Annotated in this window: 50 protein-coding genes (2 of these 50 cut by a window edge); 24 read left to right on the top strand and 26 right to left on the bottom strand. The window is 59.8% G+C overall.

Going from position 1 to position 57,671, the window contains the following annotated elements; translation table 11 throughout:
• A protein-coding gene (locus AACH73_RS01035; RefSeq protein ID WP_338735140.1) for a DUF1801 domain-containing protein crosses the window boundary here: on the top strand, positions 1–487 show its 3' portion. The gene continues 104 nt to the left of window position 1, outside the view; only the last 487 of its 591 coding nucleotides appear in the window; its start codon lies off the left edge, out of view; it ends in the stop codon at positions 485–487.
• Positions 488–495: 8 nt separating this feature from the next.
• Here the strand turns inward: AACH73_RS01035 and AACH73_RS01030 are convergent, their stop codons facing one another.
• Positions 496–1,107: an SCO family protein gene (locus AACH73_RS01030; RefSeq protein WP_338735139.1), complete on the bottom strand. Its 612-nt coding sequence runs from the start codon at positions 1,105–1,107 to the stop codon at positions 496–498.
• A 106-nt stretch (positions 1,108–1,213) separates the two neighbouring features.
• On the opposite strand from AACH73_RS01030, the gene AACH73_RS01025 reads away from it, so the two are divergent.
• Together AACH73_RS01025 and AACH73_RS01020 are read left to right on the top strand one after the other, a co-directional pair.
• Entirely contained in the window at positions 1,214–2,656 is a 1,443-nt protein-coding gene (locus AACH73_RS01025) for an ActS/PrrB/RegB family redox-sensitive histidine kinase (RefSeq protein ID WP_338735138.1), read from the top strand.
• A 36-nt stretch (positions 2,657–2,692) separates the two neighbouring features.
• Positions 2,693–3,262, top strand: coding sequence for an ActR/PrrA/RegA family redox response regulator transcription factor (locus AACH73_RS01020; RefSeq protein WP_272739878.1), 570 nt, complete (start codon positions 2,693–2,695; stop codon positions 3,260–3,262).
• Between the two features lie 25 nt (positions 3,263–3,287).
• Here AACH73_RS01020 and AACH73_RS01015 read toward each other — a convergent pair whose 3' ends face one another.
• Entirely contained in the window at positions 3,288–3,857 is a 570-nt protein-coding gene (locus AACH73_RS01015; protein WP_338735137.1) for a hypothetical protein, read from the bottom strand.
• 139 nt (positions 3,858–3,996) lie between these two features.
• Here AACH73_RS01015 and AACH73_RS01010 point away from each other — a divergent pair, with 139 nt between their 5' ends.
• The 3 genes from AACH73_RS01010 (at position 3,997) to AACH73_RS01000 (ending at position 7,595) form a co-directional block, all read left to right on the top strand.
• Positions 3,997–4,302 (top strand): autorepressor SdpR family transcription factor, encoded by a 306-nt coding sequence (locus AACH73_RS01010; protein ID WP_272739876.1) that lies wholly within the window; start codon positions 3,997–3,999, stop codon positions 4,300–4,302.
• A complete protein-coding gene (locus AACH73_RS01005; RefSeq protein WP_272739875.1) occupies positions 4,299–4,961 on the top strand; it encodes an SdpI family protein in 663 nt (220 codons plus the stop codon). Before AACH73_RS01010 ends, AACH73_RS01005 begins: the two co-directional genes overlap by 4 nt.
• An 81-nt stretch (positions 4,962–5,042) precedes the next feature.
• A complete protein-coding gene (locus AACH73_RS01000; protein ID WP_338735136.1) occupies positions 5,043–7,595 on the top strand; it encodes an ATP-binding protein in 2,553 nt (850 codons plus the stop codon).
• A 35-nt stretch (positions 7,596–7,630) separates the two neighbouring features.
• On the opposite strand, the gene creD is transcribed toward AACH73_RS01000, so the two are convergent.
• From creD to sdhC, 7 genes are all read right to left on the bottom strand, one after another.
• A complete protein-coding gene (creD, locus tag AACH73_RS00995; protein WP_272739873.1) occupies positions 7,631–9,007 on the bottom strand; it encodes a cell envelope integrity protein CreD in 1,377 nt (458 codons plus the stop codon).
• Positions 9,008–9,063: 56 nt separating this feature from the next.
• Complete coding sequence (locus AACH73_RS00990) at positions 9,064–10,197, bottom strand: HPP family protein (protein ID WP_338735135.1); 1,134 nt, start codon at positions 10,195–10,197, stop codon at positions 9,064–9,066.
• A 54-nt stretch (positions 10,198–10,251) separates the two neighbouring features.
• Positions 10,252–10,572 carry a 2Fe-2S iron-sulfur cluster-binding protein gene (locus AACH73_RS00985; protein WP_272739871.1) on the bottom strand — a complete coding sequence of 107 codons (321 nt, stop codon included), beginning with the start codon at positions 10,570–10,572 and terminating at the stop codon, positions 10,252–10,254.
• A gap of 151 nt (positions 10,573–10,723) precedes the next feature.
• Positions 10,724–11,500 carry a succinate dehydrogenase iron-sulfur subunit gene (locus AACH73_RS00980; protein ID WP_338735134.1) on the bottom strand — a complete coding sequence of 259 codons (777 nt, stop codon included), beginning with the start codon at positions 11,498–11,500 and terminating at the stop codon, positions 10,724–10,726.
• A gap of 14 nt (positions 11,501–11,514) precedes the next feature.
• Positions 11,515–13,299 carry a succinate dehydrogenase flavoprotein subunit gene (gene sdhA / locus AACH73_RS00975; protein ID WP_338735133.1) on the bottom strand — a complete coding sequence of 595 codons (1,785 nt, stop codon included), beginning with the start codon at positions 13,297–13,299 and terminating at the stop codon, positions 11,515–11,517.
• Positions 13,300–13,302: 3 nt separating this feature from the next.
• Positions 13,303–13,677, bottom strand: a complete 375-nt coding sequence (gene sdhD / locus AACH73_RS00970) for a succinate dehydrogenase, hydrophobic membrane anchor protein (RefSeq protein WP_272739868.1) — start codon at positions 13,675–13,677, stop codon at positions 13,303–13,305.
• Positions 13,677–14,108 (bottom strand): succinate dehydrogenase, cytochrome b556 subunit, encoded by a 432-nt coding sequence (sdhC, locus tag AACH73_RS00965; protein ID WP_338735132.1) that lies wholly within the window; start codon positions 14,106–14,108, stop codon positions 13,677–13,679. Before sdhC ends, sdhD begins: the two co-directional genes overlap by 1 nt.
• Before the next feature lie 407 nt (positions 14,109–14,515).
• Here sdhC and AACH73_RS00960 point away from each other — a divergent pair, with 407 nt between their 5' ends.
• Positions 14,516–16,102, top strand: coding sequence for a hypothetical protein (locus tag AACH73_RS00960; RefSeq protein ID WP_338735131.1), 1,587 nt, complete (start codon positions 14,516–14,518; stop codon positions 16,100–16,102).
• On the opposite strand, the gene AACH73_RS00955 is transcribed toward AACH73_RS00960, so the two are convergent.
• The gene (locus AACH73_RS00955; protein WP_272739865.1) at positions 16,086–16,514 is read right to left on the bottom strand and encodes an HIT domain-containing protein; all 429 of its coding nucleotides are present in this window, start codon (positions 16,512–16,514) and stop codon (positions 16,086–16,088) included. The two genes, AACH73_RS00960 and AACH73_RS00955, sit on opposite strands and share 17 nt — an antisense overlap.
• Before the next feature lie 183 nt (positions 16,515–16,697).
• Here AACH73_RS00955 and mdh point away from each other — a divergent pair, with 183 nt between their 5' ends.
• From mdh to AACH73_RS00940, 3 genes are read left to right on the top strand one after another with little or no spacing between them, the layout of a single operon-like run.
• Positions 16,698–17,660 (top strand): malate dehydrogenase, encoded by a 963-nt coding sequence (mdh, locus tag AACH73_RS00950; RefSeq protein ID WP_126421986.1) that lies wholly within the window; start codon positions 16,698–16,700, stop codon positions 17,658–17,660.
• 55 nt (positions 17,661–17,715) lie between these two features.
• Positions 17,716–18,471 carry a lysozyme inhibitor LprI family protein gene (locus AACH73_RS00945; RefSeq protein WP_338735130.1) on the top strand — a complete coding sequence of 252 codons (756 nt, stop codon included), beginning with the start codon at positions 17,716–17,718 and terminating at the stop codon, positions 18,469–18,471.
• A 47-nt stretch (positions 18,472–18,518) separates the two neighbouring features.
• Complete coding sequence (locus tag AACH73_RS00940; protein WP_272739863.1) at positions 18,519–19,088, top strand: GNAT family N-acetyltransferase; 570 nt, start codon at positions 18,519–18,521, stop codon at positions 19,086–19,088.
• 5 nt (positions 19,089–19,093) lie between these two features.
• Here the strand turns inward: AACH73_RS00940 and AACH73_RS00935 are convergent, their stop codons facing one another.
• Positions 19,094–20,032, bottom strand: a complete 939-nt coding sequence (locus AACH73_RS00935) for a metallophosphoesterase (protein ID WP_338735129.1) — start codon at positions 20,030–20,032, stop codon at positions 19,094–19,096.
• Between the two features lie 208 nt (positions 20,033–20,240).
• Between AACH73_RS00935 and AACH73_RS00930 the strand changes: the two genes are divergently transcribed.
• The 5 genes from AACH73_RS00930 (at position 20,241) to rpsP (ending at position 25,423) form a co-directional block, all read left to right on the top strand.
• Positions 20,241–21,440, top strand: a complete 1,200-nt coding sequence (locus AACH73_RS00930) for an LL-diaminopimelate aminotransferase (protein WP_272740054.1) — start codon at positions 20,241–20,243, stop codon at positions 21,438–21,440.
• A 265-nt stretch (positions 21,441–21,705) separates the two neighbouring features.
• Positions 21,706–21,933 (top strand): hypothetical protein, encoded by a 228-nt coding sequence (locus AACH73_RS00925; RefSeq protein WP_272739861.1) that lies wholly within the window; start codon positions 21,706–21,708, stop codon positions 21,931–21,933.
• Between the two features lie 30 nt (positions 21,934–21,963).
• A complete protein-coding gene (locus AACH73_RS00920) occupies positions 21,964–23,193 on the top strand; it encodes a glycosyltransferase (RefSeq protein ID WP_338735127.1) in 1,230 nt (409 codons plus the stop codon).
• A gap of 191 nt (positions 23,194–23,384) precedes the next feature.
• Positions 23,385–24,950: a signal recognition particle protein gene (gene ffh, locus AACH73_RS00915; RefSeq protein WP_272739859.1), complete on the top strand. Its 1,566-nt coding sequence runs from the start codon at positions 23,385–23,387 to the stop codon at positions 24,948–24,950.
• A 38-nt stretch (positions 24,951–24,988) separates the two neighbouring features.
• A complete protein-coding gene (gene rpsP, locus AACH73_RS00910; protein WP_272739858.1) occupies positions 24,989–25,423 on the top strand; it encodes a 30S ribosomal protein S16 in 435 nt (144 codons plus the stop codon).
• Between the two features lie 217 nt (positions 25,424–25,640).
• Here the strand turns inward: rpsP and glmM are convergent, their stop codons facing one another.
• Positions 25,641–27,266, bottom strand: coding sequence for a phosphoglucosamine mutase (gene glmM / locus AACH73_RS00905; protein ID WP_338735126.1), 1,626 nt, complete (start codon positions 27,264–27,266; stop codon positions 25,641–25,643).
• Between the two features lie 223 nt (positions 27,267–27,489).
• Between glmM and glmS the strand changes: the two genes are divergently transcribed.
• The gene (glmS, locus tag AACH73_RS00900; RefSeq protein WP_338735125.1) at positions 27,490–29,328 is read left to right on the top strand and encodes a glutamine--fructose-6-phosphate transaminase (isomerizing); all 1,839 of its coding nucleotides are present in this window, start codon (positions 27,490–27,492) and stop codon (positions 29,326–29,328) included.
• Positions 29,329–29,603: 275 nt separating this feature from the next.
• On the opposite strand, the gene AACH73_RS00895 is transcribed toward glmS, so the two are convergent.
• The 3 genes from AACH73_RS00895 to mutS form a co-directional block, all read right to left on the bottom strand.
• A complete protein-coding gene (locus AACH73_RS00895) occupies positions 29,604–31,301 on the bottom strand; it encodes a PAS domain-containing methyl-accepting chemotaxis protein (protein WP_338735124.1) in 1,698 nt (565 codons plus the stop codon).
• Positions 31,302–31,382: 81 nt separating this feature from the next.
• Positions 31,383–34,262, bottom strand: a complete 2,880-nt coding sequence (locus AACH73_RS00890; protein WP_272739855.1) for a [protein-PII] uridylyltransferase — start codon at positions 34,260–34,262, stop codon at positions 31,383–31,385.
• A 15-nt stretch (positions 34,263–34,277) separates the two neighbouring features.
• Positions 34,278–36,983, bottom strand: a complete 2,706-nt coding sequence (gene mutS / locus AACH73_RS00885; RefSeq protein WP_338735123.1) for a DNA mismatch repair protein MutS — start codon at positions 36,981–36,983, stop codon at positions 34,278–34,280.
• Between the two features lie 257 nt (positions 36,984–37,240).
• Between mutS and AACH73_RS00880 the strand changes: the two genes are divergently transcribed.
• The gene (locus tag AACH73_RS00880; RefSeq protein WP_272739853.1) at positions 37,241–39,523 is read left to right on the top strand and encodes an NADP-dependent malic enzyme; all 2,283 of its coding nucleotides are present in this window, start codon (positions 37,241–37,243) and stop codon (positions 39,521–39,523) included.
• 38 nt (positions 39,524–39,561) lie between these two features.
• On the opposite strand, the gene AACH73_RS00875 is transcribed toward AACH73_RS00880, so the two are convergent.
• The 7 genes from AACH73_RS00875 to rdgB all read right to left on the bottom strand — a co-directional run bounded on the left by AACH73_RS00875 (position 39,562) and on the right by rdgB (position 47,823).
• The gene (locus AACH73_RS00875) at positions 39,562–41,256 is read right to left on the bottom strand and encodes an MFS transporter (protein WP_338735122.1); all 1,695 of its coding nucleotides are present in this window, start codon (positions 41,254–41,256) and stop codon (positions 39,562–39,564) included.
• A gap of 128 nt (positions 41,257–41,384) precedes the next feature.
• On the bottom strand, positions 41,385–42,941 hold the full coding sequence (locus tag AACH73_RS00870) for a response regulator (RefSeq protein ID WP_338735121.1): 1,557 nt from the start codon (positions 42,939–42,941) through the stop codon (positions 41,385–41,387).
• A gap of 527 nt (positions 42,942–43,468) precedes the next feature.
• Complete coding sequence (gene gshB / locus AACH73_RS00865; RefSeq protein ID WP_272739850.1) at positions 43,469–44,425, bottom strand: glutathione synthase; 957 nt, start codon at positions 44,423–44,425, stop codon at positions 43,469–43,471.
• Between the two features lie 115 nt (positions 44,426–44,540).
• Positions 44,541–45,395 carry a 16S rRNA (cytidine(1402)-2'-O)-methyltransferase gene (gene rsmI, locus AACH73_RS00860; RefSeq protein WP_272739849.1) on the bottom strand — a complete coding sequence of 285 codons (855 nt, stop codon included), beginning with the start codon at positions 45,393–45,395 and terminating at the stop codon, positions 44,541–44,543.
• 36 nt (positions 45,396–45,431) lie between these two features.
• A complete protein-coding gene (locus AACH73_RS00855; protein ID WP_272739848.1) occupies positions 45,432–46,034 on the bottom strand; it encodes a hypothetical protein in 603 nt (200 codons plus the stop codon).
• A 47-nt stretch (positions 46,035–46,081) separates the two neighbouring features.
• On the bottom strand, positions 46,082–47,224 hold the full coding sequence (gene hemW, locus AACH73_RS00850; RefSeq protein ID WP_338735120.1) for a radical SAM family heme chaperone HemW: 1,143 nt from the start codon (positions 47,222–47,224) through the stop codon (positions 46,082–46,084).
• The gene (gene rdgB, locus AACH73_RS00845; RefSeq protein ID WP_338735119.1) at positions 47,212–47,823 is read right to left on the bottom strand and encodes an RdgB/HAM1 family non-canonical purine NTP pyrophosphatase; all 612 of its coding nucleotides are present in this window, start codon (positions 47,821–47,823) and stop codon (positions 47,212–47,214) included. Before rdgB ends, hemW begins: the two co-directional genes overlap by 13 nt.
• A 117-nt stretch (positions 47,824–47,940) precedes the next feature.
• Here rdgB and AACH73_RS00840 point away from each other — a divergent pair, with 117 nt between their 5' ends.
• Positions 47,941–48,462 (top strand): DUF2975 domain-containing protein, encoded by a 522-nt coding sequence (locus tag AACH73_RS00840; RefSeq protein WP_272739845.1) that lies wholly within the window; start codon positions 47,941–47,943, stop codon positions 48,460–48,462.
• Positions 48,459–48,668 carry a helix-turn-helix domain-containing protein gene (locus tag AACH73_RS00835; protein WP_338735118.1) on the top strand — a complete coding sequence of 70 codons (210 nt, stop codon included), beginning with the start codon at positions 48,459–48,461 and terminating at the stop codon, positions 48,666–48,668. The genes AACH73_RS00840 and AACH73_RS00835 overlap by 4 nt, the downstream gene beginning before the upstream one ends.
• Positions 48,669–48,671: 3 nt before the next feature.
• Here the strand turns inward: AACH73_RS00835 and rph are convergent, their stop codons facing one another.
• From rph to AACH73_RS00820, 3 genes are all read right to left on the bottom strand, one after another.
• A complete protein-coding gene (gene rph / locus AACH73_RS00830; RefSeq protein ID WP_338735117.1) occupies positions 48,672–49,424 on the bottom strand; it encodes a ribonuclease PH in 753 nt (250 codons plus the stop codon).
• A 66-nt stretch (positions 49,425–49,490) separates the two neighbouring features.
• Positions 49,491–49,907, bottom strand: a complete 417-nt coding sequence (locus tag AACH73_RS00825) for a hypothetical protein (RefSeq protein WP_338735116.1) — start codon at positions 49,905–49,907, stop codon at positions 49,491–49,493.
• Positions 49,908–49,910: 3 nt separating this feature from the next.
• Complete coding sequence (locus AACH73_RS00820) at positions 49,911–50,231, bottom strand: hypothetical protein (protein ID WP_338735115.1); 321 nt, start codon at positions 50,229–50,231, stop codon at positions 49,911–49,913.
• 121 nt (positions 50,232–50,352) lie between these two features.
• On the opposite strand from AACH73_RS00820, the gene hrcA reads away from it, so the two are divergent.
• From hrcA to AACH73_RS00805, 3 genes are all read left to right on the top strand, one after another.
• Positions 50,353–51,441: a heat-inducible transcriptional repressor HrcA gene (hrcA, locus tag AACH73_RS00815; protein ID WP_272739840.1), complete on the top strand. Its 1,089-nt coding sequence runs from the start codon at positions 50,353–50,355 to the stop codon at positions 51,439–51,441.
• 20 nt (positions 51,442–51,461) lie between these two features.
• The gene (grpE, locus tag AACH73_RS00810) at positions 51,462–52,058 is read left to right on the top strand and encodes a nucleotide exchange factor GrpE (RefSeq protein ID WP_272739839.1); all 597 of its coding nucleotides are present in this window, start codon (positions 51,462–51,464) and stop codon (positions 52,056–52,058) included.
• A 68-nt stretch (positions 52,059–52,126) separates the two neighbouring features.
• Positions 52,127–53,476, top strand: coding sequence for a M28 family peptidase (locus AACH73_RS00805; protein ID WP_338735114.1), 1,350 nt, complete (start codon positions 52,127–52,129; stop codon positions 53,474–53,476).
• Between the two features lie 18 nt (positions 53,477–53,494).
• Here the strand turns inward: AACH73_RS00805 and AACH73_RS00800 are convergent, their stop codons facing one another.
• On the bottom strand, positions 53,495–54,430 hold the full coding sequence (locus AACH73_RS00800) for a dienelactone hydrolase family protein (RefSeq protein WP_338735113.1): 936 nt from the start codon (positions 54,428–54,430) through the stop codon (positions 53,495–53,497).
• Positions 54,431–54,732: 302 nt separating this feature from the next.
• On the opposite strand from AACH73_RS00800, the gene dnaK reads away from it, so the two are divergent.
• A complete protein-coding gene (dnaK, locus tag AACH73_RS00795; protein ID WP_338735112.1) occupies positions 54,733–56,631 on the top strand; it encodes a molecular chaperone DnaK in 1,899 nt (632 codons plus the stop codon).
• 201 nt (positions 56,632–56,832) lie between these two features.
• Positions 56,833–57,671, top strand: the 5' portion of a protein-coding gene (gene dnaJ / locus AACH73_RS00790; protein ID WP_272739835.1) for a molecular chaperone DnaJ. It continues 328 nt past the right edge of the window; the window shows 839 of its 1,167 coding nt (coding positions 1–839); it begins with the start codon at positions 56,833–56,835; its stop codon lies off the right edge, out of view.

The following is a 57,671-nucleotide window of genomic DNA, read 5'->3' as shown; positions in this document are numbered from 1 at the left end:
GAACGAAGAGCTGAAATGGGGGCAGCCCTGCTACACGCTGGGCAAGGCCAATGTGGTGCTGATGCATGGCTTCAAGGACTATTGCGCTCTGCTGTTTATGAAGGGCGCGCTTATGCCCGATCCGCAGGGCCTGTTGATCCAGCAGACCGAAAATGTGCAGTCGGCGCGCCAGATTCGCTTTACCTCCCTCGATCAGATCACAAAGCAAGCCGCGACGCTGAAAGCCTATGTCGAAGCCGCGATTGCGGTGGAAAAGGCGGGATTGAAGGTCGATTTTAAAAAGACCGAAGGCTTTGCGATGCCGGATGAGTTTCGCGCGCGACTTGAAGGCGATGTCGCCCTGAAAGAAGCGTTTGCGGGCCTGACGCCGGGGCGTCAGCGCGCCTATCTGCTGCACTTTTCTTCGGCCAAACAGTCAAAAACGCGGGAATCGCGCATTGAAAAGTGCCTGCCGCGGATCATGGATGGCCTGGGTTTAGATGACTGAGTAAGACGTCAGTAATCCCGCATTGCCTGCCGGATCACCTCAGCGGCCTTTTCCGGCGGCAAACCGTGGGTCAGGGGGACGGCAAATTCGCCACGCGGATTCATCAGATAGACCACCGAGGTGTGGTTCATCGTGTAGTCCTTGCCTTCGCCAACCTTCTGATAGGTGGCACGATAGGCGCGCGCGGCCGCCGCGATCTGTTCCGGCGTGCCGGTCAGGCCGATAACCCCCTTAGGGAAGCCGCCAGAGTTCAGATAGGCCTTCATCACCTCGGGGGTGTCGCGCTCCGGATCGACCGTAATGAATACGAATTGAAGCTTGTCGCCGTCCTTGCCCAGCTTCTGGCGCGTCTGATCGAGCGATTGCAGGGTCAGCGGGCAGATGTCGGGGCAGTAGGTGAAGCCGAAGAAGACGGCGGTCCATTTGCCCTTCAAAATCGCTTCCGTCTGCGGTTTGCCGTACTGATCCGTCAGGGCGAACGGCCCGCCGATGCTGTAGGCCGAGTCGATCGTGCGGCTCGCCACCGGCTTTTGCCCCAGCATCGAACTCCACATGGCGACCGCCAGCGCGCCGAGGCCGATCACCAGTACCGCAATGATTGTCAGACGTGTGCGATTCATCCTATGCCTATCCTTAGTCTCAGATGCGCAAATGTGTCACATGGTCATGCGGCACGAAGGCGCCTAAAGGGGCCATACCCGCAAGTTCTATAGGCGAACCCGCAACGTGCGCCAACGGATTATCAGCTTCCTGTCTTCCTTCACCGCGCCCCCGGCTGCGGCAAAAGATCGCACGCCGTTTTCCTGGGCCGACTTTTCGCCCGTACCGCTGTCCCACGGAGCCGATGGCTTGAGGCTGCGCACGCTGGTCGGTCTGCGCTGGCTGGCCATACTGGGCCAAAGTGTGATGATCGCCGTGGTGGCACTGGGCTTCGGTCATGAGCTGAACCTGTGGCCCTGTCTGGCCATGATCGCCGCCAGTCTGTGGCTTAACCTCCTTCTGATGTTCAATGACCGGCGGCAGCGTCTCAACGACTGGGACGCAGCCCTGCAACTGAGCTTTGACTGCGTGCAACTGGCGGCCCTTCTGGCCGTGACGGGTGGGCTCGACAACCCCTTCTGCCTGATGCTGATTGCCCCGGCGACCGTGGCCGCGGCCAACCTGCCGACGCGCTACGGCTTTGGCGTAGTGGCTGTCGCAGTGCTGGCCACCTGCGCCATGGCTTTCTGGTCACTGCCCTTGCCGTGGCCGGAAGGACAAGCGTTCCATCTGCCGCAAATCTATCGTCTGGGCTTTCTGGCCGCCATCATCATCGGCATCGTCTTCACGGCGGGCTATACGTGGCAGGCGGCGCTGGAATCTAAGCGTATGGCGCAGGCCCTGGCGGCGACGCAGGCAGTTCTGGAAAAGGAACACCGCCTGTCGGCATTGGGCGGACTGGCGGCGGCAGCCGCGCATGAGCTGGGGACGCCGCTGGGCACCATTCAGGTGGTAGCGCGCGAAATGCTGCGCAGCCTGAAACCCGGCACGGCACTTTATGAGGATGCCGAGCTGCTGGTATCGCAAAGCCAGCGCTGCCGCGATATCCTCAAAAACCTCGCCCGCCGCCCCGAAACCCGTGATCAGGTGCACGATCAGCTGCCGCTACGCGTGTTCTTCGAAGAGGCGGTGCAGCCCTTCCGCAACGAAGGCAAAGCCATCCATATCGAAATTTCGATGGACGAAGTGCCCGACGGCGAAGACCCCGGCCAGTATGTGTCGATCAAGCGCCGACCGGAATGGCTGCATGCCTTGGGGGCCTTTGTCGAAAACGCCGTCGATTTTGCGCGCAGCGCCGTCTGGGTTCGCGTGCGTATTCGCAAGGCCTACGTAACGCTGTCTATTGAAGACGACGGCCCTGGCTTTGCGCCAGACATCCTGTCGCGCGTCGGCGACCCCTATATTTCGACGCGCGGAAATGATTCGCGACCGGAGACATCTATGCACGGTGGCATGGGTCTGGGCTTCTTTATCGCCAAAACGCTGCTGGAGCATACAGGGGCCAGCGTCACCTACGGCAATCGCGACACCGGGGGCGCCTATGTGCGCGCCCTATGGCGGCGCGAGCAGATAGACGTGATCGTATCCCGAGATTTTGGCGGTGACATCGCACCGCTATCCAGAGATTAACCCCCAGAGATTACCCCGTAGAATAAGGAGCTTGTTATGGATGATGTGAAAACCGCCATCGAGCAGAAGATCGCCACCCTCACCGACCGAACCCTGCTGCTGCTGGACGACGACGCGCCGTTTCGTCAGCGTCTGGCCAGGGCTCTGGAATCGCGCGGCTTCACCGTCACGGCGGTCGAAAGCGTCGCCGAGGCTTTGAAGGTTATCGAGGCGAGCCCGCCGGCTTTCGGCGTGATGGATATGCGACTCGAAGACGGCAATGGTCTGAAAGCGGTCGAGGCTCTGCACGCCAAACGCCCGGATGCCCGCGCTATCATGTTGACCGGTTACGGCAATATCGCCACGGCGGTAGCCGCAGTGAAATCGGGCGCGGTAGACTATCTGTCGAAGCCCGCTGATGCCGATGATGTGGTCAAGGCGCTGCTGGCGGTCGAAGACCATGCCCCGGCGCCGCCCGAAAACCCCATGTCCGCCGACCGCGTGCGCTGGGAGCATATTCAGCGCGTCTATGCCCTATGTAATCAGAATGTTTCAGAAACGGCGCGCCGTCTGAACATGCATCGGCGGACATTACAGCGCATTCTGGCCAAAAAAGCCCCTAAGTAAGTATGGCGGCATGTGGGGCTAAACCTTACTCGTCTGCGATAATGATATCCGGGTTTTCCGGCAGAACGAATTCGAACAGGCCCATATCCAGCGCCTTTTGCGGGCGATAGGCCATCAGCGGCGCGTGGGCGAGAGCCTGCACCTCTTCCGGCGTCAGCGGTACATCCAGTGCCTTCTTGCGCACGGCGCGGGCCTGAAGGTGCGGGGCAATCGCCGTTGACGGCCTGGGCACAGGGCGCACCGTCCCTATCTTCCAGTAGCTGACGCACAGCTTCCATTGCGCCACCGGGGCCGCTTCCGGCTTTGGCCAGCGGCGGCCGTCGCGCATCTGCGGCTCGATACGGCGCGGTTTCTGCACCCGCTCAAATGTGCAGATCAGGGTCGAAAACGGCTCGCTCAGCAGGGTTTCATACCGGGCTCGCGCTGCCTCTTCGCTCGGAAAGCCCGGATCGAGCGTTTCACGCACAAAGATCACGTCCTTGCCGCACGCGTCTTTCGCTGCCCTTTCGCGTTCGGCTGACATCAACACACCCTCGCCCCAGTTCAGGACGATATCGAGTGCGTTATGCGCGATGGGATAGGCTATGGCGGGCATGGGGCCATTCTATAGGTTTGCGCCCCTTAACAAAAGACTGACCGGAACAAAAAGAATACGCAAAGAGGGACGTGCCGCCGCAATTGACAGACCTCTTTTTATTTGGTATTTGCCTAAATAACAAATAAAGAGGGTGTCCATGTCCGAAGTTTACAAGTCCCTGAGCGACCCTACGCGACGACACATCCTCGAAATGCTTCGCGAGCGGGAAATGAGCGCGGGTGAGATTGCCGATCGGGTTCACGTCTCCAAACCCACCCTGTCGGGGCATCTGGCGAAATTGAAAGCCGCCGGCCTCATCGATATGACGCGGCAAGGCACCACGCTCATCTATCGACTTAACCTGTCTGTGCTCGAAGAGGCGATGATGTCGCTGATGAGCGCCTTTCGTATCGGTCAGGACGCCACCGCGCCGCTGCCACGCACCATGGAGGACAAGGCATGACCCCAGAGGCAAAATGGCCGGCGTCCAAGATATTCAGTCTGCTGATGATCGCCGCCACAGCGGGCCTGAGCCTGTGGGCGCGGCCGCAGATCACAGACGGCCCCGTCGGTACACACTTCGACCTTTCGGGCACCGCGAATGGCTTTATGCCGCGGGATCAGGCGCTGATGGTCATGCCGCTGACGCTGGCCGCGATTACCCTGCTGTTATGGGTTCTGCCCTATATGCAACCCAAAACGGGCAAGCTGGAACGCTCGGCTTCGGTCTATGCGGTAAGCTGGATCGGGGTTGTCGCCCTTCTGGCGTTCGGGCATCTGTTCATCGTCGGCCACGCCCTGGCATGGACCCTGTCAGTCCAACCCCTGCTGCTGGGCCCAGGTCTTTTGTTTATCCTGATCGGCAATGTCCTGCCCAAAGCGCGCCGCAACTATGTGATGGGGGTGCGCACCCCTTGGACACTAAGTGATGAACGGGTGTGGGACCGCACCCATCGCCTGGCCGGACCGGTCATGATGCTGGCCGGCGTGATCATGCTCGGCGCAGCGCTCATCCTGCCACCGGTTTATCTGCTTTGGGTCTTTCTGATCTCGGGCATCGGGTCGGCTCTTATCGTGTTGGTCGCCTCCTATATCTATGCGCGGGCTCTAAAACTTACTTGACTCCGAGTTGCCATATTCATTTGGGGGGCGAATCGCTTTGCATTAGTATGGGCCTTTAAGTGATTCGTCCCGGGCCGCCGCATGACCGTTGCCACCATTGCCTTTGCCGCCGCTGCTGGCGCGACTGCGCTGGCCTTTTCAACCACGGTTCTGGCCTGGCGACTGCGAGCGCGACTGACGAAGCTCACACAAGGCTATAAGTCACGCCTTGACGTCCAGCATACGGTTCTGGGGGAACTGGACGCCGCCACCCTGGCCTTCGACGAAGCCTTTGTTGCCATCGAAGGGGAGACGGTGCGTCTGGTCTGGGGCGATGAAACGCTCAAAACCGTCGCGGATGCCTTTCGTATACCCTTCTCCGAAGAGGTCGCCCCGCGTGTTATCGAAGGTCTGGCCGGCTCGTCCAAAGAGGCCGCCGAAGCGCTGAAACGCCTGATTGCCGAAGGTCGCCCCTGCCGTTTCGAAGTGTTTACCGAAGCACCGCGCAGCCTAGTCGGTGCCCGCACCTCCGGTCTGACCCTGCTGGTCGAAGGTCGCGCGACGGGGGCAACGGCGTGGGTGCGTCTGGCCATAGCCAGCGAGCATACATCTCTTTCCTCCGGTCCCTTTGCACGTATGGCCGACCTGATTCCCGCCCCGTGCTGGGTGGTGCGTGACGGACAACTGGTGTGGGCCAATGCCGCCTGGCTGACGGCTGTCGATGCCGAAAATGTCGAACAGGCGCGCGCGGAACATCTTGGGCTCGACCGGTCTGCTGACGCGCTCGTTGTCGAAGCCGCCGAACAGCATGTCCGCCGCGAAGGCTTCCGCTGGCTGACGATTCGCGGGCAACGCCGCGCCTTTCAGGTGACGGCCGAGCCGCTGGGCGACGCCTATGTCTGCGCCTATGCTGTCGATATAACCGAATCCGAAGAAAGCCGCGAAGCGCTCAAGCGCCATGCCAAAGCGCACGACGACACGCTGGACCGCCTCGAAGACGCCGTGGCCATTTTCGGACCGGAAAAGCGCCTGACCTTCCATAACCGCGCTTTCGAATTGTTGTGGGATCTGGAGCCCGCCTGGCTGGCTGAGCGTCCGACGCATGGCGAACTGCTCGATCGTCTGCGGCAAAAGCGCAAACTGCCCGAAACCTCGGACTTCGTGACATGGAAGGCGCAGGAACTGGAGTTTTACGGTCTGAGCGAGGCCGCGCCGGATGAGATGTGGTCGCTGCCCAATGGACGGTCGCTGCGCGTTGTGCGTCAGCCGCACCCGTTGGGCGGGCTGTTGCTGCTGTTTTCGGATAAGACCGGCGAACTGACCCTCAAGGCGCAGTTCAATTCGCTAATTCAGGTGCAGCGCGCCACGCTGGACCAGCTGACCGATGCCGTATCGGTATTTGGCTCGGATGGTCGTCTGCGTTTGCGCAATGCGGCGTTTGACGCCTTCTGGAAGCTGACGCCCGACGAACTGGCGCTCAATTCTGACTTCGGGCAACTGACGGCCTTGTGTCTGCCCCTGGTGCACGATCGCGGTTTCTGGGCCGAGCTGAAGGCGCGCGTTACCGATATCGACCCGCTCGCGCGTGCGCCGCAGATGGGTGAGGTACGCACCTCAGACGGACGTCTGGCCCAGTGGCGAACCCAGCCCCTGCCTGACGGGGCTACTCTGGTGGCCTTCAGCGACATCACCGACCGCCGCGCGCTCGAAGAAGCCATCGAACAGCGCGACGTGGCTTTGTCGGAATCAGTGCGTCTTAAGCGCGATTTCGTCGCCAACGTCTCCTATGAATTGCGCACACCCCTGACGACCATTGTCGGTTATGCCGACCTGCTGCAACGACAAGCCAACGCCACCGAGGCTGACCCGGCAGAAATCCGCCGCCGCGGCTTCCTCAACGCCATTCAGGCCGCTTCGCAGGAACTGGCCCGCTCTATCGACGACGTGCTGGACATGGCGCAGATCGACGCCGGAGAAATGTCGATTTCGCCATCGGACTTCAACCTGTCGCGCATGGTCGCGGCCGCTCTGGGCCGTCAGGCCGACACGCTGAGCGCCAAGGGCATCCGCTTCGACTATCAGGGGCTGGACACGCGGGCCCTGATCCGTGCCGACGCGCAACGTTTGGGGCAGGTGCTGGATCATCTGCTGGACTATGCCCTGCGCAACGCCGCCGCAGAGGGCCAGATTACCATCCGCAGCCGCAAGGAAGGCGACACCCTGACGCTGGAAATCGGCTATTCGGGGCGCGGCATCCCCTACCACACGCAGGCGCACATCTTCGACCGCTTCGTTGGCCGCGAACGCGGCGGGCCGGGTCTGGGGCTGGCGCTCGTTAAGGCCTTGGTCGAATTGCACGACGGCTGGATCACACTGGAGTCCGAACCCCAGAGCGGGGCGACCTTTGCCTTGCACCTGCCGCATCAGATGGGCGTCGGCTTTGAGACAAATGAAGTGAAAGCTCCTGAGATTCGCGCGCCGGAACCAGAGCCTCACATCCCCGCTGAGGTCGCGCCGATCGCCGTTGCCACCCCCGCCCCAGAGGTGCCAGCAGAGCCGGCCCCGTCTGCGGAGGACGTACCCGAAGAGGTTAAGGCGTTGGGCCTGACCGCCGAGACGCTGGCACAGGCCCGCCGTATTCTGGGCATGGCTTAAAAGGTACGCCCCTCGCTACAGGGGAGTACTTAAACCTATTCCCCTTCTGCCCGATTGCCGTACCAGTTGATATTGCGCGTCAGCACCATCACGGCAGCGATGACGAGGAAGGCCGAGCAGGCACCCACCAGCAGCGCGTAGTCTTCCATGCGCATCAGCACATAGATCAAAGCATAAAGTGCGCTGAACACAGCAAAGGCCGCGATGAAACGCCAGCGGGAATGGAAGATGAGCCCGGCATAGCCGGCGATCAGCGTCACGGTCGCCCCGGCGGCCACCACAAAGGCCGCGTCAAAGCCGATGCGTTCGGCAAAGGACAACAGCAGCAGGTAGAAGGTGATCTGCGCCAGCCCAACCAAAATATATTGCGCCGGGTGCAGCTCCTTCTTCGAGGTGCTTTCAAACAGGAAGTAGGTCAGGAAAACTAGACCGACGAACAGCAGGGCGTATTTCAGCGAGCGTCCCACGCTCTGATACGGATTGGTAGGCTCGATAAAGGTCACTGACAGTTCGGATTTGCCGAGCGTCGTCATCTGGCTCTGGTCGATGACGGCGGGAAGGCCGCGGGCGATAAAGGGAACCGACCATTGGGCGTTGAAGCCACCCTTGTGGGCCAAGTCATCGGTTTGTCGCGTGACGGGCAGGAAACCACCGCCAAAAGAGGGGTGTTTCCAGTCCCCGGTGATGGCCGCCTCGGACGATTTGCCATAGGCGAGGATGCCCAGCTTGCGGGTGCCGCTGAAGGTCATGGCCACCTTGATGTTTAGTGGAGTGCTCGTATCAGTCAGCGCGAGCGGAGCGGCAAACAGGTCGAAATCCGTGCCGTCAGGGCTGAGTCCCGTCACCCCAGGACCGGAGGGGGCCAGCATGACCGAACGGTTGTCGATCTGCGCCACAATATCCTTGCGCGCACCGCGTGAATCGGTGGCCCCGGTGACAAGCTGCGCCTTATCCCAAATCAGAACGGCCCCGGGCCTGGCGGCTTGCACGTCTTTCAGGTCAAAGGCTGCATCGAAAGTGAGGTCCGCCGTATAGACCGGCACGCGAAAGATCGAACGCGAACGCACATCGCTTTTGGTCGCCGCGCTGGCCTTACCGGTCTGCGGGAAGACGATCAGATTGCCGCTTTCCTGCGCCAGTACGACGCGATTGCCCTTTTCATCCGTGCTGCTCCGCGTCGGAATGACATAAGGAATCTGAATCACCGGACCCAGGAAGACCTGTTCGCCGCCCATCTGATCTCCGATCTCGCGCGCCACACCCTCGGCCCGGTTGGTACGCTCCATCAGCAATGCAAAAACCAGCAGGGCCGGAATGGCCATCAGCACGGCCAATGCGCAGACCACAAGGAATTTGGCCCCTTTGGATCGGCCCTTTTGTGGGCGGGGTGAGGGCGTTGAACTGTCGTCCATTGGAGCGCTCCGCTAATTTTGAACAACGTTCATATTGATGCGGATTGCGGCATTTTTCAGACCGCCCCTCTTTGGACGTGATAAACAGCACGCATCAGGTCCGACGCGCTGATGATCCCACACAGTCGCCGGGTGTCATCCAGCACCAGCAGATGATGAAGGCCCGTATCGGCAAACAGGGGCACCAGGGCAGCCACATCCGCCCCGTGATCGGCAGTCTTGAAATCGGCGGACATGAGTTGCCCGGCCACCTCCGGCTTGGTCGAATACGGCGACGCAGTGCGTTTGACCAGCGCTTTGATATGTTCATGCATGTCGCCAGGCGTGCCACCCGCCTGACGCAGCATATCCTCTGCGGTAATCACACCGATGACCCGCCCCGCTTTGTCCGTTACCGGCAGCAGTTTTAGCCTGTGTTTCTGGATCAGCGCCCAGGTGTCTTCCAGAGGCGTGCCAAATTCCACATGAATAGGACCTGGCGTCATGATGTCTCTGGCGCGGATATGGTCCATCAGACGCTGATAAGCGTGGCGTTCGGACAGGGTCAGCAGCTTTTCCAGATCATCCGGGGCGATGTCGATAAGGGTGTCCATCTGACTCAGCGCAGCGGTGATGTCTTCGCCGCTGACGCGCTTGAGACTATTGTCCGCCGTCTTCGGAGCGGGTGCGGCGATGTGCGGATAATTGCGTTTGGTTACCGTGTTGAAGACGATCCCGGCGCTGACCAGCAGCAGGGAATTGGTAAAGGCCGGAAAGAGGGCGAACCACGGGTTAGTCGTGTGGGTCAGTACGACCAGCAAGGCCATGGCCCCGCCGGGCGGGTGCAGACTGCGCGTGGCGAACATGGAAAGGATGGCGAGGGAAACCGCGACAGAGGCCGCAAGCACCGGATCGGGGATCATACGGGCGCAAATAAGACCGATGATCGCTGAGACCGTATTGCCGACGATCACCGACCACGGTTGGGCTAAAGGTGAGGCCGGCACCGCAAAGACCAGCACCGCCGAAGCCCCAAGCGGGGCTACCAGCCACGGCGACAGGCCAAGGTGTCTTGCGATCAGCAGACTGATCAGGGCGGTGAAACCGATGCCGAGACACGCCCCCAGACCGCTGCGCATCCGCTCCAGTCCCGAAACCGGCAAGGGTTTAGGCATGAGGGCGTCGAGCCAGGGTTTTATGGATATAGCCATCTGTTCCGCCTGCGTTTTTTCTCACGCATAGCGGATCAAGGATGACGAGGCAAACTAGTGCTGGCTTTCCGGCAGGCGCACGATCAGGCCGTCCAGCGCTTCGGTGACGCGGATCTGGCACGACAGGCGAGAGGTCGGCTCGACGTCCTGCGCAAAGTCGAGCATGGACTCTTCCATCACCGACGGGCCACCGGTTTTGTCAAACCACTGCGCATCGACATAAACGTGGCAGGTGGCGCAGGCACACGCCCCTCCGCAATCGGCGTCGATGCCGGGAATATTGTGCTTGATCGCCCCTTCCATGACCGAGTTGCCAGTTTTGACCTCGATCTCGTGGGTTTTGCCGTTGGATTCGATGTAGGTGATCTTGGGCATTGGGGGCCATTTCAAGAGCGTAAAGCCGAAGACCTTGCTTCGGCTCTCAGGACAAAGTGGAAATTTGCGACGAGTTCTCTGAGGGTGCCGGCAAATTTTTTCAATATAGGACGGGGCACATGGGGGAAACGTCGTTTCCCCCATGAAGAGATTAGCCCTTCGCCGGCATCATCTTTTTGATTTCAGCAATGGCCTTGGCCGGGTTGAGGCCCTTTGGGCAGACCTGCGCACAGTTCATGATCGTGTGGCAACGGTACAACTTGAAGGGATCTTCCAGCGATTCCAGACGCTTCTTAGTGTGGTCGTCGCGCGAGTCGGCGATCCAGCGATAGGCCTGGAGCAGAGCCGCCGGGCCCAGATACTTGTCCTGGTTCCACCAGTAGCTGGGGCAGGAGGTCGAACAGCACGCGCACAGGATGCACTCATAGAGCCCATCCAGCTTGTCGCGGTTCGCCGGGCTTTGCAGGCGCTCCTTGTCCGGATCGGGCGTCGTCGATTGCAGATAGGGCTCGATTGAGGCGTACTGCGCATAGAAGCCCGACAGATCTGGCACAAGGTCCTTGACCACGGGCATGTGCGGCAGCGGCGAAATGGTGATCTCACCATGGTACTCGTCATGGCCTTTGGTACAGGCCAGGGTGTTGCGGCCGCCGATATTCATGGCGCATGACCCGCAGATACCTTCGCGGCACGAGCGGCGGAAGCTCAGTGTGGAATCGACACTGTTCTTAATGTAGATGAGGGCATCAAGCACCATTGGCCCGTGCGCCTTGGCATCCACCTCATACTTGTCCCAGCGCGGGTTTTCGCCCGTATCCGGATCGTAACGATAGATCTTATAGACGCGCACATTCTTCGACCCCGACGGCGCTTTGTAACGCTTGCCGTTCTTGATCTGAGAGCGCTTGGGGAGAGCCAGTTCAACCATGTTCCATTCTCCCCTTAATAGACCCGCGCCTTGGGCGCGATATAGGCGATTTCGTTGGTCATCGTGTAGGTGTGGACCGGGCGGTAATCCGTTGTGACCTGACCGGTTTCGGTGTCGAGCCACATCAGGGTGTGCTTCATCCAGTTTTCGTCGTCGCGGTTCGGATAATCCTCACGGGCGTGCGCGCCGCGCGATTCCTTACGGTTCAGTGCCGAATTGACGGTAATGACGGCCTGAGCGATCAGATTGTCGTATTCGAGGGCTTCGAGCAGATCGGTATTCCAGATCATGCCGCGATCCTTGATGCCGATGTCCTTGGACGCTTTGAAGATTTCGTCCAGACGACGCACGCCCTGTTCCAGCGTCTCACCGGTGCGGAAGACAGCAGCGTCTTCCTGCATGGCGCGCTGCATTTTGAGTCGCAGATCGGCGGTCGGGGCCTGACCATTGGCGTTGCGGAACTTGTCGAGGCGCGACAGATGCGCTTCGACCGCCGACTTGCCGAAGTCCTTGTGCGGCGTACCGGCCTTGACCAGTTCCGGCGCACGCTTGCCCGCCGCGCGGCCAAACACCACTAGGTCGATCAGCGAGTTGGAGCCGAGGCGGTTGGCCCCGTGCACCGAGACGCAGGCGGCTTCGCCCACGGCCATCAGGCCGGGCACCACGGCATCCGGGTTGCCGTCCTTCAGCGTCACGACTTCGCCGTGATAGTTGGTCGGGATACCGCCCATATTGTAGTGGACGGTCGGGATGACCGGGATCGGCTCCTTGGTCACATCGACACCGGCGAAGATTTTGGCCGATTCCGAGATGCCCGGCAGGCGCTTGTGCAGCAGGTCGGGCGGCAGGTGGTCGAGGTGCAGGAAGATGTGGTCCTTGTGCGGACCGACACCGCGGCCTTCGCGGATTTCCATGGTCATGGAGCGCGAAACGACGTCGCGAGATGCGAGATCCTTGGCCGAAGGGGCGTAGCGTTCCATGAAGCGTTCACCCGCCGAATTGGTCAGGTAACCGCCTTCGCCGCGCGCGCCTTCGGTGATCAGACAGCCAGACCCGTAGATGCCGGTCGGGTGGAACTGCACGAACTCCAAATCTTGCAGCGGAAGGCCGGCACGCAGCACCATGCCGCCACCGTCACCGGTGCAGGTATGGGCCGAGGTGGCGGAGAAGTAGGCACGGCCATAGCCACCCGTGGCGAGAATGACGAGGTGAGCACGGAAGACGTGGATGGTGCCGTCGTCCAGCTTCCAGCAGGTGACACCCCGGCAGACGCCGTCATCCATGATCAGGTCGAGCGCGAAATACTCAATGAAGAATTCGACCTCTTCTTTCAGTGACTGACCGTAAAGCGTATGCAGCATGGCATGACCGGTCCGGTCGGCAGCCGCGCAGGTGCGCTGCACCGGCCCTTCACCGAAATTCTTGGTCATCCCGCCGAACGGACGCTGATAGATCTTGCCGTCTTCGGTGCGCGAGAAGGGCACGCCCCAGTGTTCCAGCTCATAGACCGCGTCCGGCGCATTGCGCACTAGGTATTCGATGGCGTCCTGATCGCCAAGCCAGTCCGACCCCTTGACGGTGTCGTACATGTGCCACTGCCATTTGTCCTCGCCCATATTTCCGAGCGACGCAGCGACGCCCCCTTGTGCAGCGACAGTGTGCGAACGAGTTGGGAAAACCTTGGTGATACAGGCCGTCTTCAGGCCCGATTGACCGCAGCCCAGAGCAGCGCGAAGGCCTGCGCCACCGGCCCCTACGACCACCACGTCATATTCGTGTTCAATGATCTTGTAGGTCATGGGTTACGCCTTAAAAGCCAAATAGATGCCGCCCAACGCCAAAGCGAGAACAGCCAGACAGAAGAGGAGGTTGAGAAGGCGCAGCGCGCGTGAGTTCGGGAAGTAGTCCAGAACGTTGGCGTTCAAGCCCATGTAGGTGTGCCACATGGTGATCACGAAGGTCGCCGCCAGAAGCCCGGCATTGAGCGGCACTTTTACAAAGGCAAGCGCCGCCTCATAACCTTGACTCGCCAGACCGAAGGCGCTCCACGCGGCCCACAAGGTGAGGAAGAACAGGGCAACAGACGTCCATCGTTCGGCGAGCCACTCCCCGGCGCCGTGCTTTTCGGACGTCTTCCACTCTTTCGGCGAACGTTGTTTCAGATAGGAGTCGACCATCAGAGCACCACCTTACCCGTAGCGAACAAAACGGCCCAGAAGGCCAGGGTCAGCGCAATGCCACCCAGCAGCGACCACCAGGCCAGCGCATTGGCCGACGAAATCTTAAAGCCCAACCCCATGTCCCAAATCAGGTGACGAAGGCCGCCGGTCAGGTGGATAAATCCGGCGAGCGTAAGGCCGAACCACACAAACAGGCCAAACGGCGAGGCGGCAAACGACAGGAAGAGGGTGTAGGCCTCAGGGCAGTAGCCCGACGCCGTTAAACCGATGGCAAGCAGCCAAGCCGCGACCATGACTGCGCCGACGACCGAGGCGATGCCGGTCGCCCGGTGCAGGATCGAGGTGAACATGGTGATGTGGAATTTCCACACCTGAAGGTGCGGAGAGAGCGGTCGATAGGCCGCTTCGGTGGAGCGAGGCTTTGACATGTGCTTGCGTGGCCCTGTTATACCCGGTGTGTGCAATGCGAGGCTTGTACGCGCAGGCCCCACTTGTGGATGCACGGAAAAGGTTAAGTTTCCGCGTCTTCGGGGGCTTTTTAGACCCTGACGCCCCTGTGTCAACATAGCGCATGGTCAGGGGGGTGTTTTTTGCGCCCGCGAAGGCATTTCTGACACGAACAAGGCTCGCATGACCCAAAAGAAAGAGACATGATAGCGATATCGGCGGGGCTTCACAAAAGCGCCATCGTGACAAATTGCCGCATTTCGGCCTCGGTTGGTCGGTTAGATTTAGAAACAGGGGGGATAATTTTCGCCTTTGAGGCGAACAGGCTTTCGCCACCCCAGCGTAACAGAGTGTAGTTCAGGTGATTATCAGCGTGATCCGTTTGCCTATGCGCCATACCCTTCTCAAGGCCTTGCTCCTGTCGTCGGCTCTGACCCTTCCGCTGGCCACGGCCCATGCCGGAACGGCCGCCGCGACCGCCCGCGTGAATGCCCGGGTTGACGAAGCCGCCCGCGCGGAAAAAGGCGGGCCGAAAGAGAAGGACGAAGCGAAAACGACATCCAAAAGTACCAAGTCTGCCGAAAAGGCCTCGGGAGCTTCCAAAGCCAGCAACAAGAGCACCAGGGCCGACCCCACTTCAAAGGGCAAGAAGGGGAGTGCGGCGACCGCCAAGCCAGATGCGGACAGCGACGACGTCCCCGTTAAAAAGAAGTCGGGCTTAAAATCCAAATCCGCTGAGGCCAGCGACAGCAAACCCAAAAAGGGCGAAACCCCCAAGGGCGACAAATCGAAGACGAGCAAGGCCGCCGTGGCAGCGTCAAAAAAGGCCGAGACCGCCAAGGGGTCCAAAAAGACCGGCAAGGCGGCGCGCGATGCAACAGACGCAGAAGGTGACGACGAAAAGGTCATCGCGACCGCTTCGAACAGGGGCACGCCCTATGTGATCCCGAACAAGGCGGAAAAGTACAATAGCCGCAAGAGCAGCGGCCTGACGGCCCAGTCGAAGCCCCTGGCCAAACCTGCGGCCAGGCCCGCTGATAAACCGGTGGTCGAGGCCACGGCCGACGCGCCGAAGCCGCAGACCGCTGCGGGTCATGCCGCAGCGAGTGGCGGCCTGACCACCGACGCTGACAAGGCCGTCAATGACCTGTTCGGCGCGGCCATAAAGGTGGAGGGCACACCTGCTCCGCACAAGGCCGCGATTTCCACGCCCACCGAAGTCGCAAAACCAGAGCCCGCAAAACCCGCCCCGAAGGTGGCCGAAAAGCTTGATCTGCCCGCCGCCCCGCTGCCTTATCAGGCGACGGTGAAGCCGGAAACCGCTCCCGCCCCCAAGGCTGACCTCACAGCGGCCCTGACCGCCCAGACCAGCGAACCCCGGAGTATCGAACCCCTGACAGTGAGTCCGCCGACGCCAGATAAGGCGGCTGAGGTGATTGCTTCAACCGCTCTGCCGGTTTCCCCGCCTCCGGCGACGGCCGATGCGCCCACCCTGACCGTGCCACCCACAGCGCGTCAGCCGGTGGACACAGCCGCGACACCGCGCAGCCTCGCTTCGGTGACAGTCGATGCCTATGCGCGCGACTATGAGGGGCAAAAGACCGGGGCAGAGATGCGCTACGATTCCAGTATCCGTTCCGGGCTTCTGGCCCGTCAAAGCCGGGCGGGCGATCTGGAAGGCAACTGGCTGGTGTCGTCGCTGACGGGTGACAAGCTGGTGTCGCTGGCCCTGCGCGGTGGTGGCACTCAGGTAGATGGGGCGTGGCGCTCATTGCAAGGGGGCGTAGGGCTTAACCGCTCTGGCCTGATCGAAAGCGCGATGCAAACCGATGACCGCCTGACGCTCGACTATCAGTCAGGCTCGGCCAGAGGGCGTTATCGTCTCGACCTGCGCCGCGAACCCGATGGCCGCTGGCGTGGTCAGATGATCGACCCGGAAGGCGCGGCCACCCCGGTGGTCATGCAGGCGCAATAAGGGATTTCAGCGCCTCTACCACCTCTGCCTTCCTGGCCGGAGCAAAGGCTTCCGGCGTGCCATGGCCCCAGACCGGGCCGGGCCAGGCCACGTCCTGCGGGTGGCGGGCGATGACGTGAATATGCAGTTGCGAGACAATATTGCCGAGATTGGCGATATTGAGCTTGGTGACCGGCTGACCCATCACATCCGCCGCGCGGCGCACCATCTGTTCGGCCATATGCAGATCGCGGCGCAATTCGGCGTGTTCGGCCTCGCTCAGTTCAGTCAGTTCCGTGAGGCCTGCTCGCCGCGGCAGGAGCACCAGCCACGCGAAGCGCGCATCCTTTTGCAAACGCACCTGACACAGGCTCAGCTCACCAATCCACACGGAGGCGGCTTCGATGCGCGGATCAACAGTAAACTCAGCCATTGGTCGGTCTTTCGCAGGCGGATGAGGCAAAATATTAAGGCCTCCTTTGTATAGCCCGTGCGGGATTTGCGCATCACATTTCATAATGTTGCAGCGCATGGTCTTGCGAAGCCTCGTTAACGGGTTTAGAGGGCCGTTAATCTTTGTCACCCCCTGCGGGTTCAGATGGAAAAGGGAATGCATATGGCACGCGCCAAAATTGCTTTGATCGGTTCGGGTATGATCGGGGGCACGCTGGCCCACATCGCCGCGCGTGAGGAACTGGGCGATGTCGTCCTGTTCGACATCACCGAAGGTGTGCCCCAGGGCAAGGCTCTGGACATCGCCGAAGCCTCGGCCGTGTTCGGCAAGGACGTGGCCCTTAAGGGCGCTAACGACTATGCCGATATCGCCGGCGCCGACGTCTGCATCGTCACCGCAGGGGTGCCGCGCAAGCCGGGCATGAGCCGCGACGACCTCTTGGGCATCAACCTGAAGGTCATGAAGGCCGTTGGCGAAGGCATCAAGCAATACGCCCCCAATGCCTTCGTTATCTGCATCACCAACCCGCTCGACGCCATGGTTTGGGCGCTGCAAAAGTTCTCCGGTCTGCCGACCTCGAAGGTCATCGGCATGGCGGGTGTGCTCGACTCGGCGCGCTTTGCCTACTTCCTCGCCGAAAAGACCGGCATCTCGGTCGAAGACATCCACGCCTGGACGCTGGGCGGCCACGGTGACGACATGGTCCCGATGGTGCGTCACTCGACCGTTGGTGGCCTGCCCCTGCCGGACGCCGTGAAGGCGGGCTTCCTGTCGCAGGATGAGCTGGACGCCATCGTGAAGCGCACCCGTGGTGGTGGTGGCGAAATCGTGGCCCTGCTGAAGACCGGCTCGGCCTTCTACGCTCCGGCGGAATCGGCCATCGCCATGGCCACCTCCTACCTGAAGGACAAGAAGCGCGTCCTGCCTTGCGCCGCCTATCTGACGGGTCAGTACGGCCTGAACGACCTCTATGTCGGCGTGCCGGTGCTGATCGGTAAGGACGGCGCAGAAAAGGTCATCGAGTTCACCACGAACGACGAAGAAAAGGCCATGTTTGCGAAGTCGGTGGACAGCGTGAAGGGCCTGATCGAAGCCTGTAAGGCGATCGACCCGTCGCTGGCCTAAACCTCGCGCAACGGCCATCCTTGAAAACCGCTCCGTGGAAACGGAGCGGTTTTTTATGTCCACAAGGCTAGTCTGGCAACAGAAGGAGGCCGTCATGCGCTGGATCGTCGTATCGCTTGTCTGTCTGGGGATTGTCGGGTGCCAGCGGACAGAATCCGAAAACGTGGTCCGTGATGATACCATGCCGGCTCAGGCTGTGGCCCGTTCGACTGCCGCAGCGCTGGCCGAAGTGCCACCCAATGAGCGCGCCGATTCGAATGCCAACAGATCGGCAAAGCCCTCGATAAGTCCGGCCAGCTTCGATTGCGCCCGATCAAAGGCGGGCATAGAGGCGACGATCTGTGCCGACCCCGATCTGGCGGCGCTCGACCGCGAAATGGCGCGCCTTTATGCCCGCGCGGGAAGCGAAAAGCCCGGGGACACGTTGAAAGGTCTGCAACGCGACTGGCTTGAGCGACGCAATGCCTGTGCCGGTGCAGGCAGCCCTGTGGAGTGTCTGAAAGCCGCCTATGTCGAGCGCATCCATGATCTGCGCGTGTCCTATGCCGCCGCCCGAACGCCCGATGGCATCAGTCAGGGACCGGATGTATGGGTCTGCGCCGATGACACCCGTCTGAACCTTCTTCACATCAATACCTACAAACCGATGGTCTTGCTCGACTCCGATGCGGGTCAGGTCCTTCTCACCCGCGCCGACGGCACAACGGGCAGCCGCTATGCCGGAGGCGGGTATGAGTTCTGGCAGACAGGGACGGAAGCCAGGTACGGGCGGCTGGGCATGGCTATGACCACCTGCCGTCGCGCCGGATAACCGATTTGTCACTGGCAAGGGCCGAACTCTGAGGCTAACCGGGGACTATGGCTCTTTTACCCACCACCTCCTCTCTCGGCCCAACGCTGGAAACCCCGCGCCTGATCCTGCGCCCGCCCGTCGCCGAGGACTTTGCGGCCTTTTGCGCCTTTCAGTCCGATGAAAAGGTCATGACACATCTGGGCGGGGTCACGCCGGATGCCGTAACCTGGCGGGTGACGCGCGCCATTGCGGGGGCGTGGGCGCTCGACGGCTTTCATATGTTCAGCGTGCTGGAAAAGGCGACGGGCGACTGGGTCGGTCGCATCGGGCCACTCTATCCCTATCAGTGGCCCGCCCGCGAGGTCGGCTGGGGCCTGTTGTCTTCGGCACAGGGCAAGGGCTACGCCACCGAAGCGGCGGCTGCCTGCATCGACTATGTGTTCGAGGTTCTGGGCTGGGACGATGTGATCCACACCATCGCGCCCGACAATCTCGGCTCTCAGCGCGTGGCACAGGCTCTGGGGTCATCCAACCGCGGTCCGGGTCAATTGCCGCCACCCTTTACGGATGTGCCCGTCGATATATGGGGCCAGACCCCTGCCGAATGGGGCGAAAACCGCCAGAGGTTTTACTGACTATCTCACCGCCTCGTCTCAGGCGCATATGTCGCCACGGGCTTCACCATCGAGTGTCGCCCGGGCTTAATAGTAAGCAACATGATCTGAGGGGGTGCGCCAAAACGCACGGGCAAACCCGATTCCCCTAACCCACGTGTCACGATCAGCAAGCGCTCACCCGCTGAAGTCCAGCCATCCACCGTGTCCTCGGTATGTCGGGTGACACGTACCGGTGCACCGATGAGGGGGAAACGCACCTGACCTGCGTGACTATGCCCGGATATTTGTAGCGGCAACCCATTGGACTCCCAGTCAAACAGCTCGGGATTATGGACAAGCGCAATGGAGGCGGCCTCTTGCGGAACCGTCTTTGTGGCCGTTTGAAAATCCGGTCTTTGCGTCTGACCATCTTCGATACCAGCTATCCACACGTTACCGCCGGGCCGGACGACCCGCGCCGCCTGATTTTCCAGAACATGTATCCGCGTATCGGCCAGGATCTCTCGCACTCGCCGGCAATCCCACCAGCAGTCGTGATTGCCCATCACCGCATAAACGCCCAGCGGCGCGTTCAAATCATCCAGCGCCCGCAGACCGTCTTCATGCAAGGCATTGTCTTGCGTACTTCTCCGTGAACGCGCCGCACCCGGAGGACCGGCCTCTAACCCGTAACCGCCGACATAGTCTCCGGCGAGCAGAATGACATCCGGTCTCAGAGCGCGAACCTGTTCGGCAATGCGACGTACCCGCTCAGGCGGCATATGAACCGCATCCACGTGGATATCAGACAGCACGGCCACACGCAGAGGGGCTGTGTCCTGTGGCCAGCCAGATGTGATTACCTCGAATTCCGACACCACCAAGCTGCGCGGTTCAAACCAGAAGCCGACAACTGCCATCATGGCACCAATGCCAAAACTGGCCCCTAAACCCCACCGCCAGCTTGATCTTTTTGTCGGCATAGCGCCCCTCCAGGGATCAGCTTAATAGGGTATTTGCAAAATTATTTTCCACGGAGCGCAAAAATTTCCGAAAAAGACGCCGTTTATGGGATGACAATCGAGGTTTGATGAGTCATATGGTCTGGCCCGCAGGTCCAATGCGACCTTGCGGGCTTTTTGTCTTTCACCCCCTCAGACCGCGTCAGGTCACGTTCTCTTCTCAGGTGCAATCATGCGCGATTTTTACCGTATCCGGCGTCTGCCGCCTTATGTCTTCGAAGAAGTCAACAAGGTGAAGGCCCGTCTGCGCGCCGCCGGCACCGATGTGATCGACTTCGGCATGGGCAATCCCGACATGGATACTGCGCCGCATATTGTGGAAAAGCTGGTCGAGACGGTCAAAAAACCCAAGACGCACGGCTATTCAGTGTCCAAGGGCGTACAGGGCCTGCGTAAGGCTATGGCGGGCTATTATGAGCGCCGCTATGGCGTGAAGCTCAATCCCGATACCGAGGTCGTGGCGACGCTTGGCTCCAAGGAAGGCTTTGCCAACCTCGCCATGGCCATTACCGGCCCCGGCGATACGGTCATCTGCCCCAATCCGGCCTATCCGATTCACGCCTTCGGCTTCCTGATGGCCGGTGGTGTCATCCGCCACGTCCCTGCCCTGTCGCCGGAGCAGTATCTGTCGGGTATTGAGCGCGCGGTAAAGCACTCCGTGCCGACGCCCTCGGTGCTGATCGTTTCCTATCCGTCGAACCCGACGGCGCAGTGGGTCGATCTGGATTTCTACAAGGAAGTCATACGCATCGCCGAAAAGCACGACCTGATAGTGCTGTCAGATATCGCCTATTCGGAAATCTACTTCGAGAACAACCCGCCGCCCTCTATTCTTCAGGTCGAAGGCGCCATCAAGCGCTCTGTCGAGATCAACTCCCTTTCCAAAACCTACGCTATGGCGGGCTGGCGCGTGGGTATGGTAGTTGGCAATTCGGAAATCTGTGCCGCTTTAGCGCGGGTGAAGTCCTATCTCGATTACGGCGGTTTCACGCCGATGCAGGTGGCGGCCGCCGCCGCGCTCAACGGCCCGCAGGACAATGTGGAAGAGATCCGCAACACCTATAAGTCGCGCCGCGACGTTCTGGTCGAATCCATGAAACGCGCCGGATGGGACATCCCGCCACCCCCGGCCTCCATGTTCGCCTGGGCCAAGATACCGCCGAAGTTCGAGCACTTGGGGTCGATTGAATTTGCCAAGCTGCTCATCGAAGAAGCCCATGTCGCCGTCGCCCCGGGCCTCGGCTTCGGTGAATACGGCGAAGGCTATGTACGTATCGGACTGGTCGAAAACGAACACCGCATCCGACAAGCGGCTCGCAACATCAAAAAACTGCTGCAATCGGGCAGTAAGGCCCAGGCCGCGGAATAAATCCCGGCGAATGATCCGTTCACGGAGACGTGAGTTTTCGCCTCACAAGGGAAGCGGGCCGCCATTTCCCTTGTGGGCCATATTGGCACAGGCCTGCGGTAAATGACACCTTGACGCCACACGTCAAGTTTTTACCTTTGTCTTATTTGACTCCACCGGGGTTTTGGGCTTTCATTTCCGCATTGTGCAGCGCACATATTTTCATACAGGCCAGTCATAAGGCCTGACCATTTTATCTGCGGTGTTGTGAAGAGGGAATTTCGTCGTGGTCAGCCTGCAATTCGATATAGCCAGCGCTTCGGAACAGGATGCCTTCTTCGGTGCCTTTTTCAAATTTGTCGAAGCGGCTTCGTTGCAGGACGCCGACTCCATTTCGATCCATTCCGACACCAAGGAAACCGGGATGGTTAAGGTGGTGAACTTTGCTGACCAGAGCCTCGCCGATCAGTTTGAATCCTACTGGCAACAACGCCGTCGCTGGCTTGGGCTTTAAGGATTAGTCGTCATAAGGTAAGCAGGGCGCATGTCTCTGTTGCGCCGCCTGCCGCTCAAATACCGCCTGCCACTGATCCATGGCGGACTCGAAGCCATCGCCGCCCCGCGCCAGGTGCGCTGGCCCAAAAGCGATGATCTGCGTCAGGGACCGCTGATCGTATCCGGTTTTTTCAACGAAAGTCTGGGAGTAGGCCGGGCCGGACGAATGACTGCGGACGCACTGGAAAGTGCCGGTTACGCTGTGGGACGCCACGATTTGCGACCCTGTTTCCGGCATATTCCTGACCAGAAAGCCGTTTTGCCCGGAGAAGGTGGTGTTTGGCTAATCCACGCCAATGCCCCGGAACTCCTGGTCGCTCTGATGACTCACAGACCGGAACAATGGCGTCACCGTTACCGCATCGGCTACTGGGCGTGGGAAACCCCGCTGGCACCGCCTTTGTGGGCGCGCATGGTGCGGTGGTTGCATGAACTGTGGACGCCCAGTGCCTATGTGGCCGAAGCGCTGGCGGCGGGCTTGCGGGCGCAGGGACTGGACGATCTGTGCGGGCGGTTGCGTGTAATGCCGCACCCCCTGATGGCGCCCCCCCCTTCACCCGACCGCGCACGGTTTGGTCTCAGCCCGGACCGCTGCGAGGTGTTGAGCCTGTTCGACGTCAATTCGTCGCCGGCGCGCAAAAACCCGTGGGCTTCGATTGAGGCATGGCTGAAGGCCTTTCCAATCCCCTCGCCAGCGGCGGCCCTGACGCTGAAAGCCTCGTCTCTGGATAGCGCCACACAGACCAGACTAAGCGAACGGATCGCTAACCGTCCGGATGTTCGCCTGTTGTCCGAACGACTGAGCGACGAAGACATGGACCGGCTGATGGCCTCGGTCGATATCTTCCTGTCCCTGCACCGCGCCGAAGGGTTCGGCCTCGGCCTTCTGGAGGCGATGAATGCCGGTGTCGCTGTGGTCGCCACTGAGGGCACCGGTAATGATTTTCTCGCTCCCGACAACGGCTATCCTGTAAGGGCGCGCGTGGTGCCGCTGCACGATCCGGATGGACCCTATAGCGCTCTGCGGCATGACCCGGCACAGGTGTGGGCCGAGCCCGACCTCGATACCGCCGCCGGGATTTTGCAGGATCTGGTGGCCGACCCCGTCGCTCGCGGTTCAAAAATGGCGGCGGCCCGCGCCACGCCTGCACGGCTGAATCAGCGGTGGTCGCTGGAGGCACTGAAAGCCCATGATTTCAACAGGTGGCTTGACTCTTAAGGGCTGAGCGGTCATAGGAACGCAACATTCAGGCGACCTACGCCTTTTGCACACCAAACCTCTCAGGTCACGACCCCGATCATCGCTATCGGACGGGGACCGGAGGCTCCCCGACGACGCGTTGCGTTCTCGGGGTCTTTTTGTTTTGCAAAAAGCCAGGTCCCGATATTGATTTATAGGGCAATAGAAGCATGTTCGACTCGCTGAACGAGCGCTTATCCGGTCTGTTCGACCGTCTGGGTGGCCGCGGCGTCCTTTCGGAAAAGGACGTTGACGAAGCCCTGCGCGAAGTCCGCGTTGCCTTGCTCGACGCCGACGTTGCTCTGCCGGTGGTGCGTCAGTTCATGACCAAGGCGCGCGAGCTGGCCGCCGGGGAAGCCATTATCAAGGCCGTCAAACCCGCCGATCAGGTAGTGAAAATCGTCTATGACGGCCTGATCGACATGTTAGGCGGCGAGGAACCGACCCCGATAGACCTCGCGGCCGTGCCGCCCGCCGTCATCCTGATGGCCGGTCTGCAAGGGTCGGGTAAGACCACCACCTCGGCCAAGCTGGCGCTGCGCCTGTCGAAGTTCGAGCGCAAGAAGGTCATGATGGCCTCGCTTGATACCCGTCGCCCCGCCGCTATGGAGCAGTTGAAGCTGCTGGGCGAACAGGTTGGCGTTGATGTGCTGCCGATTATTGCCGGCCAGAGCGCGGTGGAAATCACCCGTCGCGCCCTGCAATCGGCCAAACTTCAGGGCTATGACGTCCTGATCCTCGATACCGCCGGTCGCACGACGCTGGACGAAGCTCTGATGGCCGAGGCCGCCGAGATCGCCACCATTTCGAACCCGATCGAAACCTTCCTGGTAGCCGACTCGCTGACCGGTCAGGACGCGGTGCGCACCGCCGAAGCCTTCCATGCCCGTCTGCCGCTGACCGGGCTGATCCTGACCCGCGTGGACGGCGATGGACGCGGCGGGGCGATGCTTAGCATGCGCGCCGTCACCGGACTGCCGATCAAGTTCACCGGTTCGGGTGAAAAGGTCGATGCACTGGATGTCTTTGACGCCCGCCGGATCGCCGGCCGCATTCTGGGTCAGGGCGACGTGGTGGCGCTGGTCGAAAAGGCGGCACAGGAGCTGGACGCGGCTAAGGCCGAGCAGATGGCCAAGAAGCTGTCCAAGGGGCAGTTTGACCTGAACGACCTCGCCGATCAGCTCGGCCAGATGAAGCGCATGGGCGGCATGACCGGCATTATGGGCCTGCTTCCCGGTGTGCAGAAGGTCAAGAAGCAGATGGACGAGATGAACATCTCGGACAAGATGTTTGACCGTCAGATCGCCATCATCTCTTCCATGACCAAGCTGGAGCGCAAGAAGCCAGACTTGCTCAACGCGTCGCGCAAGCGCCGTATCGCCGCCGGGGCCGGGGTCGATGTCGCGGAAATCAACCGGCTTCTGAAACAGCACCGGCAAATGGCCGATGTCTTCAAGATGATGGCTCGCAACGGCGGAAAGGGCATGGGCAATATGGCCAAGATGCTGGGGCTGGGCAACATGCCCAACATGGCCCAGATGCAGCAGATGGGCAAAAAGCTCGACAACAATCCCGGCGCTATCGGCGACAATATGGGCGCCGATTTCGAGCGCCTGAAGCAGCTGGGCGCCGGCAAGCTGCCCAATATACCTGGTGGCCTGCCCGGCCTGCCGGGTCTCGGCAATTCCCTTCCGGGGCTGGGCGGGGCTAAACCGTTCGACCCCAAAAAGAAATAACCCCTCACTCGAAACTCAGCCTATCAAAGGATCTTATCATGCTGAAAATTCGTCTGGCCCGCGGTGGCTCCAAGAAGCGCCCGTACTACCACATCGTCATCGCTGATGCCGCCGCCCCGCGCGATGGTAAGTTCATCGCCAAGGTCGGTTCGTACAACCCGATGCTGTCGAAGGACGATGCCAACCGCGTCACCCTGAAGACCGAAGTCATTGCCGACTGGCTCAAGAAGGGCGCTCAGCCGACCGACCGCGTCGCGCGCTTCCTGTCGAAGGAAGGCCTCGTGAAGTGGGAACACGGCAACAACCCGCAAAAGGGCATGCCGGGCAAGAAGGCTCAGGAACGCGCCGCCGAGCGCGCTCAACGCGAGCAGGACCGTCTGGACGCCGAAGCCGCTGCCAAGGCGGAAGCCGAAGCCGCTGCTGCCGCTCCGGCCGCTGAAGAAGCCCCCGCTGAGGAAGCTTCGGAAGGCTAAGCCCTTTCTGGCGACAAAAATGAGAAAAAGGCCGGAGCTTCACGCTCCGGCCTTTTTTGTCTTTGCGCACCTTATACCTCCCAAACGCGTTGGGGACGCGGAGCGCACGAGCCGCGAAGGCCGCGAGATGTGAGGGTAGAGGTCTTGGATCGCGCTCGCTGCACCGTGCCTACGGCGTCTTGCGCATATCGAACGATCCCCCAGATCGTTCGATTGCTCACCCTGCAATCGCGCCGATAATCTGATCGACCACCGCTCGCACCTGAGTGGCATCGTCGCCTTCAGCCATAACGCGGATCAGCGGTTCGGTGCCCGACGGCCGCACCAGTACCCGCCCCGTACCTTTCAGCGTCGCCTCACCATCTGCAATGGCCTGTTTCACGTCTTCACGGTTCAGGGGGCTGTCGCCTGTAAAGCGCACGTTTTTGAGAAGCTGCGGCACCGGCTCAAACTGACGCGCCAGCTCGCTCATCGGGCGGCCGCTTTCGACCAGCACCGCCAGCACCTGAAGTGCAGCGATCAGGCCGTCGCCGGTCGTCGCGTGATCAAGCATGATGACGTGGCCCGACTGTTCGCCGCCTAGATTGAAACCGCCCTCGCGCATCTTTTCCATCACGTAGCGGTCGCCTACCTTGGTGCGCTCCAGCGTCAGGCCCTTCGACGTCATCAGGCGCTCAAGACCCAGATTCGACATCACTGTGGCGACCAGACCGCCGCCCTTCAACTGACCCTTAGCCGCAAGACTGGTGGCGATAATGGCCATGATCTGATCGCCATCCACGATGTTGCCCTTTTCATCGCAAATGACCAGACGGTCCGCATCGCCGTCCAGCGCAATACCGATATCGGCACGCAGTTCCTTGACCTTTTCGGCCATGGCCTGGGGCTGGGTCGAGCCGCACTTTTCGTTGATATTCATGCCGTCGGGCGACACGCCCAGACAGAAGATTTCTGCGCCCAGCTCGTAAAGCGTAGTCGGGGCCACCTTATAGGCCGCACCATTGGCGCAGTCGATAACGATGCGCAGCCCCTTAAGCAGCAGGTTTTTAGCGAAGGTCGCCTTGGCGATTTCGACATAGCGATACTGCGCATCATCGACGCGCTGAACGCGGCCCAGTTTCTGCGGGTCGGCAATGCCGTCGAGAATATTGCCGTCCATGCGCGCCTCAATGGCCAGTTCCACCTCATCGGACAGCTTATAGCCATCCGGCCCAAACAACTTGATGCCATTATCGAAATAGGGATTGTGCGAGGCGGAGATCATTACCCCCAGATCGGCGCGCATCGAACGGGTCATCATGGCAACCCCCGGTGTGGGTAGGGGGCCGAACAGGCGCACATCCATGCCGACCGATGTAAATCCAGCCACCAGTGCCGGTTCGATCATATAGCCCGACAGACGTGTATCCTTGCCGATCACTGCCAGATGCCGGCGATTGTCCGAAGACATGAACATCTTGCCCGCTGCCATACCCACGCGGTAGGCGACCTCGGCGGTCATAGGGAAGCTGTTGACGCGGCCCCGGATGCCATCGGTGCCGAAATATTTACGCGTGCGATTCAGTGCGGTCATGTGCGAAGCCATCAGGTCGTTGGGGTTTTTGATCGGGTTGAAACCATAGAGGGCCAGGGTGTCACGAAAACTGGCCATGCGGGCGGTCGTCAGGGCGACAAAGGCCGCCTCCAGCTTATCGACTGTATCGGCGCGCGGGGCCTTGGTCTGACCGCTCAGCGCTCGAAACAGTGAGGAAGGCGCAATGCCCGCAGCCTCCGCAACATCCTTGATAGAAATGCCGGTGGCCCCAAGCGCCGCCTGAAGCTTTTCCCATTTGTTTTCACTCATTGGCCACTCTGAACAGGGGTAGGCGCCCGGTTACACACCGAAACGCAATGTGTTAATCGCAAATTCGCCGTAACCGGACGCTGCAAAGCGACCTAAGCCCGCCCTTAATGACCCTTTTATGGCAAAGGCCTTAACGGCATATGAAATAAATTTATAGCATTTTACAAATCTCTCTGCTACTAAAAATACGCAAAATAGCCCTCCCTACCGACGGAGTTTGTACATGTGTGGCATTATCGGTGTTATCGGCACCTCCGACGCGGCACCTCGCCTGATCGAAAGTCTGCGTCGCCTCGAATATCGTGGCTATGACTCGGCGGGTATCGCCGTTGTTACGCATAAGGGGACCGAACGCCGCCGTGCCGCGGGTAAGATCCGTCAGCTTGAGGCCGTAGTCGCTGAGACCCCGCTATCGGGACAGGTTGGTATTGGCCATACACGCTGGGCGACACACGGCGCACCGACGGTCGCCAATGCCCACCCTCACACCTCGGGCCCCGTCACCGTGGTTCACAACGGTATTATAGAGAATTTTGCCGAGCTGAAGGCCGAACTGATCGCCGCCGGACACCAATTCAGCTCCGATACGGATACCGAGGTGGTCGCCCACCTGTTTGATGCGACCCTGAAAAGTGGCCTTAAGGCCAAAGACGCTTTCAAGACGGTTCTCGACCGGCTCAACGGCGCCTATGCGCTGGCCATCATTGTCGAGGGCGAGGATCGCACCCTCTTCGGGGCGCGGCGGGGTTCGCCTCTGGTCGTCGGCTGGGGTGACGGTGAAATGTTCCTGGGCTCCGATGCGCTGGCGGTCGGGCCCTTTACCAACCGCGTCACCTATCTGGAAGAAGGTGACTGGGTAATCCTCACCGAAGACACCGCAGATATCCACGACGCCAAAGGTTTCCGCGTCAACCGCCCCATCACCACCGTCTCGGCCTCCGCTGCTCTGGTGGAAAAGGGGTCTTACCGCCACTTCATGGAAAAAGAAGTGCATGAGCAGCCCGAAAGCGTGCAACGCACCTTGTCGGCCTATCTCGATCCGGTAGCCAAGGCGGTGCGCGCCGATATTAAGGCCGCTATCGACTTCAAAAACGTGGCGCGTATCCAGATTATTGCCTGCGGTACGGCGTACTATGCCGGCTGCATTGCCAAATACGCTTTTGAAAAGATCGCGGGCCTGCCCGTTGATGTCGAGGTGGCGTCTGAGTTTCGTTACCGCACCCCGGCCATGTCACCCGGTACGCTGGGTCTGGCGGTGTCGCAGTCGGGCGAAACCGCTGACACGCTGGCGGCGCTGCGCTGGTGTAAGGAGGAAGGGCTGAAAACGGCCGCTCTCGTCAATGTGCACACCTCGACCATGGCGCGCGAAGCGGATCTGATGTGGCCGACACACGCCGGGCCAGAAATAGGGGTTGCTTCGACCAAGGCCTTTACGGCTCAGGTGGCGGCCCTCCTGGCTCTGGCCGTCGCGGCGTCGGCTCAACGCGGCCGCATTGACGCCACCGAAGAGGCGCGTCTGGTGCAATGCCTGCTGGAAACCTCCGGCCTGATCGCCGATGCCCTGCTGATGGACCCGGAGCTGCAGCGCATTACCCATGAACTGTCGAAGGCGCGCGACGTCATCTATCTGGGTCGCGGCGCCATGTATCCGCTGGCGCTGGAAGGTGCGCTGAAGCTCAAGGAAATCAGCTATATACATGCCGAAGGCTACGCGGCCGGCGAGCTGAAGCACGGTCCGATCGCCCTCATCGACGAGAAGACCCCGGTCGTGGTTATCGCTCCGGACGACGAGCTGTTTGAAAAGACGGCCTCCAACGTGCAGGAGGTTGCCGCGCGCGGTGGTCGCGTGGTGATGATCACCGACGCCCCGCAAAAGGTCCCGGCCCTGTCCGGTGACGCCTCAAAGACGCTGAAAGTCGTCAAAGGCCCGATCTGCGATCCGTTTATCGCCCCGCTGATCTACGCGGTACCGATTCAGCTTCTGGCCTACCACACCGCCGTTCACAAGGGCACGGACGTCGATCAGCCACGAAACCTCGCCAAGTCGGTAACGGTGGAATAGCTCCAGAGATCTTTAACTCTTGCGATAGCCTCGGGGCTGTCTCATGTCGCTGATGCAGAAGAAATCGTTTCGGGTCTTCAACAGCCGATGCGATCGTCTCGCCGGTGACGCAGACAACGATACGGTCGGCATAGGCGCGCACGCTCGCTGTCCGTCGTGCCGCCATGGCCATGACTGACTATCGGTTATGGTCGATCGGGATCTGGCAGGTTCCGGTGACGAAATGTTCCGTCTCGTGGAACCCGTCGAACGGCGCGAAACGCGGCGCATATGGATCAGGCCGCCCGGACAATGTTTTCCGCTTCTGAAGAGGCGATCTGCATGTTGCGCGCCATGTCCTGAGATGTGGCGCTTTGCTCTTCGACCGCGCCCGCCGTGAACAGGACCTGCTCCTGGACATTGGAAACCGTGGAACGAATAGCATCAAGCGCATTGACCACCGCGGCAGAGGAGGCGCGCACGCCTGCGATTTCACCGACAATCTGTTCGGTGGCCCTGCGTGCCTGGGTCGCCAGATTTTTAACCTCGGTTGCCACGACAGCGAAACCGCGCCCGGCTTCGCCGGCTCGGGCGGATTCTATGGTGGCGTTTAGCGCCAGAAGATTGATCTGGCTGGTGATATTGCTGATCATCTCGACGATGCCGTCCATCTGCGCTGCCGCGACGGCCAGCTGCCGGGCGCTGTCGTCGGCCTCGTTGACGGACTGATTGGCCTGATCGGCTGCCGCCTTGGTTTGCGACATGGTATCGGAAATCGACCGGCCGGTGGCCGCCATCTCCTCAACCGCTGCCGACAGATCCTGAAGGGAGTGGGACAACTCGGTCGTCCGGTTGAGCGCCATGCGTCGGGCGGTAACGTCGGTCGCGTATTTGATGACCTTGTAGGGCTTGCCGTTAATGTCAAGAATGGCGTTGTAGGAGGCCTGAATATAGACGGATCGCCCGCCGTTGGCCTGACGTTGAAACTCTGCAGAGACGAACTCACCCTGCACCAGCTTGACCCAGAATTCGCGATAGGCGTCGCTATTGGCCGTGGCCTCATCCACAAACATCCGGTGGTGCTTGCCGCGGATTTCGTCCAGCCTATAGCCCATGACCTTAAGGAAGTTGTCATTGGCGTTGAGAATTTTGCCTTCGAGGTCAAACTCGATGACGGCCTGTGCGCGCGAAATGGCTTCCACCTGGCTCAAAAGGTCAGCATCCTTTTGCGCCTGCGGTGTGATATCAGTGGCAATTTTGACGATCTTCAGGGGTCGGCCGTCTATGCCCAGTATGGGATTATAGGTGGCCTGAAGAATGACCTCACGCCCGTCCTTATTCACGCGCTTGAACTGCGAAGACACAAACTCGCCCGCCTTCAGCCGGCGCCAGAAGTCCGTGTAGGCGGCGCTATTGCGTTCGGATTCCATAACAAAAACCTGATGGGGCCGACCCACTATCTCCTCGAGGCGATAGCCCATAACCTTCAGAAAGTTGTCATTGGCCGTAATCACCGTGCCATCCAGAGCGAACTCAATAACGGCCTGAGAGCGCGACATTGCCGCGACCTTACCTTCCAGATCGAGGTCACGCAGCTTGCGAGCGGTCACGTCGGAGGCGATTTTGACAATTTTATAAGGCTTGCCAGAGCGATCAAGAATGGGGTTATAAACAGCTTCCAGATAGACATTCCGCCCGTCCTTGGTCTGACGCCGGAACTCTCCCTTTTGCGCGATGCCGCCTTTTAAGTCGGCCCAGAATTGCCGATAGCCCGGCTTTTCAACCTCAGCCGGATCGACAAAGGCCGAGTGATGCTTACCCACTAGCTCAGAGGCCGAATAACCCATCAGATTGAGAAAGTTGGCGTTGGCTGAAAGTACGCGCCCCTCAAGGTCGAACTCGATAAGACTTTGACTAAGTTCAATCGCGGTCAAGAGGTCCTGACTCAGGCCATCGGTCTTATGAGACTTTTTTCCACCAAACGCTGACCACATGGGCGGCACTCCCGTACGCTTCGCCCCCTATTGTCAGCCAAGGCCCTCAATAAGAGGTTAAGTCTTGTACGCGCACACCTGTTACCGTGCCACAGACGCCCGTGCCCGCGTCGGGGCCGCACGCGTGGGTGCCGACGGCGGATCGAGCACATCCGTCAGGGCGCGGTGAACTTTTTCGCGCTGGGCCTTCGTCAGTTGTTTGCGCGTAAAGTGATCGACGACGTAAAAGGCATCGACTGCGCGTTCGCCGTAGCAGTCGATGTGGGCGGAGGCCGTATCCAGATGTGCGCGGGCCAGCACGCTAGCCACATCAGCCAGAAGGCCGGGACGGTCGCGGCCTGATACCTCGATAATGGTCATCTGCGGGTTGGATTCATCGTCGAAGACAACGGTCGGCGCGATGGCGAAGGCGGCGGCGCGATGCGCATTGATGGCCTTATGGATCAGAGGCGCGGCCACTTCGCCGCCAACCGCCTTTTCCAAAGCCTGTTCCATCTGACGCAGACGGCCCGGATCATCGTGGCCAAAGGGCTTACCCTGCGCGTCCTGCACATAGAAGATGTCGAGCGCCTGACCGGTGGTTGAGGTAAAGACCTGAGCCCCCACAACGTTAGCGCCCATATTGGTGAAACAGCGCGCCAGATCGGCAAACAGGCCCGGACGGTCCTTGCCCGTTATACAAAAGCGGGCGGCGTTGCGCGCTTGATCAATATAGGCCTGCGCAGAGGCGCGGCCTTCGGGTCCATTCCAGACCTGACGGGCATGATGAAGGATTTCCTCAGCGGAAAAGGCAAAGAGGTAGGACTCTTCCATCGTATCAAGCCAACCGTGCATCTTTGCATCCCCGGCGCTCAACGACTCGCGAAGGGCGGCGGCGCGCGCTTGGATCTCTTCGCGCACCTGGGTAACGGCGTCACCTTCGGTGCCACGGCCTCCGCGGAAAGCCGCTTCGGTGGCGGCCTGAAGCTCGCGCATCAGCTGGCCCTTCCAGCCATTCCACACGCCCGGTCCCACGGCGCGGATATCGGCCACGGTGAGGATCAGAAGTTGCCGCAGGCGCTCGGGTGTTTCAACGATGCGCGCAAAGGAGGCCACGGTTTCGGGGTCAGAAACGTCGCGCTTTTGGGCATAGTCAGACAGGACGAGGTGATGACGCACCAGCCACGCGACCTGATCGATCTGCCACTTTTCGAGGCCCAGTCGCCCACAGGCGCGCCGCGCAGCGATTTCGCCCTCTATTTCCTGCCCCAGATCACCGCCCTTGCCGACATCATGCAGCAGCATAGCTAGGTAAAGGGTTTCCTTGTTGGCCAGATTGGGAATGAGCGAGGTCGCCAGCGGATGGTCGTCCTTATGCTGCCCAAGTTCGATATCGCGAATAATGCCAATGGCGCGCAGCGTATGCTCATCAACCGTATAGGTGTGGTACATGTTGAACTGGGTCTGGGCCACGATGTGCCCGAACTCGGGTATATAGCGCCCGAGGAGACCGGTCTCGGTCATCAGCGACAGGGTGCGATAAGGATTTTTGCCGCGTACGAGTATGTCGAGGAAGACCTCTGCCACGGCCTTGTCACGGCGCAGGGCCGCATTAACCAGTTTCAGATTGCGCGCCACCGCTGTGAAGGCGTCCGGATGCAGGTCCATCTCCAGCCGATCTGCCATGCGGAACAGCTTGAACATGGCAATGGGAGCCTTTTTGAACACGTCCGGGCTCTGCACGCTCAGTCTTCCCGCGTCGATAATGAGGCCGGGATGGTCAGGCTTGGTCAGGGACAGAAGCCCTGACTGCAAGAAATGTGTCAGGCGCTGCAGCGGTTTGGTCTGTTGCGCCTCGAGCTTGGTGCAGAAGATGCGGGTCAAAGCCCCCACCTCCTTGGCCACAAGAAAATAGCGGCGCATGAATCGTTCGACGGCCGGTTCGCCATCGGCCTCAATATAGCCCATTCGGCGGGCGATTTCCGGCTGAAGATCGAAGCTCAGCCGCTCTTCGGCGCGACCCGCCGTCATGTGGGTCAGAATGCGGACCTTCCACAGAAAGTCGAAGGCCTGCACGAAGGCCATGCGTTCCTTTTCAGTCAGCAGCGGGTCAAGAACGCCCCACCCCCCCGCCGCCGGCGCCCTCTGGCTTTCACGCAGGACCGGTGCCTGGATCGCCCCGGCCAGATATTTGGCAATCCAGAACAAGGTGTGAAGGTCGCGTAAGCCCCCCTTACCTTCTTTGAGATTCGGTTCGACCACATAACGCGTCGTCCCGGCCTTGGCGTGGCGGAAATCGCGCTCTTCCAGCTTGGCAGCGACGAAATCGGACGCGCCATGACGCATCACGTCAGCCGCCAGCTTTTCCTTGAGCGACTGCACGAGCCCGGGATCGCCAGACAGAGGCCGGTATTCAAGAAGTGCGGTCATGACCGTGTGGTCTTCGCGCGCCATCTTGAGGCTTTCATCGACCGTGCGCGACGCATGACCGACCTTCAGGCCCAGATCCCACAACGAATAAAGGATAAATTCGATGACGCTTTCCGAATGCGGCGTTTCTTTCCACGCACGTAAAAACAAAAGGTCAAGATCGGAAAAGGGGGCCAGTTCGCCTCGCCCGTAGCCGCCCACCGCCACCAATGCCAGCCGCTCGCCCTCGGTCGGGTTGCGCGCGCGATAAACGTGGGTCAGTGTAAAATCCCACAGAGCGGTTATGATCTCGTCGGCCAGTTTCGACAATTCGCGCGCCGTTGAAAGCCCCCCGCGATGCGTTTCAATATGCATCAGGAGACTTTCGCGCGACTGGTCCCATTCCCGCTTGAGAATCGCAACGGCCTTGCGTCTGAGATCGGCGACATCGCCGCTTGAGTTCTCATAGGCCTCAGTCAGTTTGCGGCGCAACAAGGCGCCGTCAATGCTGTGGCTCAGCAGGGCGGGACTGGTCTTGGTCAGCATAAGGGCGGGTTCACCTGCAGGCAGCATTTAACTCTCCCAAGCTTACACCAGTCCCCTTAAACGATAGATAACTTCCAGGGCCTCGCGGGGACTGAGGTCGTCCGGATTGATCCCCTTAAGCGCCTTTTCCAGCTCGGTTTCCGCGGGTTTTTGCGACGTCGCAACCGAAACCTGCGCCTGGACGGTGGCAAAGAGGGGCAGGTCGTCCAGTTTGAGCTGATGGGCTTTGTCGGTTTCAAGCCTCTCCAGAATGTCTTTGGCTCGCGCCACGACCACCGGCGGCATCCCGGCCAGGCGCGCGACCTGAACGCCGTAAGACCGATCAGCTGCGCCACGCCTGGCCTCATGCAGAAAGATCAGTTCGCCGTTCCACTCTCGCGCCGTCATAGAGATATTGTGGGTATGGGCAAGTAAGGATTCAAGCTGCGCCAGCTCATGATAGTGGGTGGCAAACAGGGCACGCGCCTTGACCACCTCGTGCAGGTTTTCAGCGCAGGCCCAGGCGATGGCCAGACCGTCGAAGGTTGCGGTGCCACGCCCGATCTCGTCCAGAATAACGAACGAGCGATGGGTCGCCTGGGTGAGGATGGCAGCGGTTTCAACCATCTCCATCATAAAGGTAGATCGCCCCTGCGCCAGATCGTCACCGGCCCCGACACGCGAAAAGAGACGATCAACCACGCCCAGCCGGAAAGATGTTGCCGGAACGAACAGGCCAGCCTGCGCCATGATCACCAGCAATGCGTTCTGGCGCAGGAACGTCGATTTACCCGCCATGTTGGGCCCGGTCACAAGATCAAGGCGCGGGCCGGTCTGTCCTGACGCATCGAGACAGCAATCATTGGGTGTGAAGGGTTTGCCTTCAGCCCGAAGCGCTGCGACAACCACGGGGTGACGTGCACCTTTGGCATCGAAGATGAGGCTGTCGTCGACAACAGGTCGGGTGGCTTCAAGGTCTTCGGCCCATTCGGCAGCGGCGGCAGCGACGTCCAGCGCACAGAAGGCATCGAACATGTCCTGCAAGGGATGCGCATTGCTGCGCACCTCTTCACGCAGATCTTCGAAGATGGCCAGCTCGAGGTTGAGCGCGTCGGAACCGGCGCGGGCGATGCGCGCATCAAGGTCGATCAGCTCAGGCGTCGAAAATCGCATCTGATTGGCAAGCGTCTGGCGATGGATAAAACGCTGGCGATGCGCGTCACTTAAGGCTTCGGCCTGTTTGGCCGTAAGTTCGATAAAGTAGCCCAGAACCGCATTGTATTTGATCTTCAGCGGCAGGCCGGTTTCCTGCTGGAGATCGGCCTCCATGCGCAGAATAATCTGGCGCGAGTCGTTACGTAGGGTGATGGCGTCCTGAAGATGGCTATTGTAGCCTGGCTTGATAAAACCACCATCGCGCGTGGACAGGGGCGGCTCGTCGACCAAGGCCTTTTCGAGCTTGAACAACAGATCGAGGACGGTCTCGCCAGCCGTCAGAGCCTCAACATGGGCGTGGATTTCAGCGGGCCAGTCGGGATCGAGCCGGCTTTCCGGATCAGTGGGCTGCAACAAGGCGACCATATCTCTGGCCAGATCGAGGCAGTCGCGGACGACCTTGAGATCGCGGGGCCCACCCCGCCCCAGACCGAGGCGTGACAGAGCGCGCGCCATGTCGCTCATGCCCCGCAATCTTTGACGCACCTCCTGACGCAGAGGCCGCTGGGCGAGGAACCATTGCACCGCATCGAGTCTTTGATTGATCTCTAAAGGGGCGTTAAGCGGTCGCGACAAACGTGCCGCCAAAAGGCGCGAACCGCCGGAGGTAATTGTGCGATCGATGGCCGACATCAGCGAGCCTTCACGGCTGCCCTTTTGCGTGCGTTCGATCTCCAGGCTGAGACGCGTGGACGGGTCGATGGCCAGATAGGCCAGGGAAGCGACCTTTTTTGGCGCTTTAAGCACCGGGGCCTTACCCGCCTGCGTCAGGTCGATATAGGCCGCGAGCATACCAAGTGCCGACAGTTCAGACGGGCTGAACGCTCCGAACCCGTCGAGCGTTTCGACCCCATAGAGCCTCTTCAACCGCGCCTCGCCCGCCGAGGGATCCGACAAAGACGCCGGTTGCGGCTGGATCGCACCGCCGCAATATTTCAGCAAAGCATAGAGGTGTTCATCCTGAAGCAGGCGGTCGGACACGAGGCTTTCTGAAGGCCGCAATGCCGACAGATGCGTGCCCAGCGTCTCCGGCGTCAGTTCCAGACACTCCACCTCTCCCGTGGACAGCTCCAGAGAGGCCAACGCCATCACCCCCGCCCTTTGCGAGAGCGCCACCAGACGATTGGCCCCGCGTTCTTCGAGCAGACTGTCCTCAGTCAAGGTGCCCGGCGTGACGATGCGCGTAATGCCCCGCTTAACCACCGCCTTGTAGCCGCGCTTTTTGGCTTCGGACGGGTCTTCGAGTTGGTCGCAAATGGCGACACGAAACCCCATTCGGATCAGCTTGGCGATATAGGCTTCCGCAGCATGGGCGGGCACTCCGGCCATTGGAATGTCCTCGCCCTGATGCTTGCCACGCTTGGTCAATGCCAGGGACAAGGCGCCGGCCGCCTGCTCGGCATCCTCAAAAAACAGTTCGTAGAAATCGCCCATGCGAAAGAACAGAAGCGAACCCGGATTAGCGGCTTTCACCTCCAGATACTGGGCCATCACAGGCGTGGCCCCATCGAGTTGGGCTTTAAGGTCTTTTTCGGAAGGGGGGATCGCGTTCATGGGCGTAAGTTAATCAGTGTTAACCAGGCTCACCAGCGCGAAATGCATCGTCGCGGGGATTTCCACAGCCGACCCCACCCGCCGGCGTGGCTTATGTGCGGAATTCCGCCCTCCGTTTCAAATATTGAAATGAAATAAAACCTTTTTTGACGGTTTTGAGGGGAATAGGGTGTTTATCCCGGGTCTATACTGCCATACTAACACCCTAGGTAAACCTATAATTGTCAGACAAATAAACCGCGAGACGGAACGCCGGAATGCCCATCGACAAGACCAAGGTCAGCGACGAAGAAGCCCTTAATTTCCACCAGTATCCCTCCCCCGGGAAGATCGGACTTCAGCCGACCAAGCCTATGGCGACGCAGCGCGATCTGGCGCTGGCCTATTCGCCAGGCGTCGCCGTCCCGGTGCGCAAGATTGCTGAAAATCCGGATGCCGCATATGATTACACTTCAAAGGGCAATACGGTCGCGGTCATTTCCAACGGCACAGCCATTCTGGGTCTCGGCAATCTGGGCGCTCTGGCGTCCAAGCCCGTGATGGAAGGCAAGGCCGTCTTGTTCAAACGCTTTGCCGATATCGACTCGTTCGATATCGAAGTGGCTACTCAAGACCCGGACGAATTCATCACGGTGGTAAAGAACATCACCGCGTCTTTCGGCGGCATCAATCTCGAAGACATCAAGTCACCGGAATGCTTCATCATAGAGTCTGCGCTTCAGGACCTCGCCGACATCCCGGTGTTCCACGATGATCAGCATGGCACAGCCATCATCGCCGCTGCCGGCCTGATTAATGCGCTGGAAATCACGGGTCGAAGGATCGAAGACACCAAGGTCGTGCTATGCGGCGCGGGCGCGGCGGGCCTGTCCTCCATCGGTCTGATCAAGGCGATGGGCGTGAAGCCGGAAAACACCACGGTCGTCGATATCCATGGCGTGGTTTATAAAGGTCGCACGATCGAGATGGACCAGTGGAAGTCGGTCCACGCCACCGATACGGACAAACGGACTCTGGCTGAAGCGATGGTCGGGGCTGATGTGGTGCTGGGTCTGTCGGCCAAGGGCGTCATCACGCCGGAAATGGTGGCCTCGATGGCCCCGCAGCCTATCATTTTCGCCATGGCCAATCCCGATCCGGAGATCACGCCGGAAGATGTGGCTAAGGTTCGCGACGATGCGATCGTCGCCACGGGCCGTTCGGACTATCCGAATCAGGTCAACAACGTTCTGGGCTTCCCCTACATTTTCCGGGGCGCGCTCGACGTGCGCGCCCGGCGCGTTAATCATGAAATGAAGCTGGCCGCGGCTAAGGCGCTGGCGCAACTGGCCCGAGAAGACGTACCCGACGAAGTGGCCGCCGCCTATCAGGGTCGCCATCTGAAGTTCGGCAAGGACTATATCATCCCGACACCGTTCGACCCGCGCCTGATCTGGTACATCCCGCCTTTCGTGGCGCAGGCTGCCATGGATACCGGCGTGGCGCGCAGGCCGATTGAGGATATGGACGCCTACCGCAAGACGCTGGAAAAACGCCTCGATCCCTCAGCGGGCTTCCTGCAGAACATCACTGCCACCGTCCGGTCGCGTCCTTCGAAGCGGATCGTCTTTGCTGAAGGCGAAGACATTTCGGTCATCCGCGCCGCTCACGCTTTCAAGGCTCAGGGTCTGGGTACCCCCATCCTTTGCGGCCGCGAAAACCTGGTCACAGCCAACATGCGCGTGGCAGGTCTCGACCCGGCGGAAGAAGATATCGAAATCGTCAATGCGCGCTTAAGCCACCGCAATGCAGCCTATTCGCAGCTTCTGTACAGTCGTTTGCAGCGCAAGGGCTTCCTCAAGCGCGACGTCGACCGCCTGATCAATCAGGACCGCAATTCATTTGCGGCCGCCATGGTGCTGTCTGGCCATGCGGACGGCATGGTGACGGGCGTCACCCGCTCCTTCGACCAGGCCTTTGAGGAGGTTCTGCGTGTCGTCGATCCGGCGCCTGGCGGGCGCGTGATGGGTATGTCCATCGTACTGGCGCGCGGCAAGACCGTCTTCATCGCCGATACCACTGTGGCCGAACTGCCTGACCCCGAAGAACTGGTCGAAATCGCTGTGGAAGCCGCCATGGCGGTGCGAGGGATGGGCCATACGCCGCGTGTTGCCTTCATGTCCTATTCGACTTTCGGCAATCCTGCCGGTGAGCGGTCAGATCGCGTGGCCAAGGCCGTTGAGCTTCTGGAGCAGCGCGGCGTTGATTTCGAGTTCGAAGGCGAAATGCCGCCCGACGTGGCGCTAGACCCGACCCTTTGGGCCAACTACCCGTTCCAGCGGCTGACCGCGCCCGCCAATATTCTTGTAATGCCGGCCATTCACTCGGCGTCGATTTCGACGAAGCTGGTGCAGGCACTGGGCGGTGCAACCGTCGTAGGTCCGCTATTGCTCGGCCTCTCTAAGCCCGTGCAGATCTGTCAGTTGTCGGACTCGGTCACTAAAATCCTGACTATGGCCACCTTCGCGGCCTATGATATCCGGGCCAATATCAACAGCTAAGTAAAAGTCTCTCGCTGAGACGTGTCAGGGCGGAGCCGTCAGGCTTCGCCCTGTTCTTTTACGGCCCCCACGCGGATCAGCCAGATCGCCAGCACGACGGCAATCAGTCCCACCAGCGCCGTATAGGTGAAGAACAGCATGTAACCCGCACCCAGAGCCTCACGGCTGACACCCAGAGCCTCTGCCGGTTTGGCAAAGCTGATGGCGGGCAGATTATGCAGATAGCCCATAAAGGGTGTCGCGACATTGCCCTGATCAGCGCCACGCGCTGCGCCCTCAACGATGCGCCCCGACTGTGACGCCAGTAGCTTACCCGGAAGCGCGTAAAGCGAGGATAGAAGCGCGTACTGCGGGGCGGCAAAGCGCTCGGAAATCAGGGACGACATATAGGCGACGAGCACCACCCCGGCATAGCCACCGGAGATATTGTCGATGGCCAGAGCGATGGAAAAGGCCGGGATGCTGTTGCCCTGCGTCGCCAGCCAGGCATAGGCGAAGTTGGACGCCGCGCAGGCAAAGGCCCCCACGATCAGGCTCTTTTTCATGCCCAGTCGGGTCATGGAAAGCCCCCCGGCCGTCACCCCGATAATGGTCATGATGACGCCGAAAATCTTGCGAACCTCACCGATCACCGAGAGGTCAAAACCCAGATCACGGTAAAAGGCACCGTTGATATTGAGCAAGAAGTCCGACAGACGATAGACGCAGATACCCGCCAGAATCAGCCAGGCGAGGTTTTCATAACGCACCAGAAAGTCAGCCATCGGTTCAACAAAGGTCTGGCGCAGATAGGCCCCCGGACGAGTGGGCGTGCGCGGCAGGGGCAGGCAAGCGGCAAACAGCAGGCCCAGCCCGATCAGCACCGCCGGAAATTGCAGAAAGATACCGGTTTCGCGGCTGGTCCACACGGCTTTGGCCGCCTCATAGGCGTCTGCGGTTGGAAAGAGATACTGAAACAGGCTGATATTACCGGTCAGCCCCGACCCCATCAGCGAGGCCGCCAGCAGCATGAGCAGCACGCGCCCGCCCCATTCGAGCGCCTCAGTGACCGGATGCGGTGGCAAATCTCCGTAGTGAATAGGCCGGATAATGTGTTCACCTTCACGCGCCAGCAGGGTTCCAGTGATGCCAATCAGCATCATGGCCGCCATCAGGGCATAGGCCGGCCGCCAACCATAATGTTCGGCAATGATCAGCGGCAGGATACCGGCCACAAAGGTCGAAACCCGCGCGCCCCAGGTATAGGCCGTCGTCAATACCGCCTGCCCACCAGAGCCCGCGCTTTCAATCCGCCACGCGTCGATGACAATATCCTGCGTTGCCCCCAAAAATCCCAACAACACAGCGATAAGCGCCATCAGCATCAGATGATCCTGCGGATTAAGCCCGGATATGGTCCACAGGCCTAGCAGTATCGCCCCCTGCATGATCAGCATCCAGCTCCGCCTGTGGCCCAGAAGCGCCGTGAGACCGGGGATACGGACCCGATCGACCAGCGGGGCCCACATGAATTTCAGGCTGTAGGCAAAGGTCGCCAGCGAAAAGAAGGCGATGACCTCAAGCGACAGACCTTCGTCGCGCAGCCAGATCGACAGGGTATCAAAAATCAGACTGAGGGTCAGGCCTGCCGAGAACCCCAGAAAAATCATGGCCAGCGTCTTGCGCGTGAAGAAGGGCTTCACGGCCCGCCAGAGGGTCTTGGTCTCAGGCTGGGCGGACGGCGTCGTGGTCATGCATATCCCCGGTCATAATACAGGCCTCAAATCGGCGCAACTGGGCCGACGAATGCTCTAAGCGGGGATCATCGGGCGAAGTGCTTGATTTGGCAAGCGCGCAAACCGCTCCTCTGCAGGGAGGCCTGTCAGGCGGCGTTGGCGCGACCGCACCATTGCGACAGCCGATGGCGCAGGGCTGGCAGCTCAATGGGCTTGGTCAGGAAGTCGTCCATGCCCGCCGCCAGACAGGCCCGACGGTCTTCTTCGTAGGCATTGGCGGTCAGGGCGATGATGGGGACGTTTACGCCTTTGGCTCGTAGGGCCTTTGTCGTGCCGATGCCGTCCAGACCCGGCAAGCCCAGATCCATAAAGACGATGTCATAAGGGGGCTGAGCCTCCATCAGGCGCAGCGCGTCTTCGCCCGAGGCGGCGCGCTCGACGCGACAGCCTTCGCGTTGCAGAAGGATCTGCGCCAGAAGCGCATTGACCGGATTATCCTCCACCAGCAGCACGTGCGCGCCCGGGGCAACCACCGGGGCGATCCGGTCATCTTCGGTCGTTAGCGCCGGGTCTTCATTGGGCAGGGGCTTGAGGGACAGCGTTTCAATGCGCTCGCGCAGCGAGCTGCGACGCAGAGGCTTGATCAGGTACCCCGCCCAGCCTTTGTCCCGCCAATCCGGGATCTCGTCGCGTTCTTCGGGGGCCAGCAGGATCAGGCTACGGTTGTTCGGCGCGGGCACCGGTGTCCCCAGAAGACGCCGATCGGCCAGCACCACGGCGCGCGAACGACGGCCTACACCTTTTAGCTGGCTCAACACGCGAGGATCCAGGCCAAAGCTCTTCAGATGTGAGCGCGCCGCCTCAGTCAGGACCGGGTTCGAGGTGACGCAGATAACATCGGGCGAAGACCTGGGTTCCGGTGCGGGCCGCAGGGTGGACTGCACAGGGAAGGTGGCGGTAAAAAGGGATCCCTTGCCAGGCTCCGACTGAAGGTCAAGCGTCGCATTCATCGCCTCGATAAGCTTTTTGACGACGACGAGGCCAAGACCCGCCCCCCCATATTGCGCGCCGGCGTGGGAGGGATCGACCTGTCCAAAGGCCTCAAAGATACGCACGCGCGCTTCTTCAGGAATGCCCGCGCCTGTATCGCGCACACCAAAACGCACCGCACCGGCTTCGGTCAGGGTAACATCTATCAGCACGCCGCCGCTGACAGTGAATTTAAGCGCGTTGCCTGCCAGGTTGAACAAAATCTGGCGAAGACGTCCTTCATCGATTTCAATGGCTTCAAGCCTCGGATCGAGGCTCCAGGCGATTTCGATACCGCCGGAATGAGCGCGCGGTGACAGAAGCTCCGCCACGCTTTGCAACAGAGGCTCAAGCTCGACGGAATGGCTCTCAAGATGAATATGCCCGGCTTCGATACGGGCGTAGTCGAGGAGGTCATTGACGAGGGTCAGAAGATGTTCCCCTGACTCCCGCGCTGTCTGAAGATAGGACTGCTGTTCGGCCGTCAGTCCCGTACGGTTGAGGAGCGACAACATACCGAGGACGCCATTCAGGGGCGTTCGGATTTCATGGCTCATCAGCTTGAAGAAATCCTCGCGGGCCTTCAGCTTTATGGCCGCCTCGCGGGCTTCTGACTCTGTCATCAGACGGTTGTCAGTCTGATCAGTCGCGCGGGAGGTCTGGCGTTTGGGCATAGCGCTTCGTCGGTCTCCGTAACCTCATTTTGAAGTCGGGCGCACTTTAGCAGAAAAGTCTTAACGCCCGCTCAAGCGGCGGGCATTTTGTGCTGTCAAAAGCGCGCAAGGTTCCGCCACGACGGGGTTTCGTTATTGATCTGATCCGACGACAAGGGCGCAGACTCAGGCTCTCTCGCCTTTAAGCGTTCGGACTGGGACAGGACGGATTGGCGGCTGGCAGACATCAGGACGAGTAATCGAACGCGCCGCAAACCCCATCGCAGAAATTGCTCGAGGAAATCCCCGTACATGCCCGCCCGATAGGGTGGATTACGGCTCGCTTTGCAGGGCGCTACCACGGCCAGAAACTAATACCCGCCGATCAGAAGACTACAAAGCGCTCTCCTTACACGAATCTTATCCACACCCCACGGAAGGAATGCGGACATATGAGGAACAAACATAAAACAAAACGGCACAGATTCATATAACTGCAATATCTGGCTTTCCGTTTCGAAAAAACGCAGGATATTTTCTTTTATATTCTATGCCTTGGCTGTGGACAGCTTAAGTTCTACCGCGTTCCACAAGGCGTCGCCCGCATCAATGCCGTCGAACGCCTTAAGTTGCACAGCCCCCGTCGGGGACGTCACATTGATCTCCGTCAAGTAGTCGCCAATGACGTCTAACCCTACGAACATAAGGCCGCGCTCGCGCAGGCTTGGTCCTACCGCCGCGCAAATTTCAAGATCCCGCTCCGTCAGGCCGGTTGGTGCAGCCGTTCCACCCACGCGCAGATTGGAGCGCACAGCATCTTTTTGCGGGACCCGGTTTATTGCACCGACTACATCGCCATCGACGAGAATAATGCGCTTATCGCCAGCCGAAACGGCGGGGATAAACTTTTGCAAAACCAGAGGCTCCCGACCAATCGCGGCATGCAGTTCGATCAGAGCGTCAAGGTTTCGGTCTTCCGCCTTCAGCTTTATGATGCCGCCGCCCGCCGCTCCATGCAGAGGTTTGAGTATCACATCGCCGTGGCGATGATGAAAATCGCGCAACGCCTCAGGGTCAGCGCTGATTAGGGTCGGTGGCTGTAGCCCTTTGAAATGCTGGGCGAACAGCTTTTCAGGGCAATCGCGTACGCTGCGCGGATCATTGACGACCAAGGTCTTAGGGTGGATCATCTCCAAAAGGTAGGTCGCCGTGATGTAGGCCACATCAAATGGCGGATCCTGACGCATCAGCACCACATCGACATCGCTTGCCAGGTTAAGTTTTTGGGGTGCCCCCGCTGTGACATGGTCACCCTTCACCGGCTTTAACGTGACCTTGCGGGCTCGGGCAAAAATTTCTCCATCTTCAAGCGAAAGGTGCTGAGGTTCATAAACCCAAAGCTCAAAGCCGCGGGCCTGAGCCGCCATCATCAGGAGGAAGGTCGTGTCCCCGGCGATATTGATATTTTCGATGGGGTCCATCTGGACAGCGACGCGCAGGCTCATCAGTCGATCTCTCGTTTCCTGGCCTCTATGTATAGCGCCTGACGCCGAGCACAAGGGGATGCACCGATATTCCCCTCATCCCAGCCTCGGTGCCCTCAGAATAAACAGGTTCTCGCTATCGTTTTAGATCGAGGGCCCGCTTATATATAACCTTACGGGGCAAATCGTATTTTTGCGCCAGCAAGGCCGCCGCCTCGGAAGGCGGCAAGGTTTTCAAGGCATCAATGATGGCGGCATCCAGATCGTCTTCGGAGGCAACTTCCGGCTGCCCTGGACCGACCAACACGACAATTTCGCCCTTCGGCTCGTGAAGTTCGCGACACGCAATGAGTTCGCTAAGCGTACCTCGCACACAGGTCTCATAAAGCTTGGTCAGCTCACGGCAAACCGCCGCCGGCCGGTCCCCGAGAACCGCGCACATATCTGACAGGGACTCGTGAAGACGGGGACCCGTTTCAAAGAAAATCACTGTAGATTGAAGTGTTTTGAAATCAGACAGAAAGGTCTTTCTGGCAGATGACTTGTTCGGAAGGAACCCCGCAAACATAAAGCGATCGGTTGGCAATCCCGCGAGGCAAAGGGCGGCCATCACGGCCGACGGGCCCGGAATGGGGTGGACGCGAGCCCCCGCCGCGAGCGCCATATTGACGAGTCGAAAGCCAGGGTCTGAGACGAGTGGTGTGCCCGCATCCGACACTTGCGCCACAACCTCTCCGGCGTGCAGGCGGGTCAGAATTTCAGGGATAACCTGGGGGCCTGAATGATCGTCGTAGCGTATGAGCTTCTTTTTGAGGTCATAGGCCGACAATAGCTTGCCGGTCACCCGCGTGTCCTCGCATAACACCACGTCGGCCGCGCGCAAAACGTCCAGTGCACGCAATGTGATGTCGCGCAAATTGCCGATCGGCGTCGCAATGATATAGAGCCCCCCTTCGACAGGGCGGGGCGGCGGGGCAAAGAAATCGCTCATGCCCCTATCTGGCGCATGGGCCGCCGTTTGGGAAGCTTAAATAATGCCGGCGCAGGTGCGGGCGAGCTCCTTGCGACGCGACTGGCTGAGTTCAACACCCGTCACCTTCCAGTCGAGACCGTTGCGCGACACGATCAGATAGTCGTCACCGCTGATGCGGTACTGGCGCGCAGCGAAGCTGCCGTAACGAATACGCGGATCCGGCTTCCAGTTGAGCCGGGCCGGTTGGGGTTTGAGATGTTTAAGCAGGGTGACAAAACCCTGAGCCTCGCCTGCTGTCTGGGCGCACAGATGCAAGTCGATGGTCTTCTGCGCTTCGGGCTCGGGCGTGGATTTGGAGCGGCCCCCGAACAGAGAGGCCCCTTTATCCCACATGCGTTGCAGGAAGCCTTCCTTTTCTTTCGAAGGCGAAGGTGTCGCTACCGGTATGACCTCATAGGGAGCGATGTCATTATAGAGACGATTTGTGATGGACGTGCCGTCAATCAGAGCCTGCACTCGAGCCGTCTTGCCGGCGCTGGCATAGGTCAGTGTGTCAATAGCCACGGCCTGCGCCCGATAGACATCCCAACAGACAAGTCCGCCAACAACACCAACCAGAACGGTCATTATGATCAGAATTCTGCGCCATTTGTGCATGAAAGGCCCCCTTTTCACCCCTTATCTAAGCGCCAAAACGGCAAAAATTATGACAGAAGTTCGAGAAGCAGACGGTCGAGCACCACACGTCCTTTTGGGGTGGCGCGTAAGCGGTCCGGTGTCAGGTCAAGAAAACCGTCAGCAATCAGGAGATCCCGTTTGGACAGGGGCAGTCCGCTTATGCGCTCAAGCCTCACGCCGTCGATCAGACGCAAACCCAGCATCAGCGCCTCCTCGCTGGCCTCTGCCGGTGGCAAGGGTTCAGGGCTCACGCTGTGCCCGCCCTGGCGCACGCGAGCGATATAGGTTTTGAGTTCAGGCTCAGCCACGGTCGCGTGGCGTGAATTATCAAAGGTCAGGCGACCATGGGCACCGGGGCCTACCCCGATATAGTCTATCCCCTCCCAGACGTTGATATTGTGCTGCGAACGCGCCGCCAAGCCACGCGCGTGGTTGGAGACCTCATAGGCCTCAAAGCCCAGTTCACTCAAGACCGTCTGGGTTCGCTCGTAAAAGGCCTCTCCCCTGTCGGGGTCGGGAATGCGCAACTGCCCCCGCCGCGCGGCACGCCCGAAAGCGGTGTCGGATTCAATGGTGAGCTGGTAGGGCGAAATATGTTCGACGCCCAGGCGTGCGGCCCGGCGAAGCTCCTCTTCCCAGTTTGAAAGGCCCTGATCGGGCAGGGCATAGATAAGATCCAAAGACACTCGCTCAAAGGCTGACAGTGCCGTCTCAAGTCCCGCAAGCGCTTCGCGGGCTGAATGGTTGCGCCCGAGAAAGCGCAGTGCGGCATCATCTAGCGACTGGATACCAATGGACAGGCGGTTGATACCGGCCGCCCGAAAGGCGCGGTAGCGCGCGACCTCGGCATCGGTCGGATTAGCCTCCAGCGTAATTTCAATATCTGTTTCAACCGGAAACAGGGATTTGGCCTCAGCGATCAGAGCCGCTACCCAGTCGGGCTTCATTAGCGACGGCGTTCCGCCGCCAAAAAACACTGAGGCCAGACGCCGCGGACCCAGCCATTGGGCCTGCGTCCTCAGATCGGCAACAATGGCCTCATAAAGGGATTGCTGCGTGTCCGTCTGACCGCGATCGCGCGTCACATTAAAATCGCAGTAGGGACAGATGCGCGAACAGTAGGGCCAGTGGATATAAAGAGCTACCGGGGCAGGGTTCAGAACAGCCATGCCTTCAACTGTTCAAAGGCCAGATGGCGATGGCTGAGGCTGTCCTTTAGCACTTCGTCCATCTCCGCATAGGTGACCTCATACCCATCGGGCTGAAAAATAGGGTCATAGCCAAACCCCTTGTCACCACGCGGTGCGACGACATCGCCATGTACCACGCCTTCGAAAACGACCGCATGGCCTTCGGGCCAGGCGACGGCCAGAGCCGAGGTAAACCAAGCGCGCGTGGAATAGGTTTCGGGATTGTGAACCTCGGCCTGGATCATCTTGTGCCGGATGATTTCCATGGCGCGGGGAAAATCTTTTTGCGGCCCGGCCCAGCGCGCACTGTAAATGCCCGGATCGCCGTTCAGCGCAGCGATACTTAAGCCCGAATCGTCAGCCAGAGCCGGCAGGCCTGCTGCCATGGCCGCATGGCGCGCCTTGAGGATCGCGTTTCCGACAAAGCTGTTTTCGGTCTCTTCGGGCTCCGGCAGGCCGAGGCTGCCCGCCGTGACAATCTCAAACTGGCCATTGAGCAGACTGTCGATTTCGCGCGCCTTTCCCGGATTGTGGGTGGCGGCAATCAGTTTCTGACCGGCAACAAGCGAAATCGACATGAGGATCTCCGTTTGCGCCCTGTTTAGCCTAAGCGCCGCCCAATGAAAAAGCCGTAATTTGGCGATGACGTTTTTTTGTGGCACAGATCATAACAGTTACGCCGTATAGGGTCTTTCATGCGTTTTCTGGGCCCCCGCTCGATTTCCAGCCTGCTCAAGACGGCTCTCGATGTCGTCTATTACGGCCTTTTTGCCATGATCGTGGCGGTGGGGATCGCGGCCCTGTGTCTGTTGTCGGTGCCTACACTGGCGGCAGAAGTTATGGCACGCATGAAAATGGTGGCGCAGATCAATGGAACCCAACAGGCGATATTGATGCTGGCCTTCGGCCTGTCTTTGTCCGGTTATCTGCTGATCATGCGCTGGACGCGGCAGGTGTTTCGGACACTCGCGGAGGGCGACGTCTTTCACCCGGACAATACACTACGCCTGCGCTGGATCGGCTTCGGACTGGCGGGCGTTGAACTTTATTCCTACGCCTCGCGCGCCCTTGCTGAAGCCATATTGAGGATGCCGGTGGAGCCAGTCTACGGCATGCGGGCGGTGACGGCGTGGTTTTCAGTGCTGGTCGTTTTCGTTCTGGCCGAAGTGTTTAAGGAAGGGGCGCGGCTACGGGCCGAAGCCAATCTGACTATATGAGCGTGACGATCTGCCTGAGTGAGCAACTGGCAAGGCGGCGGCTGTCACTTGTCGAATTATCCGATCGGACAGGGATTGCCGTGCGGCATCTTGAATTGCTGCGAGATCAGAAGGCCGTAGCGGTGCGATTGCGCACCTTAGAATCGCTATGCCGGGCGCTCAATTGCACGCCCGGCGAGCTCCTGGTCATCAAAGACGAGGAATAAGTCTTACTTGCCTGCCGCTGCGCGTTGCAGAGCAAATAGTTCCGCTGCGCCTTGCGTTGCCAAATCGAACAGGGTGTTAAATTCGTCGCGTGAAAAGCCGCGCTTTTCACCTGTGGCCTGAATTTCAACGATGTGCCCTGATCCGGTCAGCACAAAATTCGAGTCCGTTTCCGCGGTCGAATCTTCGTCGTAATCAAGGTCCAGAACCGGGACATTTTCATAGACGCCGCACGACACCGCCGCGACCTGATCAATAATCGGGTTGGTGGAAATTAGCTTCTGTTCCAGGAGCTTGTCGCAGGCGAGAGACAGGGCCACCCATGCCGCGGTGATGGAGGCGCAGCGCGTCCCGCCGTCGGCCTGAATCACATCGCAATCGAGGGTAATCTGACGCTCACCCAGTGCCTTGAGATCGACGACAGCGCGCAGGGACCGGCCGATCAGACGCTGAATTTCCTGTGTGCGGCCCGACTGCTTGCCAGCGGCCGCTTCACGGCGCGAGCGGGTGTGGGTTGAACGCGGTAACATGCCGTATTCCGCTGTCACCCAACCTTGCCCCTTACCCTTCAGAAAAGGCGGCACGCCCTGTTCCACCGACGCCGTGGCCAACACTTTGGTGTGTCCAGCCGTAATCAGACATGAGCCTTCCGCGTAGCGCGTCACACCCGTCTCCAGTGTCACCTTGCGCAGCTGATCCGCCTGACGGTTGGACGGACGAAAGGTCTTCAGGGCGTTCAGGGCATCGAATTGCGACATGGCGGGGACCTCCAGAGTAAGCCGCATTGCCTATCAGCCCCGACAGCGATTTCAAAGTTTTTTTGCTCAAATCCAGATATCCGGAAAAGCCATAGAGGCAATAAACATCGCCATCAGCCCATATCCCACATTAAACAGGCACAGTGCGCCGGAAATCAGACGAGCCCCGTTCGCTTTGACAATAAACCCGATCGCATAAAGAATTTGAACAGCCAAAAAGATCAGAAGAGCATCGTCCACTCCCTCCTTGACCTGCCCGCGGAACAGTCCGGCGATCGTCACCAGAAGGTGACTGGCTATGAGTGGCGGCAGTGCCCAGAGTGCACGCTTTTCATGTTTTCGTACCGCCAAAAGCACTCCCGAAAAGCCAGCAAGAACGCCCAAGGGGGCCATGATCGACCAAGGGAAGAAAACAAAAGGGTTTGCCAGCAGCGACAAAAACCAAGTTGGCAAGGAAACATTTAACCAGATGGCATTACCCAAAGCTTAGTCTCGCTTTTCATCAACCTTGCGAGACACCTTGCAGTCCTTATCAACGCAGGCATAGGTGTTTCCGTTCTCGTCGACGGGCTCTTTGCCCTTATCTTTGAGCGATTTGGTTACACGCCACGGGCCGCGTAACGGCTCGAAATCGCTGGTTCTGACCTTCTGTGAAGGCTTGTAGGTGCTGGGGATTTCTGTCGCTGGGGCATCCTTGCGGGCTTTGAATACGGGCTGTTTCGTCAAGGTCACCGCCTCTTCGGACTGCGCTGCCCCGGTCATCGCCAAAATCATTACTCCGGCCACAGTCAACACTGCCCTGCGCATCTCAACTTCTCCGTGCCTTATAAGCAAGTGAAGCCTTGTAATCGTGGCAATTTGGCGGCAAACCTTGCCGGACGTGTGAAGCCTCTTCACAAGCTGGCAAAGCCTTCTATATCCTTATCGTATGAAAACATCGCTCTCGACTTTGATGAGTGGCACGGCCTCATTGACCGAACTTGATGCCAGGGCGCGCGACGTCTTTCGTCATGTCGTCGAATCCTATCTTGAAACCGGTGAGCCAGTGGGATCGCGCACCCTGTCAAAAGGTGGAATAGCGCTGTCACCGGCCTCGATCCGTAACACCTTGTCTGATCTGGCTGAGCTTGGCCTTCTGAGCGCACCTCATGTTTCCGCCGGGCGGATGCCGACGCATCAGGGGCTTCGCCTGTTCGTAGACGGCCTTCTCGAAGTGGGCGATGTGGCGCAGGATGCCAAGCGCGAGATTGAGGGGCGACTGACGGCAAAAGGCCTGACTTTCGACAGTGCGCTTCGCGAGGCGTCTAACCTTTTATCGGGCCTGGCAGGCGGCGCGGGTGTTGTAATGACGCCATCATTTGAGTCCGGGGTACGCCATGTTGAGTTTGTCAAACTGGCACCGGATCAGGCTCTGGCGGTTCTGGTTTTTGAAGACGGACGTGTCGAAAATCGCCTGATGGCGCTTGATCTTGGGGTGACGCCTTCCGACCTGATAGAGGCCTCAAACTATCTCAGCACAAGGCTTCGCGGTCGCAGCTTAACTGAGGCCGGGCGCGACCTGCGGGCCGAACTTGAGGCCGAGCGTCAGCAACTCAATGAGGCGGCAACCGGTCTGATTTCACGCGGTCTGGCGGCCTGGGCCGGTGGCGAGAGCGACAAGAGGGCGCTGATCGTCCGCGGGCAAGCCAATCTTCTGGAAGCCTCTGCCCTTGAAGATCTGGAGCGTGTACGCGCCCTGTTTGAAGATCTGGAAGAGAAGGAAGAGCTGATCAACCTCCTCGACAACGTCCGCTCGGCGCAAGGCGTAAGAATTTTCATCGGATCGGAATCGAAACTGTTTTCTTTGTCGGGCTCCGCTGTTATTGCAGCGCCCTACATGCTGGGTGGCCAAGCCCAGAAGGTTGTCGGCGCCATCGGCGTCATCGGGCCCGCCCGGTTGAATTATGCGCGCATCATCCCACTTGTGGATTACACCGCAAAAATCCTCGGCCGCCTGCTGGAGCAGGAACGGTCCTAACCCACAGAGTCTATAGAGTAATGAGCGAAGAACATACTGAACAAGACGCCCCGTTTGCCAATGACGCTATCGACACGCTGAACGCGGCGCTGGAACAGCTTCAGGCCGAAAACGCCGCACTCAAGGAACAGGCCCTGCGCTATGCTGCCGAGGCCGAAAACGTGAAACGCCGTGCTGAGCGTGAAATGAATGATGCACGCGCCTACGCAATCCAGCGTTTTTCGCGCGACCTCTTAGGCGTAGCCGACGTGCTGCAACGCGCCCTTCAGGCCGTTCCGGCCCAGATCGAAGACCCGGCGTTCAAGAACTTCGTCTCAGGCATCGAGATGACGGAAAAAGAGCTGGCGGGGGCGTTTGAAAAGAACGGCGTCAAGAAGATCGCACCGCTCAAGGGCGACAAGTTCGACCCCAACTTCCATCAGGCTGTGATGGAACAGCCCTCCACCGAGGTCGAAGGTGGGAGCGTCCTGATGGTCATGCAGGCTGGCTATGAACTGTTTGGCCGCACCATCCGCCCGGCCATGGTCGTTACCGCTGCCAAGGCCGCCAGCGCCGCAAACGGCGCCTATAACGGGGGTGATAACGCCTCCGGCGGGACCATCAACACCCAAGCCTGACGGCTCGGCGCTTTACGAGACCAAAGAGACGGTGCATTCTGCGCACCGTCTTTTTTTGTGGGTCTACAATGTCCAAACCTCTGACGGCTCTGGCCGCCGCTTTCTGCCTCTCTGTTACCGCACTCGGCGTGCACGCCCAGACAGTACGACCCGAGCAGGTTCGCGCCCACCTTTCCTTTCTTGCTTCAGATGCTCTCCAGGGCCGAAAAAGCGCTAGTCGCGACGAAGCCATTGCGGCTGCCTATGTTGCCGCCCAATATGAGAGCTTCGGCCTTCAGTTCGCACCCACACTATCGGGGTTTGTGCAGGCAGCGGAGGTGGTGTCGCCCCAACTGGACGGGCAGGCCAGCCTCCAGCTTGGCCCTCAAAGCCTCGCGGAAGGGCGTGATTTTCGCCTTCTGTTTGCCAGCGGTCAGAGTGTAGAGGGGCCACTGACCTTCCCGGCTACGCCCGAGGCCCTGACCAAGGGTGCGGTGATTGTGCTCCCCTCTGATGGGAAGACGCCCCTGACACAATGGCTGCGCGAGGCCCGTTCTAAAGGCGTAAAGCTTGTGCTGGCCCCGGATGGCGCCGAAGCCAGCAAGTTATGGGATGGCATTGGGGGCGGCCCCGTAACCCCCACCCATCTCAGTGAAACCCCGCCGTCGCGCCCACGTCCGGACGTCGTTCTTCTCAACGCGTCTGCCTATAGATCTCTCAAATCGGGCGACAGTGCCCGGTTAAGTGTGAAGCGCTCTGATACGCAAAAAGCTTTTACCTATAATGCCATAGGCTTTCTGCCCGGCACGGATCCGAAGGCGGGCGTGGTCCTGATCACCGCACACCTCGACCACCTCGGCGTGAAGAACGGCACGATAATGCCTGGTGCGAATGATGACGCTTCCGGTGTAGCCGCGGTACTCGAACTGGCACGCGCGCTGTCGCAAGGTCCCGCGCCGCGGCGCGGGGTCTTGTTTGTCTGCTACGGCGCTGAAGAGGCTGGCCTCTTAGGTTCGGCGCATTTTGCCGCTCACCCGCCGATCCCGCTCGATCATATTGTGGCCAATCTGGAGGTTGAAATGATTGGCGCTCAAGACCCAAAACTACCGAAGGGCACCATGATGATCACGGGCTGGGAGCGTTCAAACCTGGCCGATGCCCTGAAAGCCAAAGGCGCGCTCTTAGCCAAAGACCCATATCCGGAGCAGCACTTCTATGAGCGTTCGGATAATTATTCCCTCGCTCTGCAGGGCATTGTCGCCCATACGGTCTCAGGCTGGGCCACAATACCCACCTATCACTCGGCGCAGGATACGCTTGGCAATATCGATATTCCCTATATGACCGCAGCCATCCAGTCGCTTGTTGAGCCTGTTCGCTGGCTCGTAACGGGCGACTTCGAGCCAAAATGGGCCGAAAACGGACGCCCGAAACCCTGACCCTGGCGACTGCCTTTGTCAGAGATAGGTGGAAAACCATTTGAGGAGCTGCGACCAGCCTTCCTTGGCGGCCTTTTCGTTATAAAGGGCGCGGTAGTCAGCATGAAAGCCATGCTTGGCGTCCTTATAAACCTCAATATGGCTTGCCGTCTTGCCGGACGCCTTAAGGGCCGCATTCATGCGTTCTACGCTGTCAAGAGAGATGCCGCCGTCCTGCCCGGCATAGAGACCGAGCACCGGACGGCGCAAACCTGACGCCCGATCGATCGGCCATTCGCGCTCTTCCTTGCCCAGGAAATCGGTCGCGGCCGGCCGCTCAAGGCGCCCGTACCATGCCACGCCCGCTTTGATTTCCGGGATGGACGACGCAGCCATCCACACGACAGCCCCGCCCCAGCAGAAACCCGTAATGCCAATACGCGAGGTATCGGCGAACTTCGCCTTGCCAAAGAGACGTCTTGCCTGGCCAATATCCGGGTTGGACTTCAGCCACCTAATCAAGGTTTTAAGATCGCCCATCACCTGCTCATTGGTCGCGGTTTCGACCAGCTTGCGGACTTCGGCGGTGTCTTTCAGCGCGGCCGCGTTACCATTGCGGGCAAAGGGATCAAAGGTCAATGCGACATAGCCCTGATGGGCAAGGCGTCGGCAGACATCGCGCAAATAATCGTGGAGGCCAAAGATTTCTGGGACGACGAGCACGACCGGGCGTCGCTTGGCATCTTCGGGTAAGGCAATATAGGCCGGTATGGCGTAGTCGCTGTCACTCGGCACGGTCAGGTCTTTGGCAATCAGCCCGGCGGAAGGCGTAGAGATCGGCGATTGGGCCGCCGCCGCGCCAGCCCCCAGAGCGTAGCCTGCGAAAAATAGCCCGGCAATGCCGCGGCGACTGACATGGAAGTCCCGCGGCTCACTGCCTTCAGGGCGCGTCAGAGGCAAGGCGGTATGTGACATGGCAGGTCTCCCGGACGTCTTCTTTTGCGTTCGCGGTTAACTAACTACACAATCTTCGTCCTCGGCAAAAGGTCTCACCAGAGGCGGGTAACGCCTAAAACCCTAAAAATAATGCCAGCATTGCAAGCCCCCCTCTTGCAGGCCGAAACGCGCCCCTTATATCGGTTGCAGATTTGGGGGTTCCGGAAAACCGGCGGCTCGCAAAATTGGTAAAATTCATCTCACCGGGGATGGACAAGCGGGGTGCTTATCTTCAAAAGGCCTCAAAAGCCCATTGCCTTAAACGGAGTAAATCTGGACTCATGGCTAAAATCATCGGTATCGACCTTGGTACGACCAATTCGTGCGTCGCCGTTATGGACGGCAAGAACCCGAAGGTCATCGAAAACGCCGAAGGCGTTCGCACCACGCCGTCGGTGGTCGCCATCGTGGACGACTCGGAGCGCCTGATCGGGCAGCCCGCAAAGCGTCAGGCGGTTACCAACCCCTCCAATACCTTCTTCGCCATCAAGCGTCTGATCGGCCGCACCTACAACGATCCGATGGTCCAGAAGGACAAGGGCATGGTGCCCTACGAAATCTCCAAGGGCCCCAACGGCGACGCCTGGGTTAAGGCCCACGGCAAGGACTATTCGCCGCAACAAATTTCGGCTTTCATCCTTCAAAAGCTGAAGGAAGACGCCGAAGCCTATCTGGGTGAAACCGTCACTCAGGCCGTCATCACGGTTCCGGCCTACTTTAATGACGCACAGCGTCAGGCGACCAAGGACGCCGGTAAGATTGCCGGCCTTGAAGTCCTGCGCATTATCAACGAGCCGACTGCCGCCGCTCTGGCCTATGGCCTCGACAAGAACGACGGCAAGAAGATCGCCGTCTATGACCTTGGTGGCGGTACGTTCGACGTCTCGGTTCTCGAAATCGGCGACGGCGTCTTCGAAGTGAAGTCGACCAATGGCGACACCTTCTTGGGTGGTGAAGACTTCGACATGCGCGTCGTCGATTACCTCGCCGACGAGTTCAAGAAGGAAAACGGCGTTGATCTGCGTTCCGACAAACTGGCCCTGCAACGCCTCAAGGAAGAGGCTGAAAAGGCTAAGAAGGAGCTTTCGACGGTTGCGCAGTACGACCTGAACCTGCCCTTCATCTCGATGAACGCGTCGGGCCCGCTGCACCTGAACCTTAAGCTGACCCGCGCAAAGCTGGAAAGCCTCGTTGAAGATCTTATCCAGAAGACCATCGCTCCGTGCCAGCAGGCACTGAAGGATGCGGGCCTTAAGGCGTCCGACATTGACGAAGTCGTCCTCGTCGGCGGCATGACCCGTATGCCGAAGGTGCAGGAAGCCGTGAAGGCCTTCTTCGGCCGCGAACCGCACAAGGGTGTGAACCCCGACGAAGTCGTGGCGCTCGGTGCCGCTATTCAGGCCGGCGTTCTGCAAGGCGACGTCAAGGACGTGCTGCTGCTCGACGTCACCCCGCTGACGCTCGGCATTGAGACGCTCGGTGGCGTGTTCACCCCGCTGATCGAACGCAACACCACGATCCCGACGAAGAAGTCTCAGGTCTTCTCGACTGCCGATGATAATCAGTCGGCCGTGACGATCCGCGTCTTCCAGGGCGAGCGTCCGATGGCATCCGACAACAAGTTGCTGGGTCAGTTCGACCTCGTTGGTATCCCCCCCGCACCGCGTGGGGTCCCGCAGATCGAAGTCACCTTCGACATCGACGCCAACGGCATCGTGAACGTCAATGCGAAGGACAAGGCGACCAACAAGGAGCACTCGATCCGCATTCAGGCCAATGGTGGCTTGAGCGACTCTGACATCGAGGACATGATCAAGCAGGCTGAGGCCAACAAGGCCGATGACGAAAAGCGCAAGGCGCTGATCGAAGCCCGCAACCAGGCGGACGCTCTGGTACACTCGACGGAAAAGGCCCTCAAGGACTTCGGTTCGAAGGTCTCCGCCGAAGACAAGACGGCCATCGAAACGGCTCTCGCCGATCTGAAGGCGGCCAAGGACGGTGAAGACGTCGAGGACATCAAGGCCAAGCATCAGGCGCTTCTGACGGCTTCGATGAAGCTCGGTGAAGCCATGTATGCCGCCCAGGGTGCAGGCGAAGCCGGTGAAGAGGCTCAGGCCGATGACGGCGTTGTCGATGCCGAGTTCGAAGAAGTCGATGGCGACGGCAAGAAGAGCGCTTAAGCCGACGCTTTGACAAGACAAAGGGGGGAGTCTGATTTCGGTTGGGCTCCCCTTTTTTTGAGTTTTTTATTACATCGGATATGATGCCGGTGTGAATGTTGCAGGCAACCCAGGCGGGGGCTTGGGAATGGTTTATCGCGCATTTGATTCCGAAACCCGTAAGGCCGTTTCCGGGATGCGCTTAAAGGACTGCTAAGTACAATGGCGCGTGATTACTACGAAATCCTGGGGGTGGCCCGCGATGCGGATGACGCGACCCTGAAATCGGCTTTTCGCAAGAAGGCGATGGAGCATCACCCTGACCGTAATCAGGGTGATGATCAGGCCGAGGCGCGTTTTAAGGAGGTCAACGAGGCATATTCGATTCTGTCAGACGCGAACAAGCGCGCCGCCTATGACCGCTTCGGACACGCCGGTGTTAATGGACAAGGTGGCGGCTTTGGCGGTCAGGGCGGTTTCGGCGGCCAGGGCTTTGGCAATGTCGAAGACATCTTCTCTGAAATGTTCGGCGACATCTTCGGCGGCGGGGGCGGCGGTCGCCGCTCGGGCCCGCAACGCGGCCCGGATGTGCGTTATGATTACGAAATTACCCTCGAACAGGCCTATAAGGGGGCGGATGTTGAACTAAACATACCGACGACCCTGACCTGCGAGGTTTGTAAGGGTTCAGGGGCCAAGGCCGGCACAAAGCCAGCAACCTGCCATACCTGCGGCGGTGCAGGTCGCGTGCGCACTTCCAACGGTTTCTTTGCCGTAGAGCGCACCTGCCCGACCTGCAACGGTCAGGGCCAGGTAATCAAAGAACCCTGCACCAACTGTCACGGCCACGGTCAGGTGCGCGCCAATCGCAAGCTTAACGTCCGCATCCCGGCCGGCGTTGATGACGGTGCGCGCATCCGGCTGTCTGGCGAAGGTCAGGCCGGCGCTAATGGTGGTCCACGCGGTGACCTCTACATCTTCCTGTCAGTCGCCGAGCACGAGATTTTTGAACGTGACGGTGCCGATCTGCACTGTCAGATCCCTGTGCCCATGCCCACCGC

This window comes from Asticcacaulis sp. DW145, from assembly GCF_037101385.1.
Lineage (GTDB): Bacteria > Pseudomonadota > Alphaproteobacteria > Caulobacterales > Caulobacteraceae > Asticcacaulis > Asticcacaulis currens.
The sequence above is the reverse complement of the archived record's forward strand: the minus strand, read 5'-3'. Positions and strand labels throughout refer to the sequence as shown.

Bases quoted from the DNA above. Each gene is read 5' to 3' on its own strand.
- AACH73_RS01030 (WP_338735139.1), bottom strand. From the start codon at position 1,107: ATGAATCGCACACGTCTGACAATCATTGCGGTACTGGTGATCGGCCTC.
- AACH73_RS01020 (WP_272739878.1), top strand. From the start codon at position 2,693: ATGGATGATGTGAAAACCGCCATCGAGCAGAAGATCGCCACCCTCACC.
- AACH73_RS01015 (WP_338735137.1), bottom strand. From the start codon at position 3,857: ATGCCCGCCATAGCCTATCCCATCGCGCATAACGCACTCGATATCGTC.
- AACH73_RS01010 (WP_272739876.1), top strand. From the start codon at position 3,997: ATGTCCGAAGTTTACAAGTCCCTGAGCGACCCTACGCGACGACACATC.
- AACH73_RS01005 (WP_272739875.1), top strand. From the start codon at position 4,299: ATGACCCCAGAGGCAAAATGGCCGGCGTCCAAGATATTCAGTCTGCTG.
- AACH73_RS01000 (WP_338735136.1), top strand. From the start codon at position 5,043: ATGACCGTTGCCACCATTGCCTTTGCCGCCGCTGCTGGCGCGACTGCG.
- creD (WP_272739873.1), bottom strand. From the start codon at position 9,007: ATGGACGACAGTTCAACGCCCTCACCCCGCCCACAAAAGGGCCGATCC.
- AACH73_RS00990 (WP_338735135.1), bottom strand. From the start codon at position 10,197: ATGGCTATATCCATAAAACCCTGGCTCGACGCCCTCATGCCTAAACCC.
- AACH73_RS00985 (WP_272739871.1), bottom strand. From the start codon at position 10,572: ATGCCCAAGATCACCTACATCGAATCCAACGGCAAAACCCACGAGATC.
- AACH73_RS00980 (WP_338735134.1), bottom strand. From the start codon at position 11,500: ATGGTTGAACTGGCTCTCCCCAAGCGCTCTCAGATCAAGAACGGCAAG.
- sdhA (WP_338735133.1), bottom strand. From the start codon at position 13,299: ATGACCTACAAGATCATTGAACACGAATATGACGTGGTGGTCGTAGGG.
- sdhD (WP_272739868.1), bottom strand. From the start codon at position 13,677: ATGGTCGACTCCTATCTGAAACAACGTTCGCCGAAAGAGTGGAAGACG.
- sdhC (WP_338735132.1), bottom strand. From the start codon at position 14,108: ATGTCAAAGCCTCGCTCCACCGAAGCGGCCTATCGACCGCTCTCTCCG.
- AACH73_RS00960 (WP_338735131.1), top strand. From the start codon at position 14,516: ATGCGCCATACCCTTCTCAAGGCCTTGCTCCTGTCGTCGGCTCTGACC.
- AACH73_RS00955 (WP_272739865.1), bottom strand. From the start codon at position 16,514: ATGGCTGAGTTTACTGTTGATCCGCGCATCGAAGCCGCCTCCGTGTGG.
- mdh (WP_126421986.1), top strand. From the start codon at position 16,698: ATGGCACGCGCCAAAATTGCTTTGATCGGTTCGGGTATGATCGGGGGC.
- AACH73_RS00945 (WP_338735130.1), top strand. From the start codon at position 17,716: ATGTCCACAAGGCTAGTCTGGCAACAGAAGGAGGCCGTCATGCGCTGG.
- AACH73_RS00940 (WP_272739863.1), top strand. From the start codon at position 18,519: ATGGCTCTTTTACCCACCACCTCCTCTCTCGGCCCAACGCTGGAAACC.
- AACH73_RS00935 (WP_338735129.1), bottom strand. From the start codon at position 20,032: ATGCCGACAAAAAGATCAAGCTGGCGGTGGGGTTTAGGGGCCAGTTTT.
- AACH73_RS00920 (WP_338735127.1), top strand. From the start codon at position 21,964: ATGTCTCTGTTGCGCCGCCTGCCGCTCAAATACCGCCTGCCACTGATC.
- ffh (WP_272739859.1), top strand. From the start codon at position 23,385: ATGTTCGACTCGCTGAACGAGCGCTTATCCGGTCTGTTCGACCGTCTG.
- rpsP (WP_272739858.1), top strand. From the start codon at position 24,989: ATGCTGAAAATTCGTCTGGCCCGCGGTGGCTCCAAGAAGCGCCCGTAC.
- glmM (WP_338735126.1), bottom strand. From the start codon at position 27,266: ATGAGTGAAAACAAATGGGAAAAGCTTCAGGCGGCGCTTGGGGCCACC.
- glmS (WP_338735125.1), top strand. From the start codon at position 27,490: ATGTGTGGCATTATCGGTGTTATCGGCACCTCCGACGCGGCACCTCGC.
- AACH73_RS00895 (WP_338735124.1), bottom strand. From the start codon at position 31,301: ATGTGGTCAGCGTTTGGTGGAAAAAAGTCTCATAAGACCGATGGCCTG.
- AACH73_RS00890 (WP_272739855.1), bottom strand. From the start codon at position 34,262: ATGCTGCCTGCAGGTGAACCCGCCCTTATGCTGACCAAGACCAGTCCC.
- mutS (WP_338735123.1), bottom strand. From the start codon at position 36,983: ATGAACGCGATCCCCCCTTCCGAAAAAGACCTTAAAGCCCAACTCGAT.
- AACH73_RS00880 (WP_272739853.1), top strand. From the start codon at position 37,241: ATGCCCATCGACAAGACCAAGGTCAGCGACGAAGAAGCCCTTAATTTC.
- AACH73_RS00875 (WP_338735122.1), bottom strand. From the start codon at position 41,256: ATGACCACGACGCCGTCCGCCCAGCCTGAGACCAAGACCCTCTGGCGG.
- AACH73_RS00870 (WP_338735121.1), bottom strand. From the start codon at position 42,941: ATGCCCAAACGCCAGACCTCCCGCGCGACTGATCAGACTGACAACCGT.
- gshB (WP_272739850.1), bottom strand. From the start codon at position 44,425: ATGAGCCTGCGCGTCGCTGTCCAGATGGACCCCATCGAAAATATCAAT.
- rsmI (WP_272739849.1), bottom strand. From the start codon at position 45,395: ATGAGCGATTTCTTTGCCCCGCCGCCCCGCCCTGTCGAAGGGGGGCTC.
- AACH73_RS00855 (WP_272739848.1), bottom strand. From the start codon at position 46,034: ATGCACAAATGGCGCAGAATTCTGATCATAATGACCGTTCTGGTTGGT.
- hemW (WP_338735120.1), bottom strand. From the start codon at position 47,224: ATGGCTGTTCTGAACCCTGCCCCGGTAGCTCTTTATATCCACTGGCCC.
- rdgB (WP_338735119.1), bottom strand. From the start codon at position 47,823: ATGTCGATTTCGCTTGTTGCCGGTCAGAAACTGATTGCCGCCACCCAC.
- AACH73_RS00840 (WP_272739845.1), top strand. From the start codon at position 47,941: ATGCGTTTTCTGGGCCCCCGCTCGATTTCCAGCCTGCTCAAGACGGCT.
- AACH73_RS00835 (WP_338735118.1), top strand. From the start codon at position 48,459: ATGAGCGTGACGATCTGCCTGAGTGAGCAACTGGCAAGGCGGCGGCTG.
- rph (WP_338735117.1), bottom strand. From the start codon at position 49,424: ATGTCGCAATTCGATGCCCTGAACGCCCTGAAGACCTTTCGTCCGTCC.
- AACH73_RS00820 (WP_338735115.1), bottom strand. From the start codon at position 50,231: ATGCGCAGGGCAGTGTTGACTGTGGCCGGAGTAATGATTTTGGCGATG.
- hrcA (WP_272739840.1), top strand. From the start codon at position 50,353: ATGAAAACATCGCTCTCGACTTTGATGAGTGGCACGGCCTCATTGACC.
- grpE (WP_272739839.1), top strand. From the start codon at position 51,462: ATGAGCGAAGAACATACTGAACAAGACGCCCCGTTTGCCAATGACGCT.
- AACH73_RS00805 (WP_338735114.1), top strand. From the start codon at position 52,127: ATGTCCAAACCTCTGACGGCTCTGGCCGCCGCTTTCTGCCTCTCTGTT.
- AACH73_RS00800 (WP_338735113.1), bottom strand. From the start codon at position 54,430: ATGTCACATACCGCCTTGCCTCTGACGCGCCCTGAAGGCAGTGAGCCG.
- dnaK (WP_338735112.1), top strand. From the start codon at position 54,733: ATGGCTAAAATCATCGGTATCGACCTTGGTACGACCAATTCGTGCGTC.